The organism is Exiguobacterium sp. SH0S1, assembly GCF_004337165.1.
In the GTDB taxonomy this organism is placed as follows: domain Bacteria; phylum Bacillota; class Bacilli; order Exiguobacteriales; family Exiguobacteriaceae; genus Exiguobacterium; species Exiguobacterium aurantiacum_A.
In genome coordinates this window covers 1-57,671 of record NZ_SJVC01000008.1, presented here as the reverse complement: position 1 = coordinate 57,671, position 57,671 = coordinate 1, and the positions used below count along the sequence as shown (strand labels likewise).

54 protein-coding genes (1 of these 54 running past the window's edge) are annotated in these 57,671 nt (G+C 52.6%); 39 read left to right on the top strand and 15 right to left on the bottom strand.

What is annotated here, in order from left to right; genetic code table 11:
* A protein-coding gene (locus EVJ20_RS13955) for a glycogen/starch/alpha-glucan phosphorylase (RefSeq protein ID WP_131508684.1) crosses the window boundary here: on the top strand, window positions 1-1,304 show its 3' portion. 1,129 nt of this gene lie to the left of the window's left edge; the window shows 1,304 of its 2,433 coding nt (coding positions 1,130-2,433); the start codon falls outside the window, past its left edge; its stop codon occupies window positions 1,302-1,304.
* Window positions 1,305-1,317: 13 nt separating this feature from the next.
* Here EVJ20_RS13955 and EVJ20_RS13950 read toward each other — a convergent pair whose 3' ends face one another.
* Window positions 1,318-2,136, bottom strand: a complete 819-nt coding sequence (locus tag EVJ20_RS13950; protein ID WP_236633552.1) for a sulfurtransferase — start codon at window positions 2,134-2,136, stop codon at window positions 1,318-1,320.
* Between the two features lie 97 nt (window positions 2,137-2,233).
* On the opposite strand from EVJ20_RS13950, the gene EVJ20_RS13945 reads away from it, so the two are divergent.
* The 3 genes from EVJ20_RS13945 to EVJ20_RS13935 all read left to right on the top strand — a co-directional run bounded on the left by EVJ20_RS13945 (window position 2,234) and on the right by EVJ20_RS13935 (window position 5,493).
* On the top strand, window positions 2,234-3,961 hold the full coding sequence (locus EVJ20_RS13945) for a phospho-sugar mutase (RefSeq protein WP_131508682.1): 1,728 nt from the start codon (window positions 2,234-2,236) through the stop codon (window positions 3,959-3,961).
* A gap of 126 nt (window positions 3,962-4,087) precedes the next feature.
* Entirely contained in the window at window positions 4,088-4,846 is a 759-nt protein-coding gene (locus EVJ20_RS13940) for a transporter substrate-binding domain-containing protein (RefSeq protein ID WP_131508680.1), read from the top strand.
* Complete coding sequence (locus EVJ20_RS13935) at window positions 4,843-5,493, top strand: amino acid ABC transporter permease (RefSeq protein ID WP_016510211.1); 651 nt, start codon at window positions 4,843-4,845, stop codon at window positions 5,491-5,493. Before EVJ20_RS13940 ends, EVJ20_RS13935 begins: the two co-directional genes overlap by 4 nt.
* Before the next feature lie 42 nt (window positions 5,494-5,535).
* On the opposite strand, the gene EVJ20_RS13930 is transcribed toward EVJ20_RS13935, so the two are convergent.
* Together EVJ20_RS13930 and EVJ20_RS13925 are read right to left on the bottom strand one after the other, a co-directional pair.
* Window positions 5,536-6,636, bottom strand: a complete 1,101-nt coding sequence (locus EVJ20_RS13930; protein WP_070327880.1) for an ABC transporter ATP-binding protein — start codon at window positions 6,634-6,636, stop codon at window positions 5,536-5,538.
* A 104-nt stretch (window positions 6,637-6,740) separates the two neighbouring features.
* Entirely contained in the window at window positions 6,741-7,592 is an 852-nt protein-coding gene (locus EVJ20_RS13925) for a PucR family transcriptional regulator (protein ID WP_070327879.1), read from the bottom strand.
* A gap of 75 nt (window positions 7,593-7,667) precedes the next feature.
* On the opposite strand from EVJ20_RS13925, the gene EVJ20_RS13920 reads away from it, so the two are divergent.
* The 4 genes from EVJ20_RS13920 (at window position 7,668) to EVJ20_RS13905 (ending at window position 11,587) form a co-directional block, all read left to right on the top strand.
* Window positions 7,668-8,759: a DUF445 domain-containing protein gene (locus tag EVJ20_RS13920; RefSeq protein ID WP_131466215.1), complete on the top strand. Its 1,092-nt coding sequence runs from the start codon at window positions 7,668-7,670 to the stop codon at window positions 8,757-8,759.
* 37 nt (window positions 8,760-8,796) lie between these two features.
* Window positions 8,797-9,168, top strand: coding sequence for a YlbF family regulator (locus EVJ20_RS13915; RefSeq protein ID WP_131508678.1), 372 nt, complete (start codon window positions 8,797-8,799; stop codon window positions 9,166-9,168).
* 129 nt (window positions 9,169-9,297) lie between these two features.
* Window positions 9,298-11,073, top strand: coding sequence for an SLC13 family permease (locus EVJ20_RS13910; RefSeq protein ID WP_236636482.1), 1,776 nt, complete (start codon window positions 9,298-9,300; stop codon window positions 11,071-11,073).
* A gap of 61 nt (window positions 11,074-11,134) precedes the next feature.
* Entirely contained in the window at window positions 11,135-11,587 is a 453-nt protein-coding gene (locus EVJ20_RS13905; RefSeq protein WP_131508676.1) for a hypothetical protein, read from the top strand.
* 72 nt (window positions 11,588-11,659) lie between these two features.
* On the opposite strand, the gene EVJ20_RS13900 is transcribed toward EVJ20_RS13905, so the two are convergent.
* The 3 genes from EVJ20_RS13900 to EVJ20_RS13890 are packed head-to-tail and all read right to left on the bottom strand — an operon-like array spanning window position 11,660 to window position 13,982.
* A complete protein-coding gene (locus tag EVJ20_RS13900; protein WP_233589627.1) occupies window positions 11,660-11,872 on the bottom strand; it encodes a YhzD family protein in 213 nt (70 codons plus the stop codon).
* Window positions 11,873-11,918: 46 nt separating this feature from the next.
* Window positions 11,919-13,010 (bottom strand): DNA polymerase IV, encoded by a 1,092-nt coding sequence (gene dinB, locus EVJ20_RS13895; protein WP_236636473.1) that lies wholly within the window; start codon window positions 13,008-13,010, stop codon window positions 11,919-11,921.
* Window positions 13,011-13,070: 60 nt separating this feature from the next.
* Window positions 13,071-13,982 carry a magnesium transporter CorA family protein gene (locus EVJ20_RS13890; RefSeq protein WP_131466185.1) on the bottom strand — a complete coding sequence of 304 codons (912 nt, stop codon included), beginning with the start codon at window positions 13,980-13,982 and terminating at the stop codon, window positions 13,071-13,073.
* An 83-nt stretch (window positions 13,983-14,065) separates the two neighbouring features.
* Between EVJ20_RS13890 and EVJ20_RS13885 the strand changes: the two genes are divergently transcribed.
* On the top strand, window positions 14,066-15,025 hold the full coding sequence (locus tag EVJ20_RS13885; protein WP_201740028.1) for an HD domain-containing protein: 960 nt from the start codon (window positions 14,066-14,068) through the stop codon (window positions 15,023-15,025).
* Window positions 15,026-15,061: 36 nt separating this feature from the next.
* On the opposite strand, the gene EVJ20_RS13880 is transcribed toward EVJ20_RS13885, so the two are convergent.
* Window positions 15,062-16,063: a peptidylprolyl isomerase gene (locus tag EVJ20_RS13880; protein ID WP_131489969.1), complete on the bottom strand. Its 1,002-nt coding sequence runs from the start codon at window positions 16,061-16,063 to the stop codon at window positions 15,062-15,064.
* A 151-nt stretch (window positions 16,064-16,214) separates the two neighbouring features.
* Between EVJ20_RS13880 and EVJ20_RS13875 the strand changes: the two genes are divergently transcribed.
* Window positions 16,215-16,550 carry a DUF1878 family protein gene (locus EVJ20_RS13875; RefSeq protein ID WP_236633775.1) on the top strand — a complete coding sequence of 112 codons (336 nt, stop codon included), beginning with the start codon at window positions 16,215-16,217 and terminating at the stop codon, window positions 16,548-16,550.
* On the opposite strand, the gene EVJ20_RS13870 is transcribed toward EVJ20_RS13875, so the two are convergent.
* Both EVJ20_RS13870 and EVJ20_RS13865 read right to left on the bottom strand, forming a co-directional pair.
* Window positions 16,537-17,100, bottom strand: coding sequence for an HTH-type transcriptional regulator Hpr (locus EVJ20_RS13870; protein ID WP_070327870.1), 564 nt, complete (start codon window positions 17,098-17,100; stop codon window positions 16,537-16,539). The two genes, EVJ20_RS13875 and EVJ20_RS13870, sit on opposite strands and share 14 nt — an antisense overlap.
* Before the next feature lie 60 nt (window positions 17,101-17,160).
* Window positions 17,161-17,517 carry a hypothetical protein gene (locus EVJ20_RS13865; protein WP_236633774.1) on the bottom strand — a complete coding sequence of 119 codons (357 nt, stop codon included), beginning with the start codon at window positions 17,515-17,517 and terminating at the stop codon, window positions 17,161-17,163.
* Between the two features lie 168 nt (window positions 17,518-17,685).
* Here EVJ20_RS13865 and EVJ20_RS13860 point away from each other — a divergent pair, with 168 nt between their 5' ends.
* Window positions 17,686-18,021, top strand: coding sequence for a hypothetical protein (locus tag EVJ20_RS13860; RefSeq protein WP_071399216.1), 336 nt, complete (start codon window positions 17,686-17,688; stop codon window positions 18,019-18,021).
* A gap of 52 nt (window positions 18,022-18,073) precedes the next feature.
* Here the strand turns inward: EVJ20_RS13860 and EVJ20_RS13855 are convergent, their stop codons facing one another.
* Window positions 18,074-18,502, bottom strand: a complete 429-nt coding sequence (locus tag EVJ20_RS13855) for an HIT family protein (RefSeq protein WP_070327868.1) — start codon at window positions 18,500-18,502, stop codon at window positions 18,074-18,076.
* Between the two features lie 132 nt (window positions 18,503-18,634).
* On the opposite strand from EVJ20_RS13855, the gene EVJ20_RS13850 reads away from it, so the two are divergent.
* Complete coding sequence (locus EVJ20_RS13850; RefSeq protein ID WP_131508672.1) at window positions 18,635-19,687, top strand: hypothetical protein; 1,053 nt, start codon at window positions 18,635-18,637, stop codon at window positions 19,685-19,687.
* Between the two features lie 50 nt (window positions 19,688-19,737).
* Here EVJ20_RS13850 and EVJ20_RS13845 read toward each other — a convergent pair whose 3' ends face one another.
* Window positions 19,738-19,992 carry a GlsB/YeaQ/YmgE family stress response membrane protein gene (locus EVJ20_RS13845; RefSeq protein ID WP_070327866.1) on the bottom strand — a complete coding sequence of 85 codons (255 nt, stop codon included), beginning with the start codon at window positions 19,990-19,992 and terminating at the stop codon, window positions 19,738-19,740.
* Window positions 19,993-20,160: 168 nt separating this feature from the next.
* Here EVJ20_RS13845 and EVJ20_RS13840 point away from each other — a divergent pair, with 168 nt between their 5' ends.
* Entirely contained in the window at window positions 20,161-20,898 is a 738-nt protein-coding gene (locus tag EVJ20_RS13840) for an ABC transporter ATP-binding protein (protein WP_071399219.1), read from the top strand.
* Complete coding sequence (locus EVJ20_RS13835; RefSeq protein WP_131508670.1) at window positions 20,895-22,025, top strand: ABC transporter permease; 1,131 nt, start codon at window positions 20,895-20,897, stop codon at window positions 22,023-22,025. Before EVJ20_RS13840 ends, EVJ20_RS13835 begins: the two co-directional genes overlap by 4 nt.
* 48 nt (window positions 22,026-22,073) lie before the next feature.
* On the opposite strand, the gene EVJ20_RS13830 is transcribed toward EVJ20_RS13835, so the two are convergent.
* Window positions 22,074-23,372 carry an ammonium transporter gene (locus EVJ20_RS13830; protein WP_131489966.1) on the bottom strand — a complete coding sequence of 433 codons (1,299 nt, stop codon included), beginning with the start codon at window positions 23,370-23,372 and terminating at the stop codon, window positions 22,074-22,076.
* Window positions 23,373-23,500: 128 nt separating this feature from the next.
* On the opposite strand from EVJ20_RS13830, the gene EVJ20_RS13825 reads away from it, so the two are divergent.
* The 16 genes from EVJ20_RS13825 (at window position 23,501) to EVJ20_RS13750 (ending at window position 40,991) form a co-directional block, all read left to right on the top strand.
* On the top strand, window positions 23,501-23,806 hold the full coding sequence (locus EVJ20_RS13825; protein ID WP_071399222.1) for a MerR family transcriptional regulator: 306 nt from the start codon (window positions 23,501-23,503) through the stop codon (window positions 23,804-23,806).
* Between the two features lie 116 nt (window positions 23,807-23,922).
* Entirely contained in the window at window positions 23,923-24,972 is a 1,050-nt protein-coding gene (gene hemE / locus EVJ20_RS13820; RefSeq protein ID WP_131508667.1) for a uroporphyrinogen decarboxylase, read from the top strand.
* The gene (gene hemH, locus EVJ20_RS13815; RefSeq protein WP_070327860.1) at window positions 24,969-25,898 is read left to right on the top strand and encodes a ferrochelatase; all 930 of its coding nucleotides are present in this window, start codon (window positions 24,969-24,971) and stop codon (window positions 25,896-25,898) included. Before hemE ends, hemH begins: the two co-directional genes overlap by 4 nt.
* Window positions 25,891-27,276: a protoporphyrinogen oxidase gene (gene hemG, locus EVJ20_RS13810; RefSeq protein ID WP_131508665.1), complete on the top strand. Its 1,386-nt coding sequence runs from the start codon at window positions 25,891-25,893 to the stop codon at window positions 27,274-27,276. The genes hemH and hemG overlap by 8 nt, the downstream gene beginning before the upstream one ends.
* 84 nt (window positions 27,277-27,360) lie before the next feature.
* The gene (locus EVJ20_RS13805; protein ID WP_071399224.1) at window positions 27,361-28,254 is read left to right on the top strand and encodes a Cof-type HAD-IIB family hydrolase; all 894 of its coding nucleotides are present in this window, start codon (window positions 27,361-27,363) and stop codon (window positions 28,252-28,254) included.
* A gap of 71 nt (window positions 28,255-28,325) precedes the next feature.
* Window positions 28,326-29,315, top strand: a complete 990-nt coding sequence (locus tag EVJ20_RS13800) for a lipoate--protein ligase (protein WP_071399225.1) — start codon at window positions 28,326-28,328, stop codon at window positions 29,313-29,315.
* Window positions 29,316-29,470: 155 nt separating this feature from the next.
* Window positions 29,471-29,944 carry a PTS sugar transporter subunit IIA gene (locus EVJ20_RS13795; protein WP_236636469.1) on the top strand — a complete coding sequence of 158 codons (474 nt, stop codon included), beginning with the start codon at window positions 29,471-29,473 and terminating at the stop codon, window positions 29,942-29,944.
* A gap of 103 nt (window positions 29,945-30,047) precedes the next feature.
* Window positions 30,048-31,592 carry a long-chain-fatty-acid--CoA ligase gene (locus tag EVJ20_RS13790; protein ID WP_131466161.1) on the top strand — a complete coding sequence of 515 codons (1,545 nt, stop codon included), beginning with the start codon at window positions 30,048-30,050 and terminating at the stop codon, window positions 31,590-31,592.
* Between the two features lie 96 nt (window positions 31,593-31,688).
* On the top strand, window positions 31,689-31,991 hold the full coding sequence (locus tag EVJ20_RS13785) for a metal-sensitive transcriptional regulator (protein ID WP_070327854.1): 303 nt from the start codon (window positions 31,689-31,691) through the stop codon (window positions 31,989-31,991).
* A gap of 12 nt (window positions 31,992-32,003) precedes the next feature.
* Window positions 32,004-34,115 (top strand): heavy metal translocating P-type ATPase, encoded by a 2,112-nt coding sequence (locus EVJ20_RS13780; RefSeq protein WP_131505293.1) that lies wholly within the window; start codon window positions 32,004-32,006, stop codon window positions 34,113-34,115.
* Entirely contained in the window at window positions 34,112-34,318 is a 207-nt protein-coding gene (locus tag EVJ20_RS13775; RefSeq protein ID WP_131441594.1) for a cation transporter, read from the top strand. The genes EVJ20_RS13780 and EVJ20_RS13775 overlap by 4 nt, the downstream gene beginning before the upstream one ends.
* Window positions 34,319-34,658: 340 nt before the next feature.
* Entirely contained in the window at window positions 34,659-35,321 is a 663-nt protein-coding gene (locus EVJ20_RS13770) for a response regulator transcription factor (protein ID WP_070327853.1), read from the top strand.
* Between the two features lie 29 nt (window positions 35,322-35,350).
* Entirely contained in the window at window positions 35,351-36,697 is a 1,347-nt protein-coding gene (locus tag EVJ20_RS13765) for a sensor histidine kinase (protein ID WP_236636467.1), read from the top strand.
* 121 nt (window positions 36,698-36,818) lie between these two features.
* Complete coding sequence (locus EVJ20_RS13760; RefSeq protein ID WP_070327851.1) at window positions 36,819-37,289, top strand: competence protein ComK; 471 nt, start codon at window positions 36,819-36,821, stop codon at window positions 37,287-37,289.
* Window positions 37,290-37,376: 87 nt separating this feature from the next.
* The gene (locus tag EVJ20_RS13755) at window positions 37,377-40,445 is read left to right on the top strand and encodes an efflux RND transporter permease subunit (RefSeq protein WP_131466155.1); all 3,069 of its coding nucleotides are present in this window, start codon (window positions 37,377-37,379) and stop codon (window positions 40,443-40,445) included.
* A 135-nt stretch (window positions 40,446-40,580) separates the two neighbouring features.
* Window positions 40,581-40,991, top strand: a complete 411-nt coding sequence (locus EVJ20_RS13750) for a hypothetical protein (protein ID WP_070327850.1) — start codon at window positions 40,581-40,583, stop codon at window positions 40,989-40,991.
* Window positions 40,992-41,017: 26 nt separating this feature from the next.
* Here EVJ20_RS13750 and EVJ20_RS13745 read toward each other — a convergent pair whose 3' ends face one another.
* Both EVJ20_RS13745 and EVJ20_RS13740 read right to left on the bottom strand, forming a co-directional pair.
* A complete protein-coding gene (locus tag EVJ20_RS13745; protein ID WP_131489960.1) occupies window positions 41,018-41,371 on the bottom strand; it encodes a hypothetical protein in 354 nt (117 codons plus the stop codon).
* 55 nt (window positions 41,372-41,426) lie between these two features.
* Window positions 41,427-41,807, bottom strand: a complete 381-nt coding sequence (locus EVJ20_RS13740) for a truncated hemoglobin (protein ID WP_070327848.1) — start codon at window positions 41,805-41,807, stop codon at window positions 41,427-41,429.
* A 156-nt stretch (window positions 41,808-41,963) separates the two neighbouring features.
* Between EVJ20_RS13740 and addB the strand changes: the two genes are divergently transcribed.
* The 9 genes from addB (at window position 41,964) to EVJ20_RS13695 (ending at window position 57,524) form a co-directional block, all read left to right on the top strand.
* Entirely contained in the window at window positions 41,964-45,404 is a 3,441-nt protein-coding gene (gene addB, locus EVJ20_RS13735) for a helicase-exonuclease AddAB subunit AddB (protein ID WP_131508661.1), read from the top strand.
* Window positions 45,388-48,990, top strand: coding sequence for a helicase-exonuclease AddAB subunit AddA (gene addA, locus EVJ20_RS13730; RefSeq protein ID WP_131508659.1), 3,603 nt, complete (start codon window positions 45,388-45,390; stop codon window positions 48,988-48,990). Before addB ends, addA begins: the two co-directional genes overlap by 17 nt.
* 114 nt (window positions 48,991-49,104) lie before the next feature.
* The gene (locus EVJ20_RS13725; RefSeq protein WP_070327845.1) at window positions 49,105-49,467 is read left to right on the top strand and encodes a response regulator; all 363 of its coding nucleotides are present in this window, start codon (window positions 49,105-49,107) and stop codon (window positions 49,465-49,467) included.
* A complete protein-coding gene (locus tag EVJ20_RS13720; protein WP_131508657.1) occupies window positions 49,464-52,022 on the top strand; it encodes a sensor histidine kinase in 2,559 nt (852 codons plus the stop codon). The genes EVJ20_RS13725 and EVJ20_RS13720 overlap by 4 nt, the downstream gene beginning before the upstream one ends.
* 137 nt (window positions 52,023-52,159) lie before the next feature.
* Window positions 52,160-52,540, top strand: coding sequence for a YisL family protein (locus EVJ20_RS13715; RefSeq protein WP_070327844.1), 381 nt, complete (start codon window positions 52,160-52,162; stop codon window positions 52,538-52,540).
* 101 nt (window positions 52,541-52,641) lie between these two features.
* Entirely contained in the window at window positions 52,642-53,643 is a 1,002-nt protein-coding gene (locus EVJ20_RS13710; protein ID WP_131466141.1) for a class I SAM-dependent methyltransferase, read from the top strand.
* Between the two features lie 104 nt (window positions 53,644-53,747).
* Window positions 53,748-55,241: a phytoene desaturase family protein gene (locus EVJ20_RS13705; RefSeq protein ID WP_131458099.1), complete on the top strand. Its 1,494-nt coding sequence runs from the start codon at window positions 53,748-53,750 to the stop codon at window positions 55,239-55,241.
* Window positions 55,238-56,716 (top strand): phytoene desaturase family protein, encoded by a 1,479-nt coding sequence (locus EVJ20_RS13700; RefSeq protein WP_131505287.1) that lies wholly within the window; start codon window positions 55,238-55,240, stop codon window positions 56,714-56,716. The genes EVJ20_RS13705 and EVJ20_RS13700 overlap by 4 nt, the downstream gene beginning before the upstream one ends.
* The gene (locus EVJ20_RS13695; RefSeq protein WP_131489956.1) at window positions 56,685-57,524 is read left to right on the top strand and encodes a phytoene/squalene synthase family protein; all 840 of its coding nucleotides are present in this window, start codon (window positions 56,685-56,687) and stop codon (window positions 57,522-57,524) included. Before EVJ20_RS13700 ends, EVJ20_RS13695 begins: the two co-directional genes overlap by 32 nt.
* A 66-nt stretch (window positions 57,525-57,590) precedes the next feature.
* Here the strand turns inward: EVJ20_RS13695 and EVJ20_RS15415 are convergent.
* On the bottom strand, window positions 57,591-57,671 hold an 81-nt coding region (locus EVJ20_RS15415; protein ID WP_131440828.1), incomplete at its 5' end, for an IS3 family transposase.

The window sequence follows — 57,671 nt, the reverse complement described above, 5'->3', positions numbered from 1 at the left end:
TCTATCAAATCATTAATGAGATTAATACCCGGTTCTGTAAAGACGTGCTCGTCAATTATCCACACCTTGAACCGCATATGGGTGAGATTGCAATCGTCTCGAACAATTACATTAATATGGCAAACCTTGCCGTTGTCGGATCACATTCGACGAACGGGGTCGCCCGTATTCATACAGATATTTTAAAACAACGCGAGATGCGCCACTTGTATGAAATGTTCCCGCTTCGTTTCAATAACAAGACGAACGGCATCACGCATCGCCGTTGGCTCTTGAAATCAAATCCGCGTCTGTCGAACTTGATCACGGACGCAATCGGTCCGTCATGGATCGAGCACCCGAACGATCTTGAGAAGTTGATGGACGTCTCGAAAGATACGAGCTTCCAGGAGCAAGTGATGGAAGTGAAGCAACAAAATAAACTCGACTTAGCGGCTTATATTCAAGATGAGACGGGAATCAGTGTCGACCCGAACTCGATTTTCGATGTTCAAGTCAAACGTCTGCATGCGTATAAGCGTCAGCTCATGAACGCGATGCATATTCACGCGCTCTATCAAAAGATTCAAACAGACCCGACGTTCACGATGGTTCCACGGACGTTCATCTTCGGAGCGAAAGCGGCGCCAGGTTATTATTACGCGAAAGAAGTCATTCGCTACATCAATGCCCTCGCGTCGATGATTAACAACGACAAACGGGCGAGTCAGTTCATCAAAATCGTGTTCCTTGAGAACTACCGCGTCTCGATGGCAGAACGAATCTTCCCGGGCTCGGATGTTAGTGAACAGATTTCGACGGCGAGCTACGAGGCGTCAGGAACCGGAAACATGAAGTTCATGATGAACGGAGCGCTCACAATCGGTACGCTTGACGGGGCGAACATCGAGATTCGCGATGCGGTCGGTGATGACCATATCTTCATTTTCGGATTGACACCGCAAGAAGTCATGAACTATAAAAAATTCGGCGGGTATCATGCGGCCGACATTTATCATGCCAACACCGAAGTACGTAACGTCGTCGACGGTCTCGTCAACGGGACGTTCGATAAAGTCGGAGAATATCAGTTCCAAGCGATCTTTGATTCGCTTCTCGTCTATAACGATGATTTCCTCGTCTTGAAAGACTTTATGTCCTACATGCAGGCACAGCGACGCGTCGATGAAGTGTTCGCAGATAAGGCGCGTTGGGCGGAAAGTTCAATCGTCAATACGGCCAAGTCTGGTATTTTCTCGAGCGACCGCACAATCACGGAATATGCGAACGCGGTTTGGAACATCAAGCCGACGAGTGTGAAATAAAAAAATCCACCCGTTATGGGTGGACCTTATTTTCTGGATAACTGATCCAGTCAGAGTATGAACCGGGATAGAGACGGACATCGTCTTTACCGAGCGCGTGCAATGCCAAAATGTTCACGCAAGCGGTGACACCGCTGCCGCAATAAAAGATCGGGTTCGGGACATCGAGCACGTTGGCGTAAAGTTCGCGCAAATCGTGAAAGTCTTGAAGCGTCCCGAGCTCCGTGACGGCGTCTACGTATGGGCAGAGCAGGGCGTTCGGGATATGCCCGGCTTTTTTATCGATCGGTTCGTGGCTTCCGTCGTAACGGTCGGCCGTCCTTGAGTCATACAGGTCGCCTGTTGTCGTTGCGGCGCGCACGTCTTCGATCGTGGCGATCATATCGTCGTGGAAATCAGGGACGTATGTCGAAGCAGGGTACGTCGGAACCTCGGTCGTTGTCTCACCAGAGTAAGTGATGCCGGCCTGGATTCCGCCTTCGAGCACGATGACGCGCTCATGGCCGGCCCACTTGAATAACCACCAAGCACGTGCGGCGTATGGGAAACCGTCGTCGTAAATAATGATCAAGTCGTCCTTTTGGATGCCGATGCGTCGGAGCGTCTCCGTCCACGCTTCTTTTGACGGGAGCGGGTGACGTCCGCCGTGAACGGACACAGGGCCTGACAAGTCTTCCATCAAGTCGAGATGGACGGCATTCGGGAGATGTCCTTGACGGTACACGTATTTTCCGTATGAAGCGTCGTTCAATGAATAGCGGCAATCAATAAATCGGATTGAGTCCGTATGGACGATTTGTTTCAATTCTTGGGCACGCATAGTTGGAAACATAGTATCACCTCGAAGTTTCGTTACTCCCATCGTATACAAGATGGAACAAATTGGCGAGTACTTCGATTGAATTTGAACGTCGAAAGGGGAATTGACCATGGCATGGCAACAAACATATGAGCGTTGGAATCAATATGAGGAACTTGAACCTTATCTTCGGACCGAATTAGACGAGATGGCACAAAATGAGACGACACTCGAAGAAGCGTTTTATAAGACGCTTGAATTCGGAACGGGTGGTATGCGCGGTGAGATCGGACCAGGTGCCAATCGAATGAACGTCTATACGATTCGTAAAGCGGCGCAAGGATTTGCCGACTTTATTTCGGCGTCAGGCGAGGAAGCGAAACGGCACGGAGTCGTCATCGCCCATGATCCACGTCACTACTCACCTGAATTCGCGCTCGAGGCGGCACGGACGTTTGCATCGAACGGGATCAAGACTTACTTGTTCCCGAGCTTACGGGCAACGCCAGAACTGTCATTCGCCGTCAGACACCTAGGCGCGTTTGGAGGAGTCGTCATCACGGCGAGTCATAACCCGCCTGAGTATAACGGCTTCAAAGTATATGGCGCCGACGGCGGGCAACTACCGCCGGCCGAGGCGGACGAGCTCGTGTCTTACGTCAACGCGATCGAGGACGAGTTAAGCATCCCGGTCCAAGACGAAGCAACGCTCCGCGCCGACGGGACACTCGTCAACGTCGATGCGTCTGTCGATGCGGCTTACATGGAAGCTCTTCAATCGATTCGAATCCATAAGGACGTCCCAACAGACGCCCTCAAAATCGTCTTCTCGCCCCTTCACGGGACGGGTCGCCGACCGGTCATGGAAGGACTCAAGGCGTATGGGTTTGACCTTGTCACGATCGTCGAAGAACAAGCCGAACCAGACGGCGCGTTCCCGACGGTCAGTTCTCCAAACCCGGAAGAGCGGGCGGCGTTCAAGCTGGCGATGGAATATGGTGACCGTGTCAGCGCTGATTTGCTCATGGCGACCGATCCGGACGCCGACCGCGTCGGCTTCACCGTGCGTGACCGCGACGGGGAATGGTTCGTCTTGACAGGGAACCAGACCGGAGCGCTCTTGATGGATTACATCCTATCGCAAAAAGTCGAGACCGGCACGCTGCCAGCGAACGGATTCGTCGCGAAAACGATCGTCACGTCCGAGCTTGGGGCGGCCATCGCCAAAGCGTATGGCGTGCATCTCGAGAACACGCTCACCGGCTTTAAATTCATTGGTGAGAAGATCAAACAGTACGAGGAGTCAGGCGAGTACGAGTTCTTGTTCGGCTACGAAGAGAGCTACGGCTATTTGATCGGTGACTTCTGCCGTGATAAAGACGCTGTCCAGGCGTGCGTGCTCGGTGCCGAGATGGCAGCTTTCCATAAGCAGCAGGGACGAACGTTGTATGACGCGCTCCAAGCGATTTATGAGAAGTATGGCTTTTATGAGGAATCGCTTCAATCGATGACGTTGAAAGGGAAAGCCGGGCTTGAACAGATCGGCCGGATGATGGAATCGTTCCGTGCCAACCCGCCGCAAGAAGTTGCCGGCTACGAAGTCGTCCGCTTCGAGGATTACAAGCTGCAAGTCGCGACCGACCTTCGTCAAAATACGACCGAGGACATCGACTTGCCATCTTCGAACGTGCTCAAATTCGTCTTCGAGGACGGGTCGTGGTTCTGCCTTCGCCCGTCTGGCACAGAGCCAAAGATCAAGTTCTATTTCAGTGTTCACGCGGATAGTGCCGAGATGACGACGGCGAAACGTGAAGCGATTGAACGAGACGTTATGAAGCAAGCAAAAGCAATCGACTGACTAGTGTACCACCGCTCAACTGGGAGCGGTGGTTTTTGTTTGACTTCTTTTAACCTCGTCAGTATGATGAGTATATTGCTCAAAACCATGTAATCATATAAGGATTATCAGGAAGGCGGAAATAACATGAAAAAATCATTAACGGCAGTTCTCGCAATCGGCGCATCGTTCGGGGTGCTCGCAGCTTGCGGTACAGAGACGGACAGTGGATCTGAAGAAACAGTCATCACAGTCGGGACGGAAGCGACATACCCGCCATTCACATACAAAGATAAAGGTGAAATCACAGGGTATGACATCGACGTGTTGAACGAAGCGGCAGAGCGTGCCGGCTATACGGTCGAGTATGAGCCGATGGACTTCAAAGGACTCGTCCCGGCACTCGACGCGGAACGCATCGATATGATCGCGAACCAGATGAGTATCACACCGGAGCGTGAAGAGAAGTATGCGTTCTCGGATACGTACGCGGTGTCAGGTGCACAAGTCATCGTTGCTTCAGATAATGAAGACATCCAAGGCATCGACGACCTTGACGGCAAAGTCGTTGGTTCGACACAAGGGTCGGTCTACGCCCAGATGGCTGAAAAAGCTGGCGCAGAAGTGAAGTTTTATAAAGGTGCGAACCAAGTGCTCCAAGACCTTCAAGTCGGACGTCTCGACGCAGCACTCAACGACCGTCTCTTCATCTTGACGGAGCTCGAGAAGACAGGCTACGACGTGAAAGCGGTCGGTGACGTCTTCAACAAGAGCGAGGCGGGTTACATGACACGCCAAGACAGCGACGTGCTCGATCAGTTGAACGAGGCGCTTGCTGAAATGAAAGAAGACGGAACGATGGCTGAAATCGGTGATAAGTACTTCGGTGAGGACATCAGTCAATGAATGAACTGATCACGACCGTCATCGAGAACCGTTCGGCCTATATCGAAGCCGTACAATTGACGTTGATCGCCAGTATCCTGTCGATTATCCTCGCCTTGGTGCTCGGTCTGATCATCGCGTTACTTTACAGCAGTCCAATCAAAGTGTTGCGGTTGTTCACTCGGACGTACACCTCGTTCTTCCGGGGCACGCCGCTGCTCTTGCAACTGCTCATCTTGTACGTCGGGTTGACCGGGTTCGTCCAACTGAGCGGGATGCAGGCGCTCATCTTCGGATTGGGTCTGCACTTTGCGGCTTATATCTCGGAGGCGTTCCGGGCAGCCATCAATTCGGTCGATCGCGGACAAGTCGAGGCGAGTGTCGCCCTCGGGATCCCGAGGGCGAAACGTTTTAAAGACATTATCTTCCCACAAGCGTTATCACGGGCCATCCCACCGGTGTCGAACTCGGTGATTGATATCATCAAGTCGACGTCGCTCGGGTCGGTCATCGCCGTGCAGGAGTTGACGTACGTCTCAGACCAGATTGCAGCGACGACCTATTTGGTCATGCCGCTCCTCTTGTTCTCGGCCTCGATCTATTGGATCTTGTCGACACTCATTCAAGCGGGGCAGCATCGGCTCGAACGTCGCTATGCGACCCGCTAAACGAAAAATCCCCTCGATTCCAAGAATCGAGGGGATTTTGTATTAACGGATGACGAGCTCTGTCTCAGAGTCGAAGAAGTGTGCTTTCGTCATATCGAGCGCGAGTTCTACGTCGTCACCCATACGGATGTTCGAGCGGCCGTCGATGCGGGCCGTGAACTGGTGTCCACCGAGCTCGGCGTAAAGGTAAGACTCGGCACCCATGAGTTCAGATACATCGATGTGTGTTTGGAACGTGTGTGTTGTCGGAGAATCGATGTAGATCGGCTCATCGTGGATCGATTCTGGACGAATCCCGAGGATAAGCTCTTTACCGATGTAACCACGGTCGCGAAGACCTTTCATCTTGCCTTCAGGCACGTTGATTTCTTCGCCGTTCACGACGAACTTGCCGTCTGCGAGTGTTCCGCGGAAGAAGTTCATCGAAGGCGAACCGATGAAGCCGGCAACGAAGATGTTATCTGGGTTGTCGTATACTTCTTTCGGCGAACCGACTTGTTGGATGATCCCGTCTTTCATGATGACGATACGAGTCGCGAGTGTCATCGCTTCCGTTTGGTCATGGGTAACGTAGATCGTCGTCGTATCGAGACGGTTGTGCAACTGGATGATCTCTTTACGCATTTGTACGCGAAGTTTTGCATCCAAGTTTGAGAGCGGCTCATCCATCAAGAACACTTTTGCGTCACGGACGATGGCACGACCGATGGCAACACGTTGGCGCTGACCACCTGAGAGTGCCTTCGGTTTACGTTGGAGGTATTCTTCAAGTCCGAGGATGCGAGCCGCATCTTGGACGCGACGGTCGATCTCTTCTTTCGGGAACTTCCGAAGCTTCAAACCGAATGCCATGTTGTCATAGACGCTCATGTGCGGGTAGAGGGCATAGTTTTGGAAGACCATCGCGATGTCGCGGTCTTTCGGCGCCACGTCGTTCATGCGTTTGCCGTCGATGATGAAGTCGCCGCTCGAGATTTCTTCGAGTCCTGCGATCATGCGAAGTGTTGTCGATTTACCGCAACCAGACGGTCCGACGAAAACGATGAACTCCCGGTCTTTAATGTGCAAGTTGAAGTCGCTGACGGCTTTCCCGTCACCACCGTCGTATATTTTATCAATGTGATTCAATTGAATTTCTGCCATTGTCGTTAGCCTCCTGAGAATGTGTTCTTGTATAATAGCGCTTACAAGATTGATTATACGATGAAACCGCTTGCACGAGATATGTACACGTTGCACAAAAACAGTTACTCAGATTTGTGCAACGTGACAATCAGTTGGAGTAAACTCGCATCATAAAACTGACGAGCGTCATATCCTGTCAGTTCATAGAGCCGATCGAGCCGGTAATTGAGCGTGTTCCGATGCATGAACAGCGCTTTCGCCGTATGGGACACGTTCAGCGAGTGGGCGAACAGCGCCTCTAACAATTCGACGCTCGTCTTATCGAGTATCGAATACGCCGCCTCGGTCAATTGGAGACGTGTGGCAAAAGTCTCATGGTCTTGTAGCAAGTAATGGTATAATAATTGACTAGCAGGGTAAGTTTTAGTAGGGAGTTTCGCGAACGGGCGCAACGTCATGTGTTGATGGTAAAGCGTCCCCAACACACCGAGCGGCCGCTCACTAAAGATGACGTGCGCTTCGACGTAGCAGTCGCTCGCGCCGGCACGCAATACGTCCTCGAAATCAGACAAGTCGACGAGTTGGTTCATCTCAATGATTTCAACGTGATGTCGCGTCATGACGACAATCTCCGCTTCTGGCATGAAATCGTGTAATATCTCTAAAAATTGCTCGAGCGATTCCCTCTCTTGATAGTGGAGCGATAGTGACAACAGACGGAACGGTTGCGCGATCCGATACGAATCGGTGAGCAGGCGGTTTTGCCATTTTTCTTGACGGGGGTCGGCGGTCGTCAAAAACGGTGTCGCCGACCATTCGAGCAGTTGCCGTTCACGCTCGTTCAACTCGGTTTTTGGCAAGCCGAACACGGTCCCATCCTGTGCTTGATACCAAGCATAGTCTCCGGATGCGTCTTCCGACCGATGGACAACGGTCGGGAAAATCGATTTAATACGATCAAACGTAGTCAACACAATCACCTCTTCAACAATGTATCATATTTCAGAACGGGGGCAGGCAGTTTGGATAGTCTACTAAAAATATTCATCATGATCGCCATTGGGGCGACAATCGGGGGAGTGACGAACTTCCTCGCCATCAAAATGTTATTTCGGCCCCACGAGCCAAAGTATATCGGAAAAGTCCGAGTACCGTTCACACCGGGGTTGATTCCGAAACGCCGCGATGAGCTGGCGACGAGTCTCGGCAAGACGGTCGTGAAACACTTGTTGACGCCTGAAGGGATGCGGAAGCGCCTGCTCGACGAACAAGTGAGCGGCCACATCACCTATTTCGTCCAAGAGGAAGTCCGGACGATGCTCCGTTCGGACAAGACGATCCGTACACTAGTCGAACCGCTTTACCCGGACGCCGAGTCGCGTGTGTTGACGGAAGCGGACACGAAACTCCGCCAAGAGCTCCGGCTCGTGCTCGCTGACGTCAAGTCACGCAAGCTGTACGAACTGCTCGGTGAGGACGGGATGGACCGTGTCCGTGACGTGATCCCGGAAATCGTCGACGCGATGCTCGTCAAATCAGAAGAGTATTTCTATTCGGCGGAAGGAGAGGCTCAGCTGCGGTATATGGTCGACTCGTTCGTCCAACGCCGGCTCGGTTTTATCGCCGGGTTCATTCAAAATATGAACTTCGTCGAGATGATTCGCCCGGAGATTGTCAACATTTTACGTGGCGGGTCGACTCGTTCTGGAATGGCGACGATGATCACGCGCGAGTTCGAACGGTTCAGTGAGCGTACGGTCGACACACTCTTAGATGAGCGGTTAGAAGACCGATTGATCGATGGGGTGACGACAGAAGTCATCACCCGTCTCCCGGTCGGCGAATTGCTCGACCGGACCGTCTATTCGTACACACGAGACGTCGAGACACGCATCGTCGACGATCTCGTCCCGAACGGGGTTCGGCTCGTCATCGAGCGGTTCACCAATCAAATGGAGACGGTGATGGACCGTCTGAAAATCGATCAAATCGTGCAAGAGCAAGTCCAATCGCTCGATACGTCGTACCTCGAGGAGATCGTCTTATCGATCTCGAAACGGGAGTTCCGGGCAATAACATGGCTTGGAGCGCTGTTAGGTGGTATGATTGGGTTGATTCAAGGGTTGATTGCCATCGTTTGATCGGCCACGGCCCTAATAGTATTTAGGAGGACGTCACATGTCACAAACAAACTTGTACGATCATGCTAACCAATTGGAAAAAGCACTTCGCGAATCTGAGGAGTTCACAAATCTCTCTTCATTATACGATCGTGTCAATGCGGATGCAGAAGCGAACCAGTTGTTCGCTGACTTCCGTGATATCCAAATGACGCTTCAGCAAAAGCAAATGCAAGGCGAAGAAATCTCAGAACAAGAGATGATGGATGCTCAAACGAAAATGATGAGCGTTCAACAGAACGAATTGATCATGGAGCTCATGCAAGAAGAGCAACGCATGCATCAACTGGTCACAGAAGTGACAAAAATTATCATGAAACCACTTGAAGATCTATACGCTCCGATGGTTAATGAAAACGAAGTTCAATAATACCTGTGCGGATGGCTTTCGAGCCATCCGTTTTTTTGTTGACCGACTTGTCAAATTCGTTATGATAGCGCTTACATATTATAGGGTATAATAAACTTGTATATCAATTCACAAGAGAGGGTGGGCGTCATGGTCACCTTGTTCATATTAGCGGTCATGATCATCTTTTTCATCGGGGGCTGGTTGCGGGCCGATCTCGTCGCACTCGTCGGGCTGGTCGCGCTCGTATTGACGCAGCAACTGTCGCCTGTCGCGGCGATGGCAGGTTTTTCGAATCCGGTCGTCTTGATGATCGCCGGATTATTCATCGTCGGAGCGGGCCTATTTCATACAGGACTCGCCGAACGGCTTGGCGCTGGGCTCATTCCTTATGCGAAAGGGAGTGAGGTGCGTCTATTTCTCGTTCTGATGGTCACCGTGACGTTTTTATCGAGTCTCATGTCGAACACGGGGACGGTCGCGCTCTTGATCCCGGTCGTTCTCGCCATGTCGAGACAAACCGGTACGAATCCGGCAAAACTGTTAATGCCGCTCGCGTTCTTTTCAAGCATCGGTGGGACGATGACGCTCATCGGCACCCCACCAAACCTTGTCGCCGCCGAGGCGCTCCGTGGTGCCTCAGTCGGAACGCTCGGTTTCTTCTCGCTACTACCGATCGGGTTCGCCGCCGCCGTCGTCGGGCTGCTCTACTTTTATGTCATCGGGAACCGGCTGCTCGATGCGGGCGAGGTTCGTTCGGTCGTCGTCGCCCGTCTGCCGATGCCCGACTTGAACATCTACGCGCTCACGCTCACGAAAGGTCATCCGCTCGTCGGGAAAACGCTCCGAGATGTGAAGTGGTCACGTGACGGTTTGATCGTCCTCGGCGAAAAGCGAAAAGGGCTCGCGCATCGACTCGTCACGGCCCGAGCCGATACAGTGCTCTATGAGGGACGTGTCCTCGTTAGCGGGGCAGAAGCGGATGTTCGACGCGTCGCCCGTCAAGAAGGGGTGGTCGTTGAATCGATGGAGCTGAAAGATGTCTACGGGAAAGAGTCAGGCGTCGCCATTTTCACCGTCCCGTCTGATAGCCCGCTCATCGGTCACTGTCTCTCGGAAAGTCGGTTGCGGAATGACTACCGCTTGAACGTGCTTCAAGTCATCCGCCCGAACGAAGAAATTGCGATGACGCGGCTGAAAGACGTCCCGTTAGAGCGAGGTGATATGCTCGTGGCCCAAGGCGAGTGGGGCGATTTAGAAAAAGCGGGTGACGAGACACACTTGTTGCTCGCGAACGAGCGCGTGACCGATGTCGCCAACCGAGCTGTGTCCGAGCGCCATCAACTCGCGGCCGGTCTCATCATGCTAGTCATGGTCGTGCTCCTCGTCTTCGAATGGGTCGATCCGACCGTTGCCGTTTGGCTTGCGGCCATCGCGATGGTGCTGACGGGAGCGGTCCGGCATATGGACGTTGCCTACGAGTCGGTCCAATGGTCGTCGCTCCTGTTGATCGCCGCCATGATTCCAGTCGGGACCGCACTCGAAAACGCGGGTGTCATGGCCTGGCTCGTCACATGGATCAGTGAGTCGTTCGGGCGCGCTGGTCCGGTCTGGGTGCTTGTCGCCATCTTCGTCGCAACGATGGTGCTCAGTCAAATCATCTCCAATACGGCGACGGCCGTCTTGTTCGCACCGCTCGCCTTATCGCTCGCCGCGTCACTCGAAGTCAGTCCGGTGCCGCTCGTAGTCGCCGTCGCCGTTGCGGCATCACTCGCGTTTATGACGCCGTTCGGCTCACCGACGAACGCGATGGTGTTCAGTATCGGCGGCTATCGCTTTTTCGATTTTGTTAAAGTCGGTTTGCCGCTACAAATGATTGTCGCGGTCGTCGCGATTTTTTCGATTTTATTCCTCTTTCCATTCTGAAAGAGGAAATTTTTGTTAGTTGACGAATAAGTTGAAAACAACGAACTGATGAGGTGGAGAGATGATGTGGAAACGAATCGGGATCCTCCTGTGCGTCTTCTTCCTGGCGGCTTGCTCGAACGCCAACGAAAAACCGATGCTCGGAGAGGACGCCAAGCTGGCGAAGCGTTCCCTCGAGGAGAAAGGATATGAGATTGTTTCTTACAAGGGTGGGGACACGTCACGTTTCGAGAAGGAAGACCTTATCGATTCACCTGTGCGAGATACTTGGAGCGTCCAGACGACGCCACCGGACGACTATATCGGGCGTGACATTAAGCGAGAGCATTTCGTCGTCCGTAACCATCTGCTCGATGATCAGTACGAGCTCGGACAGACGAACGTCTTGGTCCTAATTGATGACGGGAACATCATCGGCGGGACCTCATTCCCTGATTCAAAGGAACCGCTGATGGGGGCACCTTATTCACTGGATGGGAAGACGGCGGAAGAGCTACATCCGGACGACTATTGAGCATGGCGGGAAGACTGGGAGAAACAATATAGCGAATGAACAAAGCGCCTCGGGGTTCCCGAGGCGCTTCTGTTATGAGGCCGTGCCTTTCAGTTTTCCAGGAAGTTTGCACCGTTCGAAATAGATGAGTTGTCCTTGGCGGACGATGCGCGCCCCTTTATGGTCGTGACCGGCCTCATGGAGCATCGCTAGCCCTGTCGCTTTTCCTTCTTCGTCGTTCGTTGCCTCGAATGAATCATTAAGTAAAATCGTGCCGTCATTCTCGAACGCAGTGACTGTGTACATGTTCAAACGGATCCCCCCCTTTCTTTCCATTGTACTGAATCACCATTCATTCTTCAAGCGACGGTTTCGTTAGTTCGTCGAACGTGAGCTGACGGGCCGTCTCCGTTCGGGGAATCAAATCGGAGACGGTCATGCCGATCAGACGGACCGGCTCGTTGATTGACATCTCGTCGAACAAGCGTCGGGAAAGCCGTTTGATCTCATCATGGTCATGGGTCGGATGGTTCAGCTTGATCTGGTGACTGCGTGCTTGAAACTCGCTCGTTTTGATTTTGATCGTCACAGTTTGACAACTCAATTCGCGGCGGTCGAGCTGCTGCAACACGTCTTCGATCTCAGGGATGACGCGCTCATACACTTCCTCCGGATCGTCGAGGTCAAAGGCGAACGTCGTCTCCGAGCCGATCGACTTGCGTTCACGGGTCGGGACGACGGGACGGCTGTCACGTCCGTGTGCGAGTTCGTATAACTGGACACCACGGTCATGGCCGAGGATGGCCTTCAACTGTTCAGGTCGCGATTGCTGGATGTCGGCAATCGTTTCAAACCCGTGCTTGAACAAAGTCTGGGCGGTCACTTTCCCGACACCGTGCATCGTCGTGATCGACAGCGGGGCGAGGAACGACTCGACTTCGTTCGCGGCGACGATAGTGAGGCCGTTCGGTTTGTCGAACCCGGAGGCGATTTTGGCGACGAACTTGGACGGGGCGACGCCGGCGGAAGCGGTCAGTCCGGTCCGGCGTTTGATCTCGCCGAGAATGTAGCGCGCCACGTAAGGCGCCGACGTGCTCATGAGTGAATTCTCGGTGACGTCGAGATACGCTTCATCGAGCGATAGCGGCTCGACAAATGGCGTCACAGACTTGAAGATCTCCATCACGTCTTGGCTCACTTGCCGATACGCCTGAAAGCGCGGCTTGACGAACGTCGCTTGCGGACAGAGTGCGAACGCCCGACGTGACGACATGGCGCTATGCACGCCGTATTTTCTCGCCTCATACGAACAGGTGGCGACCACTCCACGACTGTGAGGGGCGCCACCGACGATGACGGGCTTATTTCGCAAATGAGGGCGGTCTCGTTGTTCGACGGATGCATAGAACGCATCCATATCGACGTGTATGATTAAACGTTCCATCGGCATCTCCTTTCCGTTTCAATCGACTCCTTTCATTATAGCGAACTTTTGTTCGTTTTTTTACTGTTTTGTTCTCTTCCGCTGTTTTTCCATTTGTTTTTGGTTACGGATTTGATTCGGGAATTGTAACAGAGACCCAATCCAATTTTTTTGTTTTAACCAAGCGTAAACTAAGCCCGTGAAGAGAACGATCATGACCCAAGCGAATAGATAGCCGAGCGGCCATTCGAGTTCTGGCATCTGTTTAAAGTTCATTCCCCAGACGGCACCGAAGGCGACGACCGGTGTCGTCAGCGCCGTGAAGACGGTCAACGCCTTCATGATCTCGTTGCCACGAAAATTTGACAGCGTCGAGGCGAGGTCGGTCAAGGCGATGACATCGCCTTGGTAGTGTTCGATCAACGTCAACAGCCGATCGACACGGTACTCAGCAAGGCGATAAGACTTCAGCTCATTCAACTCTATGTCGAGGAACGCCTCTCGTCCCGCCATCAGTAGCTCGCGGTACGGGACGACCGTATCTGACCAGCGTTCAATCTCGCTCCGCAGCCCAAATATTTCGTTCATGAACTCAGGCGGAACTTGACCGCTCATTTGACGCTGTGCCATCATCAAACGTTCCTCGTATTCATCGATCCCGTGGAAGTAATAATCCATCTTTTCGGCGAGCAGGTCATAGAACGCTGCAATCGGTGTGGCATATTGTTTCGCTGCGACGCTATCGCAATACAAATCATCAAACCCGATCGTCCATAAAAAGTCGCGCGTCACGAAATAGTGACCGATTTTCTGCGGTTCGCGTTCGAGCTGCTCATAGTCGAGCGTGAGCGAACCGTACATATAGTCCTGCTCGACGATGATTTTCGTCACTTTGGCCGTCGTCAGTTGTTCGAGCCAATACGTGTACGCCTCCGTATAGTAGTCGTCAACGTGTACGATTTCCTCAGGTCGTGTGTACCAAGTCCAATTCATCCTTCATTCCCCCAATGTTCTTCTCTCATCAAGTATTCCCGGTTTACCGAGAAAGTTGGCATCTAGAGCGAACTTTCGTTAAGATGGAAGTACTGACAAGAAGAGAGGTGCTTTCATTGACGACTAAAATCGGTCAGCTCAAAGTGGGCGACACGTTAAACCAATATGTAATGATCAAACAATCATATCGAGGGCTCGCCGGGAACGGGAAGCCTTATCTGACCCTCGTTTTATGCGATGAGAGCGGCGAGATCGAGACGAAGGTGTGGGATAGCGCCGATACCGAGAAGTACGGGACGAAAAAGATCGTCCACGCCTCAGGAGAAGTCATGGACTATCGGGGCCGGACGCAGCTCAAACTGAAGCAGATCTCGATCATCGAAGGGGAGACGGACATCGCACCGTACGTCCGCTCTGCGCCGATCCCGAAGTCGGAGCTCGAGACGACGATCCGGGCGTATATCGACGCGATCAGTCACGAGGGCATGCGGGAACTCGTGACGACGATTGTTGACCGAAACGAAGAGGCATATTTCACGTATCCGGCGGCGGTACGCCATCATCATGCGGTCTATTCAGGGCTCGCGTTCCACGTCATGTCGATGCTCAAACTGGCCGGAACGATGTGTGACTTGTATCCACAGTTGAACCGGGACTTGCTCATCTCAGGTGTCGTCTTGCACGATTTGGCGAAAGTCATCGAGCTGTCGGACGCGATCACCCCGGAATATACGCTCGAAGGCAAACTGCTCGGTCATTTGTCGCTCATGGCGTCCGAGATCGAAGTCACGGCCCGCGAGCTCGGGACCGATCGTGAAGTCACGACGCTGTTACAACATCTCGTCTTGAGTCACCACGGGAAGCCGGAGTGGGGCTCGGCGAACGCGCCGCAACTTCCGGAGGCGGAAATGCTGTTCTTCATCGACAACATCGATGCGCGGATGAACATGTTCGATAAGGCGTTCGAAGGTGTCGAGCCAGGAACGTTCACAGAACGGCTCATGGCGCTTGATAACCGGGCGTTCTACAAACCGAAGCTATAAAAAAGGCAGGCATCCCGCGGGACGCCTGCCTGTTGCTTATTGTTCTGTCGACTCTTCAGCCGGTGCTTCTTCTGATGTTCCTTCTTCTTCCGCTTTGAGTGCGTCTTTTACTGCGTCGAACTGTGTTGAGGCTTTCGCGTCTTTCACGTCAACGTTGTATTTTTCGATCAACTCAGCGTAGATTTTGTTGGCGTCGACTGAAGCTGCTTTTTCAGTCGCCAATTCTTCACGGATGCGGTCTTTCTCGTCCTCGAGCTTGAGGTCTTTTTCTTTACGGTCTACGACTTTGATGACGTGGAATCCGAATTGTGATTGGACCGGCTCTGAGACTTTACCGACGACATCTTCTTGGAACGCGTATGCTTCGAATTCAGGAACCATGGCGCCGGCTGAGAAGTAACCGAGGTCGCCGCCTTTTTCGCCTGAACCAGTGTCTGTTGATTTTTCTTTCGCGACGTCTGCGAAATCAGCGCCATCGTTGATTTCTTTGATGATAGCTTGCGCTTCTTCTTCCGTCTCGACGAGGATATGGCTCGCCTGGACTTCAACGTTCTCTTTGGCGAATTGTGCTTCGATTTCTTCGTCCGTCACGTCGACGAGTTCAGACTTCGCAGCATCGACGAGCATTTGGCCGCGGAGTGCCTCTTTGAACTCATCCGTGTCTGTCATGCCAGCCTGTTGAATCGCTTGTTCGAACTCTTCTTTCGAATTGAACTGCTCTTCCGTCTTGCTGAACTCTTCGTCGACTTTTTCTTGCTCGACTTTGTCGCCATACTCTTTTTCAAGAAGTGCGTTCATTGTTTCTTGGAAAGCGAGTTGTGGGACCATACGGTCGTAGCTCATGTCCGCGATTTCACCGCGCGTGATTTCGCCACCTTCGAATGAGACAACAGCTGAGTTGTCAGAAGATCCGCCGCTCGTTGCAGCGTACGTACCGCCTACACCGATGAGAAGCGCGATTGCCGATGCGCCGACAAGGGCACCAGTTGAAAACTTTTTGTTTTGTTTGTTTGGTTCATTCGTCATTCCATTTGACATATATTCCACCCCTAAAAATCTATAAGTTTCTATGTTCGACTATACCACATTTTGTTAATCATGACAGCTGTTCGATTACCTGTGTAGTATCATAGCACAGAAACGTGTCGTATAATGATGAAAGAGAATGTGAAATGATGGGGTGGGAAACGTGTCGCTAGAAGAGAAAGTTAATCAGTTGTCTTTTCAGATGGAGCTGTTGCTCGGACTAGTCGATTGGTCGAGTCGGCCGTTTGAATATGAAGTCATCAAAGCAAACTTGACGAAGGAAGAAGTTGCGGACTTCTATAGACTGCTCGACGAAATCAACAATCAACAAAACGAGCAAAGGCGTTACGGCTTGTCGTCCGTAGAGCCTTTGCTCGTCAGTTTCGTCGGGATGTTGCATCCGTCGTTAGACCCTGGGGTCATTTTGGCGGCGTGCGTCAAACAAGGGATCGCTCTCGAAATCACAGAGCCCCTTTACGCGCACGTCAAGCTTCTTTAGTCAGCTCGTCATCTTCGGGACGACGTCCGGCCTCTTCAGAAATCATTTTTGATGTTTCAGCGAAGATGTCCATGAAGTTGTCGCCGTACAGGCGGCGGACGATGGCCGTGATGTCCGTCAAGTCCGGGAATTTCCCATATAACTCCTGCAACGGGAGCGAGGCACGGAACACACCGTTCTCTTCAGGGTCGAACGCATGAATTGTTTCGAGCAAGAGCGCTTCGCCTTCAGGCGTCAACTGTACATAAGTATTACGTTTGTCCGTTTCTTTTTTAGAGAACGTGAGGAGACCACGATCTTCTAATTTTTTCGAAAAGTTGAACGCGGTCGATACGTGCATCACGCCATATTTCGCAATCTCAGAGATTGAGGCGCCACCGAGTGCGTGGGCGATCCATAAAATATGATGCTCGTTTATGTTCAAATCGAAAGGCTTGATCCAGTTCTGCCAGTCTTTTTCGACCGTCTTCCACAATGCTTTACTGAGCTGAATGATTTTATGACTATAGAGCATGGCCTCAGGGCCAGAGAATTCTTTTTCATGTTCCATCTCAATTCATCCTTTCCGGATACAAAGTGACTAAAACGACGGACGATGCCTAAAGACCGGTCAGTCGGTCTTCTTCGCTTTCGCTTCGGTCATATCTGACTGTACGTTTGAAAGCTCGTTTAGGTTTCCTTGGATCTGCTCGATTGAAGGCTGAATGTCTTGTTGATAGCGTTCGACCTCGGCTTTCACTTGATCCGTCAATTCTTTGCCTTGCAACTTACCAGCCGCCACCACTTGTGAAGCATCTTTGGCAACTTTTTGGAATTGTTCTTTCAACGTAGTGATTGTAGACGCCCGATGCTGATTCGATGCGGCATCGTTGGCTGTTCCACGAGCAATCTTTTTCACTGCCGCCACGCCTAAAAACGCTACGACAAAGCCAAAAGCAACCCACTCGCGACGATTGTGACTCGACAATACATTCCCCTCCTCAAGCACGATAATGCTAGAATACATTCTTTTCATATTATTTTACCAAAAAAGAGAGATTAAAAACCTATATCTCAAATAAAATTTTTCAGAACATTCAATTTTGACCGAAAAATCATTTTATTTTAAAATGAGGTCAAAGGAAGGTGACCTCCAGTGGACAAGCAAAAGCGTTGGTTCGATGACATGCTAGACTTGTACAACGCGGCGAAACAACTGGGAGATGACCCTTGGGCACATAAAATAATGGAAGCACTCGAGGCGGGATACGAAGCGTCAGAACAGAACGAACAGACGCGTAAACAAACTTTGCTTGAAAAGCGACTTTTTGAAATCGACACCCGTCTAAATGAATTAAGAAAAGAGTTCGAACAAGCGGAGTCTGTCAAATCTCGTCAGCAACTGTATGAGCATGCGATCAAATTGCAAATAGAACGGGCACAAATTGAAGAAGAGCGGAAGCGGCACTTCAATTCGATCAACTCGTCATGACACACAAGAAAGCGGACCAGGCTCTCGGAGGAGTCTGGTCCGCTTGTTTCGTTCAAACACGTTGTTTGATTTGAGCCGCGAGCGTGTTCATTTCTTCTGGCGTGTACGCATCGTTATGGGTTTCCCATTTCGCGTCGAACCCGTCTTCTTGGCCGTAGCGCGGGAGCAAGTGAATATGGAAATGGTACACCGTCTGACCGGCGATTTGTTCGGCGTTCGAGAGGACGTTCATCCCGATCGCGCCCGTTTCGCGTTGAATCGCACTCGCGATTCCCGGTACTGCTTTAAAGACGTCACTTGCGACGTCACTCGGTAGTTCGTAAATGTTTTTGGCATGATGTTTCGGGATGACGAGGGTATGGCCTTTCGTCACTTGGGAAATGTCGAGAAAAGCGACGACGTCATCATCTTCGTACACCTTGTAAGAAGGGATGTCGTTGTTGACGATTTTACAAAAGATACAATTGGCATCGGTATGCATCGTATTTCCTCCATTCATGAAATGACTGATCGATTTCATCATAACACGGAAGTTCAGGCGAAAGAATGATTGTCCTCGTTCTCACGTCATCCTACAATAGAAGGACAAGAGAAAGTGATAGGAGTGGAGAGAATGGCTTATGAACGATCGAAGAAGACGACAAGGCAGCGCAAGATTCGCCTCGTCATCGTCCTAGCCGTTTTGCTCGTCTTAGCGACGGGTGCAATCTATATATGGGGCTATAAGCCGGCAGAGGCGAACGCGCAAATCTACGTTCGATTTAAAGAGGCTCTGTTGACGGAAGACGTCGCTTTCTTTGAGCAGACGGTTGAATATGAGACTGAGCCGCTTACGCGTGCCGAGGCACTCCGGTTCATGCGTTGGCTGAACGAAGAGAAGTCGATTCGAGGTGAGGCGATCTCTGAGGTGGCGGCGGACCGCGCCGATGAACGTCAAGGTATGGAGTCAGTCGGGTTGTTCCGCTTGCTTGATACGGGAGACGGCCGGTTCGGCTTTGCGGATTATCGGATTGAGCTGTTACCGCAAACGTTCGTTGCGACGTCAGACGTGCCATTGACGAACATATGGGTCGATGGGACACAAGTAGGCCGGATTGATGCGGCGGGCGACAGCTTGACGGTCGAACGGATGCCAGGCCGGTACGACGTCAAAGCCGTCGCGGTCGTGAACGGGGAGACCGTCACGCGAACGGAGACGGTGACGCTCGTTCGGGAGGAACAGCTCGCTTTCGCGCTACAGCCCGAAGCGAACGAGACGATTGCCGGTCAGTTCGATATCGAGCGGGTCGAGCTGATCGAGATTGAAGTCGAGGCGAGGACCGGGCATTCGCTTGAAACGATTGAGTCGGTTATGAACAAGCGGGAGAAAGCGGTCGTCGAACAGCTCGGTGAACCGCTTGAACGGGACAGCGACGTGTGGCGGTATGACGGCATGGATGTGACATTTGTTAAAAAGAAAGTGAACCAAATCGACATCGATTTGGACAAACGGACGGACGATATGGTCGCCCTCCTCGGTGAACCGAATGAACGAATCGAGACAGAGCTTGGGATCGAGTGGCGTTACGATCGCTCACTGTTCGAATCGATTTTCACGTTGCTCGGTCTAGAAACGGATAAACGCTTCATCGAACGCGACGGGGCGATGTATTTACTGTTAAGTTGAACGAAAAAATGGGACCCTCGTGTCGAGGGTCCCATTTTTGTAGCACTTGATTAGCGTTTCTTGTTCATTGATTTCATAACGAACGATACGATCAAGATCAAGATAATCGCACCAAGAAGTGCTGGAATAATCGCGATGTCAGCGATGATCGGTCCGAAATCAGGGAAGATCAATCCGCCAAGCCAAGCACCAATGATACCAGCGATGATGTTACCGATTACGCCGCCTGGTACGTCTTTACCTAAAATAAGACCTGCTAACCAACCGATGATACCCCCGACGATTAAATAAAGAATAAAACCCATGCAAACATTCTCCTCTCTGTTTTGTCCATTGTTCTCAATAACAATTTTATGGAACAATGGAAGTGATGAATAAGTTTTTAAAATGCCTTACAGTAGAGAATATTCCCATGTGACAATTTTTAAAACATATATCACAAAAAAAAGTTGAAAATAAGGGGTGGAGTTTTCATGTTACACGTCGAACACTTGAACGGCGGTTATATAGGTAAACAAGTGCTACATGATGTTTCGTTTGAAGTAAAAAAAGGTGAGCTCGTCGGGCTGATAGGGCTAAACGGTGCCGGGAAATCGACGACGATCAAACATATTTTAGGATTGCTTGAACCGATTTCGGGATCAGTCGAAGTCGACGGAGAAACGTTGCAATCGTCCGAAAAAAATTATCGCAAGAAAATAAGTTATATACCTGAGACGCCGATTTTGTATGACACGTTGACGTTACGTGAACATTTGTTGTTGATGGGGAAAGCGTACGAGATCGACAGCCGTGACCTCGAGATGCGGACGGAACGATTGGCCCGCGACATGCGTATGGAGAAACAGTTGGACTGGTTCCCATCCGTCTTCTCGAAAGGGATGCGCCAAAAAGCGATGATTCTGAGCGCGCTCGTGACGAAGACGCCGCTCTTGATCGTCGACGAACCGTTCGTCGGTCTCGATCCGCTCGCGATCCGTCAACTGCTCCGCCTGTTTGATGAGTATAAACAAGATTGTGCGATTCTCATGTCGACGCACATCCTCGAGACGGCGGAACGTCACTGTGACCGGTTCGTGTTTCTCCATCAAGGAGTCGTGATTGCGACCGGTACGGCAGCGCAGTTGCGTGAAAAATATGCGCTCCGTCCTGACGCGACGCTCGATGACATTTATGTCGAGGCGATCGAGGCCGAGGAGCGGGCGCAATGAGGGTGTTTAACGCTCGGTTCAGTAGTTGGATGGAAGAAGTCGTGAAGTATAGCCGCTATGTGGCGAACGGGGGTCTCTTGTTCACGCTCTACTTCACGCTCATTTACGGGGGATTCGTCTACAATCAATTTTTAAACGAACTCGACCCGGCGTTTCCGAGCGAATGGGTCGTCGCGCTCGTGTTCTTGCTCTTGCCACTCGGGCATCGGCCGCGGACGTTGCTTCAAGAAGCGGACCAAGTGTTTTTGTTGCCAGAGCTCGGTGATATCCGTTCGTATATGAACGGGATCCGTCTGTTCAACGTCGTGTTCGCGAGCGTTCGGGCGCTCGTCGCCATGCTCGTCGTCTTGCCGCTCATCGTCCGGACGCAAGCGCTCACGCCGGCAGAAGTAGGCGCCATCGTCGCAGCGAGCGTGTTGCTTTCGGCAGCGGGTCGCCTCGCAAAGCTCGAATTGGTCTCAAACGTGGTGCTCTTCAGTGCGCTCGCGAGTGGAGTCATCATGATTTTCGGTGTCCCGTTATTGACGCCGGTGCCGGCGCTTGTCGCGCTTGTCTTGCTTCATCTAAGACGACACGACCGCATCCCGCTCCTTGATTGGCTCACGCTCGAGCAGAAGAGCAAGGCGCAGTTCGACCGTGTCATCAGTTGGTTCGTCGACTTGCCGGCGATGCGGGAGGAAGTGAAGGAGAGAAGTGTCATCGTGCGAGCGCTCGAGCGTTCGGTGCTCAGACGCGCGGATGCCGCGCGTTATGTCTATGGCTTACGCGTCATCCGTTCGAAAGACTCGCTCGACCTCGTGTTCCGCCTTTCTGTCGTGGCGTTCATCGTCATGTGGTTGTCGGGTGGCTGGTATGTCGGCTTGGTCGTCCCACTGTTCGTCGGTTTGACCGCACTCCAACTCGTGCCGCTCTTCAAACGACTCGATACGATGTCGATCGCTTCATGGTTGCCGATCACGCGTCTTGAACGGTTGGCGGGTTACAAATGGTGGATGAATCGCTTGCTGATTGGTCAGTTGGTCGTTCTGACGCTCGTGTCGGTCGCTTTCGGTGCTAGAGTTGACGCGGTCGCGGGAGTCGTGCTCGGCTATCTTGTCATCCGTTACTATTTAGGGCGGTTGAAATGAATAAGGGACACCCTTCCACGCGCGTGAAGGGTGTCCCTTTGACTGCTGTTATTTTTTTGGTGACATGACCGACACGCTCGAGCCGAGAATCTTCGGCAGACGAGCCGGAGTGTCAGTTTCCGCATCGATTTCACCGTACGCCGATACACCGTGCTCGGCGATATCGAGTCCGACGTCTTCTTGCTCCTCAGTGACACGGAGACCGATCGTCACGTCGAGTAGTTTTAAGAAGACATAGCTTCCGCCTCCGGCGATGACCATTGCGATCAAGACACCAAGCGCCTGGACGCCGAGTTGTGACAAACCGCCACCGTAGAAGAGGCCGGCCGAACCGATGCCGGTGATCTCGACGAGACGCGGTGATGCGAAGAACCCGAGTGCGAGTGTTCCGATGATGCCAGCGACACCGTGGACTGAGAAGGCACAGAGTGGGTCATCGATATACTTCGCCATGAGGATGCTCGTGCCGTATGTTGCGATGGAAGCGAGGGCGCCGATGACGACAGCGGCCCATGGTTCGACAAAGGCACAAGCGGCTGTGATGGCGACGAGCGCCCCGAGGACACCGTTGACGACTGAAGGGATGTCGGCCGTCTTTTTGTGGATCATGACGATGGCGAGCGCGCCGAGCGCACCGGCAGCCGTAGCGAGCATCGTCGTAAGTGCGACATAACCGAAGAATCCGTCAGCGACCGACATCGTCGATCCCGCGTTGAATCCGAACCAACAGAGCCAAAGGACGAGTCCGCCGACGACCGTCAAGACGTGGTTATGACCGGCGAGTGATTCTGTTTTCCGTCGTGGTTTCAAGATGATCGTCGCCATGAGGGCAGCCATCCCACCTTGAAGATGGACGACGGCTGAGCCTGCGAAGTCTTGCATCCCCATTGAGCCGAGGAGTCCACCCGCCCAAACCGAGCGAGCGACGATCGGATAGAGAATGGCGACGAAGAAGATACCGAATAAGACGTAAGCCGACAGTTTAGCCCGTTCCGCAAATCCGCCCCAAGCGATTGCGAGCGCAACGGCGACGAATGACAATTGGAACAAGAATTTAATGTCGAGCGAGACGTTGGCCCAGTCGAGGCTCGTGAACGATCCGTTTAAAAAGAATCCTTCAGTCCCGAACCAGCGGGTACCATCCCCGAATGAGAGGCCGAACCCGACGGCCCAAAAGGCGAGTGCCGCCACAGAGAGGCTGATGATTTGTTTGACAGCGACATGCCCGGCGTTTTTAGCCCGGAGCGTCCCGGTCTCGAGTAAGCCGAAACCAAGTTGCATCGTCAAGACGAGCAGTGCAGCGATGAGTACGAACAGCGTGTCCATATAATACATAATTTCTTCCATGTTGCGATTCCTCCTTTTAGCAAGTGTGATTTCAAAAGTTGGTTTCAGTTTAAGACGAAATGAACGGGTTGGATTGCAATTTGTCAGATTATCTGACATAGTTTTTTTGAGAAGGGAGATGGCGGACGATGGACTACAAGTCGAAGAAAGTGATTGGAATGGGCGTTATTACCGAACTGACCGGGCTTTCTGAACGACAAGTGCGCTATTATGAGGCGAAAGGACTCGTCTTCCCGGAGCGGACAAAGGGAGGCTCGCGTAAATATTCTTTCCATGACGTCGAGCGGTTGATCGACGTGGCGTCAAAGCTTGAGGACGGATGGCGGATTCAAGACATTAAAGAGCGCGAAAAACGTCTATCGACGAGACAGCGTGATGAATTGATCCGGGGTCAGCTCAATTCGGCGTTCCGCACGTATCCGACAAAGAAATGACACAATGAAAACACAATGAAAATGCTTCACATTAGCATTATTCTAATTAATTTCTGTATAATGTTTTTGAGTTCACATACCTATAGAAGAAGAGTGTAGGAGAATTATAGAGGGGAATGACGCGACGTATGAACGATACTATTTTGAAGGCGTTTCGAGGAGAGGCGACAGACTATGTGCCGGTCTGGTATATGCGCCAAGCCGGACGCTACCAACCAGAATATCGTGAGATCAAGAAAACGAGGACGTTGTTCGAAATCACACACGATTCAGAACTATGCGCCTACGTGACGGAACTCCCGGTCAAGCAACTCGGAGTCGATGCGGCCATTCTGTACAAAGATATTATGACGCCACTCCCGTCGATGGGCGTCGATGTAGAAATTAAGAGCGGGATTGGCCCGGTCATCGATAATCCGTATCGGACGATGGAGGACGTCGAGCGCTTAAAACCGCTGAATGTCGACGACATCTCGTACGTGCTCGAGACGATCCGTTTGCTTCGAGAGCGTCTTGAAGTGCCGCTCATCGGATTCTCGGGAGCACCGTTCACGCTTGCGAGCTATATGATTGAAGGCGGTCCATCGAAAAGCTATCATCGGACGAAAGCACTCATGTATGCTGAGCCGGACGTTTGGAACGCGCTCATGGACAAACTTGGAGACATGGTCATCACGTACGCCAAAGCGCAAGCCGAGGCCGGTATCCAAGCGTTCCAATTGTTCGATTCATGGGTCGGGACGCTCAGCCGCAAAGATTATGTCCGTTACATTAAACCGACGACTGAGCGCATCTTCACTGAATTGCGCACACTCGACATCCCGCTCATCATGCACGGTGTCGGAGCGAGCCATCTTGTAGAAGAATGGCAAGATCAGCCAATCGACGTCGTCGGGCTCGACTGGCGCTTGTCGGTTCAAGAAGCGCGCGATCGCGGCATTACGAAAGCGGTGCAAGGAAACTTGGACCCGTCGTTCTTGCTTGCACCATGGCCGGTCATCGAGGAGAAAGTGAAAGAAATCCTCGATGAAGGGATGAAACAACCGGGCTACGTCTTCAACTTGGGACATGGGGTGTTCCCAGAAGTCGACCCGGCCGTACTCGTCAAATTGACGGCATTTATCCATGACTATTCACGTGAAAAAATGGGAGGCAAATCATCATGAAAACAGTCGGATTACTTGTAATGGCTTATGGAACACCATATAAACCGGAAGACATTGAACGATATTATACGCACATCCGTTACGGACGCAAGCCGGCACCGGAAGCGCTCCAAGACTTGACGGAACGCTATGAGGCGATCGGGGGCGTATCTCCGCTCGCGAAGATCACGATTGACCAAGCGGAGACGCTTCGAGACATTTTGAACGAGCGTCACGCTGGTGAAATCGACTTCAAATTATATATCGGTCTCAAGCACATCGAACCGTTCGTCGAGGATGCGGTCGCGCAAATGGCGAACGACGGCATTAAAGAAGCGGTCTCAGTCGTTCTTGCCCCTCATTATTCGTCATATAGCGTCAAGTCTTACAACGGACGCGCCCATGAAGAAGCGGCGAAATACGACATCGAGATCCGTTCGGTCGAGTCGTGGTACGATGAGCCGAAATTTATCAATTGGTGGGCTGAAGCGATCAAAGAGACGTTCGCGAACTTGCCGGTCCCAGCCGAAAAGGCATGCTTGATCGTGTCGGCGCATAGCTTGCCAGAGAAGATTTTGGCTGGTGGCGACCCGTACCCGGATCAGTTGAAAGAGACGGCAGATAAGATCGCGCAAGCTGCTGGTGTCATCAACTATGAGGTCGGTTGGCAGTCTGAAGGCAACACACCGGATCCTTGGATCGGGCCGGACGTCCAAGATTTGACGGCTGAACTTCACGAAAAACATGGCTACGAGGCGTTCGTCTATACGCCGGTCGGTTTCGTCGCTGACCACCTTGAAGTGCTCTTCGACAACGACGTGGAATGTAAAGTCGTTTGTGACCGCCTTGGCGTTCACTATGCACGTCCAAATATGCCAAACGCAGAGCGGAGCTTCATCGAAGCCGTCGCAGATCGGATGGAAAGCGTGATCGTGCATCATGCGTAATTTGACGATTGTCGGTGGTGGGATCACAGGTCTCACCGCCGCTTTTTATGCCGAGCGTTATTTGCCGGAAGACGTGTCAATCACGCTGTTAGAGGCCAATGACCGGTTGGGCGGAAAAATCGATACGTTTGAGACCGGTGAATTTGCAGTCGAGCGCGGCCCCGACTCTTACGTGTTCAGGAAGACGGCGATGACCGAGTTGATCCATGACGTCGGTCTCGGGGACGAGCTCGTCCGGAACGGGGTCGGCCAAGCGTACGTCTTGCATCATGACGGGTTACATCCGATCCCGAAACAGACGGTGATGGGCATCCCGCTCGACGTCGACGCGTTCAAGCAGACGTCGCTCTTGTCAGAAGACGAGCACGCGGCATTGCGGGCCATACTGTTGTCGCCCCCAGACATCATTCCCCCAGAGACGGACGTCTCACTTGGCCTCTATCTTCGAGAACGGGTCGGGGATCCGATTGTCGACCGATTGATCGAGCCGCTATTGTCGGGTATTTATGCCGGCGATATCGACAAGATGAGTGCGCTGTCGACGTTCCCGCAGTTTATCGAAGGTGAGAAGAAGTACGGCAGTCTATATGAAGGGATGCGCCATCTTCGTCCCGAACAGCGTGTCGCTGAAGTCGGCGCGAAGAAAGTCGGACAGTTCGCTTCGCTCCGGCGAGGTTTGAAGTCGCTGACGGACCGTCTCGCGGAACGGCTCGAGCGGACAGAGGTCATCTTGAACTGTTCGGTCGAACAAGTCGAGGAGATCGAGACAGGCTATCGTCTGCTCACGAATCGTGGCGATATGGATTCAGAGCGTCTCGTACTGACGGTTCCGCCGCGTCTCATTCGTCAGTTCTTACCGAAAGTCGACAGTGATTTCTTGGCCGATATGAAGCCGCATGCGACCGCGACGTGCTCACTCGTCTTTAAAGAGACAGACATCGAGCTCCCGTTCGTCGGTACGGGCTTCGTCACTAGCCAAGAAGCGGACGTGATGATCACGGCGTGTACGTTCATCGATCAAAAATGGCCACACGCCGTGCCGGACGGCTATCACGTTCTCCGTGTCTTCCTCGGTCGTCCGGGTGCTGACGAGATCGTCGATGCACCGGATGAGGACATCGTGGCGACAGCGCTCCGTGACTTGGGCGGTTTGATAAACATCAAAGCCGCACCGCTCCAGGCGGTCGTCAGCCGGCTGCGGGACGGATTGCCGCCGTACGCGGTCTTCCACGCCGACCGGGTGCGAGCGCTTCGGGCCGAGATGAGCCGGGTTTATCCTGGCGTGCTGCTCGCGGGGATCGCCTACGACGGGATCGGCATGCCGGACTGTATTAAGAGCGTCCACGAGCAGATCAAACAGTTAGCAGAACTTGGTTAAGGATTTGTGAAGAGAGGTGTCGGATTTTTCCGTCGGCCTCTCTTTTTGTTATAGTTAGAAGCGAAAGAGAAAAAGAGGGAGTGGATGTTGATGACAACGTATAAACTGTTCGTATCCGATATGGATGGCACGATTCTGCACAACCACACAAAAATCGCACCGGAGACGGCTGAAATCGTCCGCGCCGCCGAAGAACAAGGGATTCGCTTTGCGATTGCGACGGGACGCAATTACTTCAACGCGAAAGAGATTCTCGATGAAGCCGGTCTCACGTGCCCGATCGTCTCGTCAAACGGGGGCCGCGTCTTGACCGAAACGGGAGAAGTGCTCCATGAAATCGATTTGACGGTTGAAGAAGCGCTCGAAGTCGTGTCGGTGCTTCATCAAGACCATAAGTATTCAGACATTTTCTACGAGATGTATTCGGAAGCGGGACTTGTCGCAAGTCGCCTCGATTTGATCGATGCGACGATGGAAAACTTGAAGCAAAACGGTGACGACCGGTCGCTCGAGATGTATGAGTTCTTCCGGAAGCGTTATTACGTCAACGAAGACGTCCGTCTCGTCGAGGATATCGAGGACTTCATCAAAAACGAGGCTGGCCGCGTCTATAAATTCATCGCGTTCTCAAGTCATTTTGAGAAGATGTCATCACTATGGACTGAAATCGATGAGCGTGTCGACGGGGTATACGTCACGTCATCAGGGAACGACAACATCGAAGTGATGGCGAACGGGGCCGACAAAGGTCACGGTGTCAAAAAATTAGCCGAGCACTTCGGTGTCGATTTATCAGAAGTCGTCGTCATCGGTGACAACTTGAACGACGTGCCGATGTTTGAAGTCGCCGGCAAAGCGATCGCGATGGGCAACAGTCACGACGACTTGATCGCGATCAGCCACCACGTCACGGAACGTCATGATGAGTACGGCGTCGCGAACGCGCTGAAGCGCATTATGAGCGGTGAGTGGAAGTAAACAAGTTGTAGAGCGGGTGATTCGTCTCGTATAATACAACTAACGAACATCCGATTAGGAGGAAACCGACTGTGAAATTTATCTTTAACCCGGACATCCGGGACCCAAAACTCAACTTGGCGGTCGAGGAGTATATCCTCAAGCATTTGAACGTCGAGCATGAGGACTACTTCTTGTTCTATATTAACGGCCCGTCGATCATCATCGGCAAAAACCAGAACACGTCAGAAGAAGTCAACTTGAAGTATATCGAAGAGAACGGGATCGACGTCGTCCGTCGCTTGTCTGGCGGCGGTGCCGTCTATCACGACGAAGGCAACTTGAACTTCAGCTTTATCACGAAAGATGACGGCAATTCGTTCAACAACTACAAGAAGTTCACACAGCCGATCGTCGATGCGCTCAAACAACTCGGTGTCGAAGCGGAATTGACCGGTCGTAACGATATTCAAGTCGGCGAACGGAAAATCAGCGGGAACGCCCAATTCACGACGCGCGGTCGCATGTTCAGCCACGGGACGCTCATGTTCAACTCGAACATCGAGGAAGTCGTCAACTCGCTCAACGTCTCGGAAGAGAAGATGCGCTCAAAAGGCATCAAGTCGGTCCGGAGCCGGGTCGCCAACATCACTGAATTTTTAGAGGAAGAGATGGAGATGGACCGGTTCGTCGAGGCGCTCCTCCACTCGATCTATGATGGTCAAGACCCGGAACGTTACGTGCTCCGTGACGAGGACTGGGAAATCGTTCAAGACATCTCGAAAGAACGCTACGCGAACTGGGACTGGAACTTCGGGAAGTCACCGAAGTTCGACGTCGAATCGAAGCGTCGTTTCCCGATCGGCACAATTGACGTTCGTTTGAACGTCAATAAAGGGACGATCACAGAAGCGAAAATCTACGGCGACTTCTTTGGCGTCGGTGATATCCACGACGTCGAGCAAGCACTCGTCGGGACGCGATTCGAACGAGCCGCGATTCGGGAACAATTGTCACACCTCGACGTCAAGCATTACTTCGGTAACGTCGACTTAGAAGAACTGGTCGATCTCATTAGCTGAGGCGATTTTGCAGGAGGATGGTCTGTTTCAGAGACCATCCTTTTTGGCGTTTTCGTGAAACCTTGTGTGTAGCGTTGCGAGTCGTTGCGGGAAGGCGTATCATAATCAGTGCAAGCGCTTTCGTTAATGGAGATGAGCCAATAGGAGGAATGAAGATGTGCCGTTTCATCACAGAATGGATGGACACGAACTGGATGTGGGTGACCGATCAACCGACGTTCGAGCGAGCCATGCTCGCGATTGGTCTTGAGCTAGAAGGAAAAGGGATAGTCGATGATACGTTCGCGCAAGTCATCATCGAGCAGGAGCGCACGATCCCGTCCGGAGTGACGGACGTCGCCATCCCAGTCGCTGTCATCGACGTGCCGAACCAGGTCTCAAAGCGCGATGGCATCACGCTGCTCCACTTGAACCGTCCGTTCGACGTGCGGACGATCGCCGGGGAATCGGTCTGTGCAGAAATGATCTTTATCATCACAGCGACGACTGACGAGAAGAAACAGATGTTCCATAAGTTGATCGATGATCTGCTCATGGACGACGAAGCGTTGCAAGCGCTTGTTCACGTCCAAAGCCGGGCCGGGCTATATCATTTACAGATGATGGATTTGAAAGCGTTTTCTTCCTGAGATGTTTCATGTACAATAGAGATAACTGAAAAAGAGCGCGGTTGCCGTGCTCTTTTTTACGGCTCAAGAGTGAATCGTCATTCATTTCTAAAGGGGGATTACCATGGCAAACTTAGTCACAGCGTTACAAGGGGTTGTGGCCGCGCATCCAAATAAGGCGGCCTACGTGTTCGGGGAGGACACGGTCAGCTACGAACAGTTTTTCGGACAAGTCCAAGCGATGGCATCGACGCTTGAACAGAAAGGGATCGACAGAGGGGACCACGTAGCGCTCGTCCTCGGGAATAGCCCGGCGTTCTTGATTTCTTATTTTGCGGTCCTCGCGCGAGGGGGAATCGTCATTCCGATCAACCCTACATATACGCCGGACGAGATGGCTTACATTTTACTCGATGGAGACGTGAAAGCGATCGTCGCCTTGTCGCCGCTCGTCGCGCAAGCCGAAACTGCGCTCACGAACTTGCCGCAGTTGAAGCTTGTCATCTCGGTACCGTATGCGGAGGTGCCCGCAATCGAGCGCACAGGGGATATCGAATTTATGCCGTTTTCAAAAGCGTTCGCCTCGGGCGTGACGGCGCTAGTCGAGGTCGATGAACAAGACGTCGCCGTCATCTTATATACGAGCGGGACGACAGGTAAACCTAAGGGAGCGCTGTTGACCCACCTCAACTTGTTCTCGAACGCGCACTCAATCGGAGAATATCTCGAGATCACACCGGACGATAAGGCGCTCGCGGCGCTGCCGATGTTCCACGTCTTCTGTTTGACGGTCATCGTCAACGCACCGCTCCTGCGCGGGGCGACGATCATCATCTTGCCGAAGTTCTCGCCGCAAGACGTATTCGATCTCATTCCGAAGCATCAGGTCAGCATTTTTGCCGGTGTGCCGACGATGTACAACTTCTTGTTACAAACGGCGCTGAAAGTACCGGCTTACGCGTCGGCGCTCAAGCACGTCCGCGTCTTCGTCTCGGGCGGGGCGAGCTTACCGGTCCAACTGCTCGAATCGTTTGAACAAAAATTCGAGTGTAAGATCCTCGAAGGGTATGGCCTGTCAGAGGCGTCGCCGGTCACTTGTTTCAACCCGCTCCACGGGGAACGGAAAGCGGGATCGATCGGTCCGTCGATCATCCACGTCGAGAACAAAATCGTCGACGAGCTCGGTGAAGAAGTCGGTGTCGGCGAAGTCGGGGAACTGATCGTCCGCGGTCCGAACGTCATGAAAGGCTATTACAAATTGCCTGAGGAGACGTCGATGACGCTTCGGGACGGATGGCTCTATACGGGCGACTTGGCGAAACGTGACGAGGACGGATATTTTTACATCGTCGACCGGAAAAAGGATATGGTCATCGTCGGTGGTTATAACGTCTACCCGCGGGAAGTCGAAGAAGTGTTATACCAACACCCGGGTATCGTCGAGGCTGCCGTCATCGGCGTGCCCGATGCCGAGCAAGGTGAAGCGGTGAAGGCGTTTATCGTCACCCGCGATGAGCTTTCGGTCGACGAGATCCGCGCGTTCGCGGCGACGAAACTTGCCAAGTATAAACAGCCGAGCCACATCGAGATCATCGATGAGTTACCGCGAAACACGACCGGTAAGATTTTGCGGACGGTTTTGAAAAGCGAGGCGTTTCAACGCAACTGAATCAAGCAAGGGCGACACACAATTGTCGCTCTTTTTTTATTTCATACGTTCGACACCATTACGGGGTAGGGGTATATTAGACGTGAGGTGATAACAATGGATGAATTCTTGCACGAACAGCCGCTCGTCCCGCGCGAAGACGCCGAGCGAGTTGCGCTCAGTAAGCGGCTGCGCCGGATCGAAGGCCAAGTCCGTGGGATTCAAAAGATGGTCGAGAGCGACCGATATTGCGTCGATATCTTGACGCAGACGTCGGCTATTCAAGCCGCGTTAAAGCAAGTCGAGATGCAGCTGCTTGAGCGTCATATGCGTAAATGCTTGGTCCATGCGAGTGAAACGGAAGATATGGATCCATACATTGACGAATTGATGACAATTGTCAGCCGCATTAAAAAGTAAGGAGGTGCTCGTATGAAGACTGTCGAACTGTCGATTCAAGGAATGACATGCGCCGCATGCTCAGCCCGAATCGAGAAAGTATTGAATAAGATGGACGGGGTCGATGCGACCGTCAATTTGCCGCTCGAGACGGCGACAATTCGCGTCGAGGACGGCATCACCGAAGAGGAGCTGATCGCCCGGATCGAGAAGATCGGCTACGGGGCGGAACGAAAAGTCGAGCTCACACCGAGACATGACCTCCGCCCACTAGAACGGAAAGTGCTCATTTCGGCGCTTCTTTCGGCGCCGCTCTTACTCGTCATGATTACCCATATCCCTGGGTTGATGTTCCATGCCGATTGGCTCATGAACCCGTGGTGGCAATTCGCGCTCGCGACACCGGTCCAGTTTTGGATCGGGGCCCAGTTTTATCAAGGGGCGTATAAGAGCCTGAAGAGTGGGGCGGCCAACATGGACGTCCTCGTCGCGACGGGGACATCCGCCGCCTACTTCTATTCCGTGTTCGAAATGCTCATCCATCCGACGAACCCGTCCCTTTACTTCGAGACGAGCGCTGTGTTGATCACGCTCGTATTGCTCGGGAAATGGTTGGAGGCACGGGCGAAAGAAAAAACGACAGATGCGCTCAAATCGCTTCTGTCGCTGCAGGCGAAAGAAGCAATCTTACTCGTCGACGGGGAAGAACGGTCGGTGGCGATCGACCTCGTCAACGTCGGCGACGTGATCGTCGTCCGTCCAGGTGAGAAAGTGCCGGTCGACGGTAAAATCATTGAAGGTGAGACGGTCATCGATGAATCGATGTTGACCGGAGAATCGATCCCGTCTGAAAAAGGTGTCGGTTTTGATGTCGTCGGTGGGACGATCAATCGATCGCATCGCTTCTTGATGGCGGCAGAGCGTGTCGGCAGCGAGACGATGCTTGCGCAAATCGTCCGTGTCGTCGAACAGGCACAAACGGATAAAGCGCCGATTCAACGGCAGGCCGACCGAATCTCCGGCGTGTTCGTGCCGATTGTCGTCGCCATCAGTGCCGTCACGTTCGCCGTTTGGTTGTTCGGGTTTAATGATCTCGATATGGCGATTCGGTCTTCAATCGCCGTCCTCGTCATCGCTTGTCCGTGTGCGCTCGGACTTGCGACCCCGACATCGATCATGGTCGGGACCGGCCGTGCGGCTGAACAAGGCGTCCTCTTTAAAGGGGGCGGTCAACTCGAATCATTGAACGGTGTCGATATCGTCGTGTTCGATAAGACGGGGACGCTCACGAACGGGACGCCTGAAGTCGTGGCGACGTTCGGGGACGAGTCGTTTTTACAACGGGCGGTCATGGCCGAACGTCAGTCGACGCATCCACTTGCGGAAGCGATCGGTCGTGGCGTCGGCGTCGGGCACGTGGAACGGGTCGAAGAGTTATCGGGCCGAGGATTGAAAGCGGTCGTTGATGGGAAAGAGCTTCTTATCGGTTCGGTCCGGATGATGCGCGAGGCCGGATTCACGTTGCCTGATTGGGACATGCAAGCGATGACGCCGGTTTACGTGGCGAGTGAATCTGAAGTCGTGGCGGCGTTCGGTCTTCAAGACCGGTTGAAAGAAGGTAGCCGGGCTGTCGTGCAACGACTTGCGACGACGAGACAAGTGTATGTCTTGACGGGAGACCGAAAAGAAGTCGCGCTCGACGTGGCGCGTGAACTAGGCATCGCTGAAACGAACGTCATTGCCGAGGTGTTGCCCGTCGAGAAGGCAGACCACATCGAGGCACTGAAACAACGTGGCCGCGTCGCCATGGTCGGTGACGGGATGAACGATGCGCCTGCGCTCGCCGTCGCGGACGTCGGTATCGCCTTCGGCAGCGGGACGGACGTCGCTTTAGAAGCGGCGGACGTGACAATCATGGGTCGAGATATCGAAGGCGTGGATCGGGCGATCGAGATGAGTGCGCTCACGATGCGAAACATCCGTCAAAACCTATTTTGGGCGCTCGCCTATAATAGCTTCGGTATACCGATTGCCGCGGCCGGTTTGCTCGCTCCATGGATTGCTGGGGCAGCGATGGCGTTCAGTTCGGTTTCGGTCGTATTGAACGCACTGCGATTAAAAAAACAAGGAGGACATTCCAAATGAATGAAACAGTCTTGAAAGTAGAAGGTATGACATGTAACCATTGCAAGGCAGCGGTTGAAGGGGCTTTGACCGAGTTAGAAGGCGTCGAGTCGGCCATCGTCTCGTTACAAGATCACCGAGTCGATGTCATCCATAACGATAAGATTTCCGTCAAAGTGATGATCGAAGCTATCGAAGAACAAGGTTACGACGTCAACGCATAACGACCGAATCCCGCCTGTGAGGCGGGATTTTTTTGTGATGTTCTCATGCTAAAAACTATGATATAGTATAGATGATAATGAGAATCGGTATCAGCGGGAAGGTGGGGTTACGATGGAACTCGTCATGATCAGCGGCGTGTTGGCGTTACTTAGCGGGGGGACGGCCTTCCTCGCTCAACAATTGCGGACACGGTCGACACGGTAAGGAGGGGAAACCCTTCTTTTTTTCGTTAACTTACGCGATTGACGGTACAACCAGCCGGTTCGAAACGAGTGATTTCCCATCATTCGTCGACAATTGTTTGATATGATGTTAAAAAATGCTGCAGAGGTGACTAAAATGTACACGATCTATTTAGTCGATGATGAGGTCAATTTAAACAAAATGCTCGTCACGTATTTAGAGCAAGAAGGCTACCAAGTCCGTTCGTTCACGGATGGTGTATCAGCCCAAGCCGCGATTCAAGACGAACCTGACTTATGGGTGCTCGATATTATGCTGCCGGACCTCGATGGCTTTCAGTTGTTGAAGCAAATCAAGGCGACGAACGCCAATACACCGACGATCTTCATTTCGGCCCGTGATGAGGACATCGATAAAATCATCGGACTGGAGATGGGTTCGGATGACTACATCGCCAAACCGTTCTTACCGCGCGAGCTCGTCATCCGGGTCAAAAAATTGATCGATCGGGTGTACGGGTCGAAATCGAACGAACATATCGAGTATGGGGAATACACGATTTATCCGGACAAACGACTGATCAAGCATGCTGCGGATGATATCGATTTGACGTCCAAAGAGTTCGATTTATTGTTGCTCTTCCTCGAACATCCGGGCTCGGCGCTGTCGCGTGAGCAAATATTAGAAGGTGTTTGGGGTCGCGACTATTTCGGCTCAGACCGTGTCGTCGATGACTTGGTCCGACGCTTACGGAAGAAGTTGCACCGACTCGAACTTGAGACGCTGTATGGGATCGGTTATCGACTCGTTAAGCCATGAGACTTCACGATCTTAAGCCGAAACGGCTCATGTGGAAAATCTGGGTATTGATTTTACTCATCATCGTCACCTTGGCGTTGATGATCTTGTTGACGGTCCGCTCCTCGATCACGCAGTTCATCGATGAACAAGTGTATGAGACGCTTCAAGATGTCGATTATTACCTCGGAAATACGAATGAGCTCGAAAATATTCCGAGCAACCCGATCGAGTACGATCGGCGTCAACAAGAATCACGTTCGGTCAATCAGCTTATCTTTTTGCCGAACGGACGCATCATTTACGGCTCGGCCCCGCTCGAGCTGACGAATCGGATGTATCAAGAGGCGCTCGAACAGACGAGCGAGGTCGCCAAATATCAGACGACGATCGATGGGGAAGACGTCTACTATACGATTCGTCAAAACGAATATGACGGTGCCCTCATCTACCAGGCGTCATACGCCTGGGACGCTTATCGCCGTGAGCTCGTCTCGACATTGTACTGGCGTATCTCGATTTTAATTGGTGTCATCAGCCTCCTGTCACTCATCCCGGCCCTTTGGATGTCGAGAGAGTTGACGAAACCGATCGTCGAGATGGAACGGGCCGTTGAGAAAATATCAAACCGCCAATGGGAGACGGTGTTACCACTCGCCAGGGAAGACGAGCTCGGACAATTGGCACGGTCGATCGACGCGATGCGCCAAGAACTGCAAGAGCAAGATTTGGCGCAACAGGCGCTCTTACAAAACATCTCTCACGATTTGAAGACGCCGATCATGGTCATTCGCGGCTATGCCCAGTCGATCGGGGACGGCATCTATCCGACTGGAGACTTGAAAGGGTCGGCCGAAGTCATTGATGAAGAAGCATCGCGTCTCGAGAAAAAAGTGGTCGACTTGTTATACGTCACCAAGTTGGAGTATTTTAAAGGTCAAGAGATGAAACTCGATCCGATCAACCTCGATAAGTTGGTCGAACTGCTCATCGACCGCTTCAAACTCCGAGGAAATCTCGAGTGGACGTTGACCGGCCACGCAGGCGAGATGCTCGGTGACGGGGAACAGGTTCGGGTCGCGCTCGAAAACGTGCTCGACAATGCGATTCGTTACGCCGAGTCGACGATTCAGGTCGAGCTCGAACGAACGGATGCAGGAATCGACATCGTCATCAAAAATGACGGCCCGTCGGTCGATGAGAACCTTGACCTGTTCCATCAATTTTCCCGTGGGAAACAAGGCAAGTTCGGTCTCGGCTTATTTATCGTCCAGCGCATCGTGACCCTCCATGGCGGGTCCGTTACCTTGGGTAATACGAACGACGGAGTTGCTGTCCAATTCCACTTCCCCCACCTGAAAGACACACAAAAATTAAAAACGGAGGACAGATTTTAAAAACCAGCCTGCGAACGGCTGGTTTTTTTAGTGGGAAATGTCGACGAGCCGTTTGCACACGTTTAAGGAACTTGTTATGAATAACGTGTAAGTCATATTATACGTTTTGGAGGAAGAACAGATGACACAGTTGACGAATGATACAAGAGCGTTGGTTCCGGTATTTAATGAGTACGGTGAGGCCGAGACACTCGTCTATCAGCCTGATGGCGTGCACCGTCTGAAAGGTTCTCCGATTCACTTGCTCGAATCGGCTTGTCTCTATTATGGATCGAGTATCCAAGGGCGAATTGAAGCGGCCCGTCACGTGCTTGGTCCTCATCGAAAAACCCCTGTCGTCATGGATTGGCACGCCGATGCCGTCTTTTTCCCGACAATCGCCAAAGAGAGTCCTGATTGTGCGTGGATCAATTTTCAACATGTCACGGGCATCAAAAAGTTTGGCAACGGGACCCGGATTCAATTTCTGACCGGGGAATCGATTCAAGTCCCTGTCTCCGATCATACGGTCCAACGGCAGAAGCAGCGATCGATTGAATTATCTTATGCGTTCCAAAAACGTTTCCATAGTAGCACATTGCATCACGTTTAAGGATTGAAAACCGATTCAAACCCCTCTATGATAAAGGAGAATAGTTCATATGTGTATTTGCACATTATCCGAAAGCGAGGGGTCAATATGTTTTTTCAGAAAATGATTGAGCGAGGAAAATTGATAATTGTATTTTTACTCGTTGCAATCGTCGTCGGGGTACTCACGTTTTTCCAGCTCCCGAAACGTGAAATCCCAGAGACTAGCGTCAATATCATTCTCATTCAGACCCCATATCCAGGGGCGACCGCTGAGACGGTCGAACGGAACGTCACGAACATCCTTGAAACCGAGTTAAGAGGGCTTGAAGGGGTGGAGAACGTATCGTCGCTGTCGGCGTCGGAGTTCTCGAATATTACCGTCGAGTATGAAGACGGATTTGATCAAGGCGAGCTGCAAGCGAACGTGAGGCAGGCGATCTCAGACGCGGCGCCTCGGTTACCTGACAACGCCTTAGCACCGACGGTCAACGATTCGATCGGTCAGCTTCCGGTCGCATCGTACTTACTGACGTCGAGCGATCGCGAGTCGCTTGAAGCGGTTCGAGAACAGGTCGAACGGCTAGAAGATCGATTGCTACGAACAGATGGTGTGACCGGGTTCACGATCAAAGGGCTCCCGGAAACAGAATTCGTCGTCTCACTGGATTCCGAAGCGCTTGGGGAACGCCAACTCGCATTCCCAGACGTCTTGACGGCAATCAACGAAGAATATAAGACGACACCGCTCGGTCGCCAATCGACGGACGACGGTATTTATCAATTGGCGATCGATAACTTGACGAACGTCAACGACATGGATCAAGTCATCGTCGGTTCTGTCGACGGTGATCCCGTCCGCCTTGCCGATGTCGGTACGGTCGAAGAGACGACAAAAGCAGTCACCGACCTCGTCTCACTCGACGGCGAACCGGCAATCTCGCTCACGGTGACAATCGAGCCAGGTCAAGACATCCCGACGCTGCAACAACGCGTCGATGAAGTCGTCGCTTCTGAAGTGGGAGACTTAGACGGGGTCGAACTCGTCACTTATTACGATCAAGCGAAAGCGGTCGATGCGATCTTCTCGTCACTTACGAAAGAATTCATCATCGCCATGATCGCAGTTATCGTCGTCACGACGATCGGGTTGACGTTCACAGGGTCACTCATCGTCAGCTTGGCGATTCCGTTGTCCTTCTTGATCGCACTCATCCCGCTCCGCTTCACGGGAGTCGATTTGAACCAAATCTCGATCATTGGGGCGATCATCGCGCTCGGTATTCTCGTCGATGACGCGATCGTCGTCAACGACAACATTTTGCGTCGCTACCGGAAAGGCGATACAGCCATGGTCGGTGCCGTTCGCGGAACGAAAGAAGTCTGGGGATCGATCGTCACGTCGACGCTCGCCGTCGTCTTCGCGTTCTTACCGCTGACACTCTTGTCAGGCGCGAACGGGAACTTTATCCGAGCGTTACCGACAGTACTCGCGTTGTCGGTGCTCGCATCGATGGTCATCAGTTTGACACTCGTGCCGATCGCACAGTATTGGTTGAACCGGAAGAAAGTGAAAGTGTCGAAGCGGGAGCCAGGCTGGCTCGGCGGACCGCTCAACCGTCTCAGTAATTTTTATGCGGATCGGTTGCTCCCGGTCGTCGCTAAACGGCCGTGGACGTTCGGATTGGTCGGATTTGTCATCACGACAGCACTATACGGGCTGATTCTGTTGACACCGTTCGAGTTCTTCCCGGCTGCGAACCGACCAGAAGTCGTGACGAGCGTCACGTTCCCGGTTCAAACCGACTTAGAGGAAACAGAACGTCGTCTCCAACAGATCGAAGCCGAATTCCAACAGATTGACGGTGTTACCGAGACCGCCATTTTCGCTGGCGGTGGGCTTCCGAGCTTGTTCACCGGTGGACTCAATCAGTCGGGTGACAATGCAGGACAAGTCGTCGTCCGAGTCGACAACGAACAAATCGATGCGATTCAGTTGATTGATGAGTACACATCGCAAATACGTGAAAACTATCCGGACGCTGAAATCTTCTTAGATACGCAGCAGCAGGGACCACCAACGTCTGCCCCGGTAGAGTTCACAATGCGCGGTGAAACGATCGAAGAACTTGTCGCGGCACGCGATACGGTCAAGGCAGACCTCGAAGAAATCGATGGCGCGCTCGTGCTCGACAACATTAAAGAACCGTTCCAGACACTCACGTACGAATTGAACCGAGAAGCGATGGCTGCTTCTGGAGTGACCGCGAAAGCAATTAGCGATCAGATCCGGTTAGTCACGGACGGCATCCCGATCGGTACGTTCGACGATGGTGTCGAACAACGCGATGTGAAAATCGTCGTCGATGCGGCCGCAAACCGCGAGGCGCTCGCCCTTGACGAGATTCTCGTCCCGGTCGACACGGAAGCCGGTCCGCCGGTCGCCCCGCTCAGTACGTTCGTCACCGAAACGACGACTGAACAGATCCAACAGATTCCGCGTGAGAACGGGGAGCGGATCGTCACGCTTCAAATCTATGCGACTGAAGGGATGGACGAAGATGCGTTCAAACAAGACGTTGAACGGATTCTCGATGACGCAAAATCAGACTTGACGAGCGATGGCATCTCGTTCGAACAGTCGGGAGCGAGCGATACGCAAAATGAGTTCTTCGTTGAACTCGCGACGTTGTTCATCGTCGTCTTGTTCTTGATTTTCTTAATCATCGCATTCCAGTTCAATTCACTTTCTTTACCGCTTCTCGTCTTGTTCACGATTTACTTGGCGATTGCCGGTGCGGTCGTCGGGCTGTTCATCACGCAGACGCCGTTTAGCTTCATGGCATCGATGGGGATGGTCTCACTTGCCGGAATCGTCGTTCGAAACGCGGTCGTCTTGTTCGAATTCATCGAGCAAGGAATTCGCAGTGGAATGTCCGTCACGACAGCGGTATATGAGGCAGGACGTGCACGGATCCGTCCGATTCTCCTGACGGCGTTGACGGCGGTCGTCGCGTTACTACCGGTCGCGTTCGGTGAAGACCCGCTCTTCAAACCGCTCGCCATCTGTATCGTGTCGGGAATTCTGTTCTCGACCGTACTGACACTCGTCCTTGTTCCGGCTTATTACTTGATCTTGGCGAAACGTCGCCATCGGGATAAACCGTTCACGGATTGATCAGCAAGCGAATCGGCGCCCGGTCCAAGTTAGGACCGGGCGCCTGTTTGTTTGTCTCGTCAAGACTGATGTTTTCGTCAGATGTTGTATGGGTATAATATGAAGAGATACTTCAGCATATTGGAGGGAATATAGATGAACGATTCATACACTTGGTTAAATCGTCGTAAGATTCGTCCGGCCTATAGTGCGACCGGTGCCCGCACATGGACGAGCGAACGTGTCGTCCGACCGGATGCCGCTCGTGGAAAGACGGTAACAGACGTCAAGCGGGTTCGCCGGCCTTACACGGATGAATATGGAAACCGCCGCTATACGACAGGACGTGTCGTCGTGACGGACGCGGCCCGCAAAGCACGGGCGAACGGTCACGGTGAGACGGCCGTTCAACTTGAATTGTCGGTTCCGACACCGTACGAACGTGTCAAAAAGATGCTTCCGACGAAGAAAATCCTCGTGCCTGCGATGGCTGGAATCGCCGTCGCCGGAGGAATCGCCGGAGTGATTTACGCGCTTCGCAAGAAAAAACGAAACAAGAAACAATAAAAAAAATCGCCCGCGGGCGATTTTTTTTATTTGAGTCGATCGGCAAGGATCCGCTTGAGCTGTTTCTCGCCGAGTTTTTGCATCTCTGCTTCGTTCTCTTCATCGTAGGCATCATCTGTGAAACGCCCGACAAATTCGACTTTCCCGTTTCCAAGTTCACGGAACACGAGGTTTTTACGGTCGTGATAAAAGACGACGCGATACTCCCGTCCGTTCTTCTGTGTATAGTTGAACACACCTTTGATGTGGTCCATGTTCTTTTCTTCGGGTAAATCTTCTTCCTCATCCTCTTCAAGGACTTCGGCGAGGACTGCCGTAGGTTCTACTTCTTCCGTTTCCTCTTTAGCTGAAACGGTCTCTTTTTTCTCTTCTTCTGTCATGAAAACCGACCTCCTTTGCTTACTTTCCTATCATACCCGCTTTTTTAAATGATGACTACTCAAAATGGTGCGAGCAGACGCGGATGACGTTTGACGACGACATGATCAGACGTTGAAACAATTGTCGCTTGATCGCTTCCGGTGCGTCGACCGTCTTGAGCGCTTGTTCCATGCACCCGAGCCAATGACCGGCGTGTGTTTCTGAGATCGGATGATCGCGGTGGATCATCGCCAGGTTGCCGCCGCCACGGCGTTCCGTATACAGTTTTGGTCCTCCGAGCAGTTGCGTCAGAAATTCGAACTGATGTTGTTTTACCCGGTCTTTGTCGTCTGGAAACAGTGGCAACAGTACGGGATCAGCGTAAACGAGTTCGTAAAAAGCGTCGACGAGCTGTTGGACGCCGCGTTCGCCTCCGAATTGTTCATATGCACTCATAGTATTCCCCCTCATACGTTCAGTCTAATCGATTTTCGAACGAATGGGATACTAGAAGGTTGTGTTTTTTTCTTACAAGGTAGCCGGCAGGTTTCCCTCTACAAACAGCAGGCGATACGTCATAATAAAAGAAAAAGGGAAGGGGTGTTCGCCTAAATGACGGTCACTTTTCATGTCGGACGATCGGGTAGCGGTAAGAGCGAGCGGATGATCAATCAAGTCATTCAAGAGCTAAAGCGCGATCCGAGCGGCCCGACCATCTATATGCTTGTCCCAGACCAAATGTCGTTTGAAATGGAACGGAAGATGGCGATGACGGACGGTTTAAACGGATCGACGCGGATTCAAGTGCTGTCGATGCGTCGTCTCGCATTCTTGATCATGCGCGATCACGGTGTCGCGACCGAGCAGTTTTTAGACCAGACAGGGACCCATCTTTTGTTACGGCGTGTCGTCGAGATGAACGAGGAACGGCTGACGCTGTTCCGACGCACGATGAACCAGTACGGGTTTTACGAAGAGCTGAACGAGTTGATCACGATGTTGAAACGCGGCCTCGTCGAGCCGGAGCAGTTGCTTCGCCTGAGCGAGCAAGACCAACATCGGGCCTTGAAGTTGCAAGACCTCTCCATCCTCTATGAAGGCTTCTTGACGATGACGGCCGGCAAAACGCTTCACGCCGAAGACTACTTCAAAGTGATGTTGCAGTTGTTACCGGAAGTCGATTTAACAGGGACTCACTTTTATGTGGACGGGTTCAACGAGTTTTCGGAACAAGAGCTCGCGGTACTCGTCGCTTTAGCCGAGAAGGCGCCGCTGGACGTCTTGTTGACGGTCGACCCAGACTCGCTCTATCGTCCGCACCCGTTGTTCGGACCGACACAGCGGACGCTGATGCGCTTTAAAGAGCTGCTCTCAGAACGTCAACTTTCGTCGACGGATGAACTGTATCATGGGGTGCATCGCTTTAAACATCCGAGTCTCGCTTATCTCGAGGCGACGTTCGGGCAAGTGACGGCAGCGCCGTATACGCGGCCGGAAAATCAAGTCGCCTTGAATGCAGCCGTCGACCGGACCGTAGAAGTAGCAGCCGCTGTACGCGAGGTCACACGACTTGTCCGCGAAGACGGCTACCGCTTCCGAGACATCGTGTTCATCTCAAGGTCACTTGAAGAATATGGAGATTTGGCGTCACAAGCGCTTCAAAAAATGAACTTGCCGTTCTTCCTGGATGAACGGCAGCCGATGCTAGATCATCCGGTCGTCGAGTTGTTGAAGGCGACGATCGAAGTCGCGCTCCGCGGCTACCGGGAAGAAGCTATATTCCGCGCGTTGAAGACCGAGTTGATCGTGCTCGACCGAGATCATCGGCGTACGTCTGTCGATCGGCTCGAGGCGTTCGTGATTGAGCGGGGCATCAAACATTATCACTGGCATGACGAGTGGCAATTGAAACGCCGGGCCGAAGATGAGGCCAAGTTGACGGGGGAAGAACTCGATACGGAGACAGCACTCAACGCCTATCGTCAAACCGTCGTCGAAACGTTCGATCCGCTCCTCACCGATTTGAAAGCGGCCAAGACGATGCAGGCTTACACGCACGCCATTTACGCTTTTCTAGACCGAATCGACGTCTCGTCATGCCTTGCCCATTGGCGCGAAGAAGCACTTGAGGCATCACGCCTGATTGAAGCAAGAGAACATACACAAGTATGGGACGCCGTCCTCCATCTTCTCGAGCAACTCGAGGCGGCTGCGCCGGAAGAGACGCTCTCGACGGAACTGTTCCTGCAAATGATGGACACCGGCCTCGATAGCCTACGCTATGCACTCGTCCCGCCGTCACTCGATCAATTGACGGTGACCGATTACGTGCGGGGGCGTTTGATTGATAAAAAAATCGTCTTCTTGCTCGGTGCCAACGAAGATCAAATCCCGCTCGTCGCGACGCAATCGAAACTGTTGACGGACCACGATATGGACTTCATGCATGAGAACGGTGTCCGGGCGGGGAAAGCGACCGAGCACTTGTTTGACGATGAGACGTACTACTTGTATAAAGCGTTGACGGCGCCAAGCGACCGGTTGTACGTCAGTTACGCACTCGTCGACCGGAGCGGGAAAGCGATTCAACCGGCGAGTTTCATCGCCGACGTCAAGGCGAGACTCGGTAACGGCAAGGCCATCAAGACCCACTTCGCAGAAGCGGGAGAGCATCGCCCGACAGATCAGCTCGCCTTCATCACGAACGTGAACCAGACAGCGGCCGTGACGGCGCTCGAGTTGCAACGGCTCAGCCGTCACTACCCGATTCAAGAGACGTGGTTCACGGTGTACAACGAACTGTTGAAGCACCCGGAAGGACGCGAACGAATCCGACTGTTGACGAGCGCGCTGTTTTATCAAAACGTTCCCGAATCCTTGCCGGAGTCGGTCGCGAAGTCACTTTACACGAACTCGATTCGGGCGAGTGTGTCCCGCCTCGAGACGTTCCAAGCCTGCCCGTTTCGTCATTTTGCGAACTACGGCTTGCGTCTGAAAGAACGACGGCTCTATCGGCTCGAGGCACCGGACATCGGTAACTTGTACCACCGGACGATCGAGCATATGTCTCAAACCGTCAAGATGGACGGGAAAGAATGGCGTGACGTGTCGCCCGACCAATGTGCGACACTCGCGGAGTCGGCTGTCGAACTCGTCACACCGGAGATTCAAAATGCGATTTTGATGAGTTCGAACCGCTACGGTTACTTGAAGAAAAAGCTGACGGACGTCGTCAGTAAGACGGCCGAAGTATTGATCGAGCAGTCGAAACGTGACGGGTTCGATCCCGTCGCGTTCGAACTAGCGTTCGGGAGTGGCAACTTCCCGCCGGTGTCGTTCACGCTCAGCAACGGGGCGACGTGTGAACTTGTCGGCCGGATCGACCGGGTCGATACGGCACAGATCCATGATCAGCTGTACGTCCGCATCGTCGATTATAAGTCGAGCAAACGGGAGATCGACTTCGCTGAGATTTATTATGGTTTGGCGATGCAGATGCTCATCTATTTGAAAGTGTTGATCGAGCAAGCAGATGCTTGGGCGAAAGGTTCCGTGGAACCTGCAGCCGCGCTGTATTTCCACGTCCACCGACCGCTCGTCACACCGGCCGAGACAGATGCCGAAACCGAGCAGAAAGTGCTCGAATCGTATCAGATGCAAGGGTTGCTCGTCGACGATCCAGCCATCCTAGAGGTGATGGACAAGACGGCGAAAGGGGAACAGAAAAAATCGATCGTCATTCCGGTCAAATATAAGAAAGACGGGACGCTCGATGCGAACACGACGAAAAAAGTCGTCTCACCTCCTCAGCTCGAGCAGTTGATGGACCACGCGCTCGACCTTGCCGAGACGAGTGTGGAGGCGATGTATGATGGGAAAATCGGTGTCGAGCCTTATGAATATAAAGAGCGGCGTCCGTGCCAGACGTGTCCGTATCAAAGTGTCTGTCATTTTGACGAGGCGCTCGCCAACGAGCCCCGTCAGCTGAAAAAGTTAGATAAAGAAGAAGTTTTGTTTAAATTAGGAGGTGACGCCGATGAAGTGGACGAGTGATCAACAAGCAGCCATCGACGCACGGGGGTCTCATGTACTCGTCTCGGCGGCAGCCGGTTCAGGGAAGACGGCCGTGCTCGTCGAACGGCTCGCCAGCCGTTTGCTCGATGAAGCGGACGAGTTGACGGCGGACCGTATGCTCGTCGTGACGTTCACGAACGCCGCCGCGGCCGAGATGAAACGACGGATTGCTAAAGCGCTCGATCAGGCGCTGCGGGAACATCCGGAAAACGACTATATACGAAAACAACGGCAAATGCTGAACCGGGCGCTCATCACGACGATTCATTCATTCTGCTTAGAAGTCATTCGTGAGAATTACTACTTGCTCGACCTCGATCCGGCCTTCAAGATCGCCGAGGAGCGGGACTTGGTGCTCTTGCAAGACGATGTGCTCGAAGACGTGCTCGAAGAACAGTACGGTCAAGAAGATAGCTCGTTTTTCGCACTCGTCGATGCCTATACGTCGGACCGTGGTGACAGTGAAATCGAAGAGCTGATCCTAGGTTTGTATCAATACGCGCGAACCCTTCCGGATCCGGAATCGTATTTAGATGAGCTGGTCTCCCTTTATCAGTTTGAAGGCGACCCTGACGAGGAACGGCTGCTCGTCGAATTCGGGCAGTTGCTCTGGGTCGATATTGAAAAGGCACTTCGGCAACTCCGGCGTGTAGCGATCGAACTCCGGCTTGCCGGTTACGAGGCGCAATCGGAAAATGTATCCAAAGCGATTTTCCCGTTCCAAAACATCGACGAAGACACGCTCAAATGGAGCGAACTCGAGACGGCGTCCCGAGCGGTCAAATTCGGGACGATGAAATCGGTCCAGAAAAAAGACGAGCATCACATCTATCACACGGTGTTGAAGCCGGCCTATGACCAAGCGAAAAAACGGCTTGTCGATGCGGTCGGTCAAGCGAGTGTCAGCGGAGCTGATCATTTAGACGTCTTGCTGTCGCAGCGTCCGCTCGTCGAGACGCTCGTACGTACCGTCCGGACGTTCGGGGCCGCTTACGAGCAAGCCAAGCGGGACCGCGCTTTCGTCGACTTCAGCGATCTCGAGCATTACGCGCTCGCCATACTACGGGACGGGGATGCCCCGTCCTCGGTCGCATCGCTCTACAAACAGCGATTCGCCGAAGTATTGGTCGATGAGTATCAGGATACGAACGAGATCCAAGAGACGATCATCGGACTCGTCAGCAATGAGAGTGAACAGCTCGGCAACTTGTTCATGGTCGGGGACATCAAGCAATCGATCTACCGGTTCCGGCACGCCGAGCCGAGGTTGTTCATCGAGAAAGCGACGCGGTTCAAACAAGCCGGTTCGGGGCAACGGATCGACTTGTCTCAAAACTTTAGAAGTCGCTCCGAAGTGCTGCACGGAATCAATGACCTATTCATTCAGTTGATGGACGAAGAAGTGAGTGAGATCGAGTATGACGAGGCGGCACGTCTCGTACCGGGTCGGGCGTATGAAGAACTCGAGGCAAGTCCTGAACTCTTGATCGTCAACGGAGAAAGCCGGGACTTATCGAAACAGGAGCTTGAAGGCCGTGCCATCGCCACACGTATATTAGAGCTCGTCTCTGGGGATGAGCCGTTCAAAGTGACGGACGAGGCGACCGGATTGCTTCGTTCCTGTGAGTACCGGGACATCGTCATCTTGGTCCGTTCGAAAAAAGAGCGGGTCGAACAGTTGATGGATATTTTGACACAGTATAATATCCCGGCTTATACCGATTCGGACGGCGGCTACTTCCAAGCGACGGAAATTCGAATGATGTTGTCGCTCTTGAAGTTGATCGACAACCCGCTCCAAGACATCCCGCTCGCCGGGGCGCTCCGGTCACCGATGTTTGGTTTCACCGATCAAGAGCTGGCTAAGATTCGCTTAGAGTCGGAAGCGTCGTTTTTCGATGCACTCAAGGCGAAAGCAGACGATGACGACGAGCTTGGATTGAAATGTGGGGACGTGCTCGATCAGTTGTCGGAATGGCGTACGTTCGCCCGCAACCACAGCTTGTCGGAGTTGATTCAGCAAGTGTTCAACGACACCGGGTTTTACGATTTTGCCGGCGGACTGCCGGGCGGGAAAGGGCGTCAAGAGAACTTGAAGGCGCTCTATGACCGGGCCCTCTCCTATGAACGGAGCGGCTACCGTGGGTTGTATCGCTTCTTGCGGGTCATGGACCGGCTTCAAGATAACGGTGAAGATTTATCGGAAGCACGTTCACTCGGAGAAGAAGAGAACGTCGTCCGCATCATGACGGTCCATAAATCGAAGGGGCTCGAGTTTCCGGTAACGATCGTCGCCCAACTCGGCAAACAGTTTAATAAACGTGATCAAATGCAGCGTATCATCTTCCATAAACGATACGGCATCTCCCTCGACGCGATCGATGTCGTCACCCGGACGAGAACCGAGACGTTCGTGAAAGAGATGATTCGTCGCGATCTCGATGCGACGATGAAAGCCGAAGAGATGCGCGTCTTGTACGTCGCGCTGACCCGGGCAAAAGAAAAATTGATCTTAGTCGGTACGGTCGCAGAACCGGCTAAACAGATCAACCAATGGCTGCAGGTCGAAGCGACGGGTGAGACGTTGTCCGCTGACGCACGACGCGAGGCGAAGACGTATCTGGACTGGGTCGCGCCGGCGCTCCTCAAACTAGAAGGCGCGGTACCGTTCATCGAGGAGATGGGCTTACCGGTCTTTTCGCCGATACGGGAAGCGACGAACTGGACGTATCGCATCATCGGACAAGACGATTTGGCGGAAGTGGCCACACTCCAAGCGATGATGGCCCAGCTTCATCATGTGCAACAGTTCGAGGCGATTGATTTTCCAGTCAAAGACGAAGAAGCGACGATTCAAGTCGTCAATCGAGCCTTTTCGTACAGCTATCCGGCCCAAGCCGCGACCGAGACGGCAGCGAAACAGACGGTGACGGAATTGAAACGAGCGATGCAACTCGAGCAAGCGGCGTTCGAAGACACGTTCCGCCCAAGCGATACCCCGTATCGGGAGCCGAAATGGAAGCAGACGAAGCAGACAGGTGCCGAGCGCGGGACGACGCTACATCTCATCTTCCAATTATTTGAGCCGACTGAACCGCTCGACATACAAATCGACCGGTGGGAAAATAATGGGATGCTCGGTCCGGTCGAGGCGGAGACGGCACGGCTAGCGCTGCCTGAAATCGAGGCGTTCTTCAACTCGGAGATCGGTCGGGCGCTGTCTGAAGCGCTACAAGCCGGGCGAGGATGGCGCGAGCTGCCGTTCACGTATACGGTGCCTGCGGAGCGAGTGAATCCGACGGCGACGTTCACGGACGAGCACGTGTTGATTCAAGGGATCATCGATTGCCTGTTCTTCGATGGTGAGACGTATGTCCTGCTCGACTATAAATCGGACTCGGTTTTGTTCGCGAGCGCGTCGCGAGAAGAGGCAAGACAGTTGCTTCGTGACCGCTACGCTGTTCAGCTGTCGCTCTACCGCGAAGCGATCGAGGCGATTTGGAATATCCAAGTCGGGACGACGGTCATTTATTCTTTGGAATTGCAGGAAACTGTTGTACTATAATGTAGACGATATGATTGTAAAGGTGTACGGTTATAAACCGTGCATCTTTTATTTTTGTGATTACGAAATAGATTAGGTAAAATAATGGAATGAGATAATAATGGAGGAAACGTCATGGTGAAAATTCTACTAGCAGAAGATGAAGAAGTATTGCGCATGCTCGTATTAGATACGTTAGAAGATGAAGGATACGATATTGATGAAGCGCCAGACGGTCTTGAAGCCTATCGGCTGATCGAACAGAACGAGTACGACCTCGTGATTGTCGACCATATGATGCCAGGAATGACAGGTCTTGAAGTCATTGAGAAAGTGAGGAAGTTGCCGGGACGTCAACATACGAAAGTGATGATGTTGACGGCGAAGAGCCAACAATCTGACCGTGATTGCGCGAATGAGATTGGGGTCGATTATTTCATTTCGAAGCCGTTTAGTCCGCTTGAACTTGTGAAGATCATAGGAGGCATCGTGAAGTGAATAAATGGTTTAAACAAAAACTAGGACGTGACATCATGACCGTCCTATATTCGTTCCTCGCGCTCGCGCTCGTCGGATCGATAATCATGTACGTGCAGATGGAAACCCGGGTCAGAGAGAATGAAGCCCGTCTCCAACAAGTCGATGAACGAATCAACCGATTGAATACGCTTTGGGACGAATGGCAGAGCGCGCAGTATGACTCACGGGGCTACTTGCTGTTCGGTGATGCGGAAGCGCTCGAGCGGGCCCAAAGTAAAGAAAATGAGTTTCAACAAGAAATCAACTGGTTCAAGGGCGCTGTCGAATCAAAACAAGGTGAGATCTTCGCAGCCGACTTACAAGCCTTTCATGATTTTTACTTCGATGTGATCATGCCGGTCACGGCGGAATATGGTCAACTGCGAGCGTCTGGTGAAATCACCGAGAATACGATTGACCCTGAAACCATATTAGCGTTGCCGACAGCCGAACGGTTGATTGAGCAAGGTATCGTGCCTTACAATCCGGAAAGCGGCATCGATACGCTCGGTCCGATCCAACAGATCGAATCGTCACTCATCGACTACAAGGCGTTGATGAACAGCGAGAAAAACAGAGTGTACGCCGACTGGAAAGTGAACAATGATGTCTTACAGTTTTTATGGATTGCGAGCATCTTCTCGTTCGCGGCGTTGATTTTACTATTCGTCCAACCGTTCTTGCGTCGTCAGTCCCGTCTGATTTCGCGCCTGTCGGTCGCATCTGACCGCTTACTGAAAGGTGAAATCGTCGACTTGAGCGATCAAATGGAGCGCGAAGACGAGATCGGGACGATGTCCCGTTCGTTCAATAAGATGGCGGAGACGCTCCGTGAAAATGAACGTCACTTGATTGAGAAGAACCATGAGTTGCAGGCACAACAAGAAGAATTGATCGCCCAGCAAGAAGAGCTGCAAGCGCAGCAACAAGAGCTTGAAGAGATCTTGGAGCAGACGCAACAAAACGAACAGCACTTGGCGTACCGAAACGAATTGACCGAGACGCTCGCGGCTCGCGATTCGTTGACGGCTTACCCGGAGATCATCGAGAAACTTGTCGCCATCACCGATTCAGAAGTCGGGGCGCTCGTCTTCCTCGATGCGACAGGCTCGTTCTCTATCACGAGCCACGGGCTGAACGAGACGTTGTCGCGTAAATTGCTCGATAGCGAGAACTCCGTGTTGACGCGGGCGATGACGCTGCGGACGACGGTCCATTCGTCGAAACAAGTCGCAAGCGACCATCCGCTACCGTATCCGTACTACATGTATGAGACGGCCGTACCGGTCCACGACCCGACCGATGATTCAATCATCGCCTTCATCTATCTTGTCCGTTACAAAGACCGCTTCACGCAGACGCAAATGGGCGATATCATGTCGTTCGCACGTCAGCTGTCGTTGTCGTTACTTCGGATGCGTCTGTTTGAAGAGATGACCCGTGAAAAAGGCAAGACCGAACGGATCCTCGATTCAATCCGAGAAGCTGTCATTTACGTCGAACATTCGACCGATGATGTGTTCGTCAACCGACCGCTTTACGAGATGTTCCCAGAGCTCGATGCGATCACATCGAGTCAGCTCGCGGAATTGTCTTGGAACGAGTGGCGGGAGACGATCGCGACGACGGTCGACCAAGACGATGACTTCATGACATATACAGACCGTCTGTTCACAGACGACTTCCCGCACGACAGTGTCAGTTTCTCGATCCGTAAAGGGGAGATGAACTTACAGATGTATGCCGAGCGGATTGTCGTCGGCGGTTTGTCGAAAGGGACGCTGCTCGTCTTCCGTGATATTACGAGTGAGACCGAGGCCGAGCGCTTGAAGAGCGAGTTCATCTCGACGATCTCGCATGAGTTGCGGACACCGTTGTCTTCGATTTATGGGTTCACCGAGCTCATGGTCAAGAAACAGTTGCCGAACGAGAAACAGGCGAAATATTTGCAGACAATCCACGCTGAGACGGAGCGGTTGACGCATCTCGTCAACGACTTCCTCGACGTACAGCGCATGGAATCAGGTAGCCAAATGTATGACCGGGAACAGCTCGATATCGAGCCGATCATCCATGACATGATGACGTTCTACGAAGCGTCGTCATTGAAACACCAGTTCGAGCTTGTCACGGTCGACGACCGACCGTACGAACTGTTCGCAGACTGTCAGAAGTTCAAACAGCTGATGAGCAACTTGCTCTCGAACGCCGTGAAGTACTCACCGCGTGGCGGGAAGATCACGGTCGAGCTAGCCCATCACGACCAATCGATTTCGATTAAAGTGAAGGATCAAGGGATCGGCATTCCGAGCGACGCCCTCGATCGTCTGTTCGATAAGTTCTATCGGGTCGACAACTCGGATAGCCGTGAAATCGGCGGCACGGGACTGGGTCTCCCGATCTGCCAAGAGATCGTGCGCGGTCACGCCGGTCAAATCCATGTCGAGTCCGTCCAACATAAAGGCTCGACGTTCACCGTTGTGATTCCGAGCTTCGAACACGCTATTCGGGAAGAAGAACAAACGACGGCTTGATCAAAACAAGAGGAGGAGACGTGCCGTTCAATCGTGACCGGCACGTCTCTTTTTTGTGGTGTAAATGCGGGCTTGACCGAAAAGTGGCTTGTTCGTGTACAATAGTAGTTGTACATAATAAAAAGGGGGATTTTTAAATGCCATTGACAGCATTTCTACACACGCACGTCACGAGTTGGATTTTATTACTCGTCTTGTTCGCTGTCGCCTACATCGGCTACAAGAACGGAAACAAGAGCGGCAAGATCGCGCATATGGCGTTTCGGCTCATGTTGCTCATCGCGTTCGGCACAGGACTTTATTTGTACTTGCAACTGAACGGAGGCGGCATGTTCTACCACGTGAAAATCACGGTTGGATTGCTCGCACTTATCTTCGGTGAGATGACGCTCATTCGTTTGAAAAAAAGAAAACCATCGGGCGCTATGTTTGGCGGCTTCGTAGCACTGTCACTCGTGACGATCTTTATCGGTTACGCGTTACCGTACGGTCAGTCGTTCTTCAGCAACTTTATTTGAGTCACATCCCACTTCACACATCGAAGTGGGAATTTTTTGTTTGTCCGCAAATTATTAGGGGAAAATAAAAAAATCAGTGATAACGATGATGAGGTGAAACAATGGATCAACAAATGAATGAATGGTCGCGTGTATTACATGCGCGTAGATGGATGAAGCAAACCGAATCGTTCTTGCCGTTATGGCACGGCTATATCGGCTACAAATACGGATTGTTCGACGCGCTTCAAGGCGGGGCGAGCTTCGCTGAAATGACGCTTCGCTTGAAGCAGCCACTCACGAAACTCGCACTCGAGCGTTGGCTAGAAGTCGGGGTCGCCGTGCGCCATTTGAAGAAGAAAGGGTGGCGCTATTTTCCGACGCGTAGCTTGAAGTATCAGCTCTCGCTCAAAGACGAGCGCAGCATCGGATTCATGCTTCAAGAGATGATGGAACTTCATATCCCGGCACTAATCGCCTACCCAGACTTTTTAGAGTCCGGCAAACAGAAGACGTTCGACGGTGCGACACACGGGAAAGTCGTCGCTCAAACGTCGACACTCGTCGAAACAGTCGCTTTCCCGGTCGTCCAACAGCTGCTCCGCCAAGCGGACGTCAAGACGATGCTTGATATCGGATGCGGCCACGGGGGCTATTTGCGAAAACTCCATGGTCTTGAGCCGGATTGGAAGTTGACCGGCATCGACCTCGAACAAGAAGTCGTCGAAGAGGCACGTGAGCAAGATGAGACGGGGGAGATTCGTTACGAAGTGGCCGATTTCATGGAATGGGATCACGACGAGCGGTTCGATGCCGTCATGATGAACAATATGCTTTACTACTTCTCGCCCGAGCAGCGGATCGGACTGTTAGAACGGATGCTCAGTAATCTCGATACGGCAGGTGTCGCCGTTCTCGTCACACCGCTCGCGGAGTCACCGCTCGGCGCCCGCTTCGCTTCGGCGTTCAACGCGTTCATGACGCTCCACGATAACCTCCATCCGCTCCCGACGACTCGTCAGTTGCGCCGGCAATTGGAACAGGTCGGCTTTGAGAAAGTACGTTTCATTCCGTTTATACCGGAAGGATCTTGGTATATCGTCATCGCCGAACGAGGAGATTGAAACGTCCAGCGCACAGCGAACCGATTCAGATTTGAACTTGTGTCCAGTCATTTCTATAATAGAATAGAAGCATAAGAGACTTTTCACATAGGGAGTTGTTCAACGTGTCGGAAAAAAGAGTCGCAGTGATCGGTGCTGGGCCAGGTGGGCTTGCTGCCGCAATGATCTTGTCGAGCCGTGGTGTGGATGTAACCGTATTTGAGAAACAACCGTTTGTCGGTGGACGGACGTCACGTCTGCAAGTCGGGGAGTTCGCGTTCGATCGTGGCCCGACTTTTTTGAATATGCCGTATATTCTTGAAGAGATGTTTGAGGAGACGGGACGGGATTTGGCTGATTATGTCGATATGAAGCGATTAGAACCGATGTACGATCTTTACTTTGATCGCGGACAAAGCGTGCTATCGATGACGACCGACCGTGACCAGATGCGTCAATCGATTGAAGAGATGTTCCCCGGAAACGGTGAAGGGTATGACCGGTTCATGGCCGACCAGGCGGTCAAACTATCGAAGCTCATGCCGGTGCTCCAGACCGCCCATGATAAGCTGACGGATTACGTGTCGACACGCGTCTTGAAGGCGCTGCCGTTCCTCTCGATCGGAAAATCGCTATACGACGTTCTGTCTGAATACTTTACGAGTGAAGAACTCAAATACTCGTTCACGTTCCAAGCGAAGTACCTCGGGATGTCGGCTTGGGACTGTCCGGGCGGGTTCTCGATCTTGTCGTATATGGAACACGCTTACGGCGTCCATCACCCGATCGGCGGGGTGAACCAACTCTGTTCGGCGATGGCCCGTGTCATCGAGGAGGAAGGCGGGACGATCCGGTTAGGTGAAGCGGTCGACCGTCTATTGCTCGACGGGAAACGTGTCAACGGACTCGTGGCGAACAACGTCCATTACGCGTTTGACGAAGTCATCGTCGGAGCGGATTTTGCCCATGCGATGACGACGCTCGTACCGAGCGATACGCTCACGCGCTGGAGTCCGAAACAGCTGAAGAAGAAGCGCTATTCTTGCTCGACGTTCATGCTCTACCTCGGACTCGATCGCGTCTACGATGAGGTCGGCCACCATTCGATTCACTTTGCGGATGATTATGAGCGCAACGTCAAAGAGATGACGCAAGACTTGAAGCTGAGCGAGGATTTCTCGTTCTACGTCCAAAACGCGTCACGGATCGACCCGACGCTCGCGCCAGCCGGCAAGTCGTCGCTCTACGTGCTCGTACCGGTGCCAAACAATCTGTCAAACCTTCCTTGGGACACGCTCGAGGAAAAGATGACCGAACTCGTCTTAGACGCACTCGAGACACGTTCGCCTTACCGGAACGTCCGCGACCATATCGAAGTGATGCAGGCGCTCACCCCGAACGATTGGGAAGCGTTTGGAGTCTATGAAGGGGCAACGTTCAACCTGGGACATAACTTGTCGCAAATGATGTACTTCCGTCCGCACAATCAGTTCGAAGAGCTCGACCACGTCTGGCTCGTCGGCGGTGGGACGCATCCAGGTAGCGGACTGCCGACGATTTTTGAATCGGCACGAATCACGGCCAACTTGCTTCGGGACCGGGCGGGTGTCGGACGATGAACATCAGTTTCGTTGGTGCCGGTATCGGGTCGCTTTACGCCGCCTTGTTGTGGACTCATAAGCATCCGTCGACCCAAGTGACGATTTATGAGAAAGAGGACCGGGTCGGTGGGCGGCTCAACTATGTCGAGTTCGAGAACGGTGCTCGCATCGATGAAGGACCGACAATCGTCTTGTTGCCGAGCAAGCTGAAGAGCCAACTGCAAGAAGCTGGGTTTCCCGAACAGGAACTCGAACTGCTCGAAGTCGATCCGCTCTATCGCCTCCGTTACGAAGATGGGACGACGTTTCACAAATATCACGACATCGATCGTCAAGCCGAAGAGATTGAACGATTTTTCGGCGAAGGCGACTCGTTCCGTCGCTACATGGGGCAAAAGCGCGAGGAATACAAAATCGGTTTTGACACGTTTTTAAACCGAGGCTATAAAGGCAAGACCGACTTGTTCGAGCCGAGACTGCTCATGTTGCTCATGCGCCTGAAAGCGTATGAATCGGCTCATGAGAACATGAAGCGGTTCTTTAAAGATGAGCGGCTCCGGGTCGCCTATAGTCTGCAGACGCTCTACATCGGCGGCAATCCTTATGAGACGCCGTCCCTGTACGGCTTGATTCCATATCGCGAGCAAGAGGAAGGAATCTGGTACGTAAGAGGAGGATATTTCTCGCTTGCGACGAAGTTAGAACAAGAGCTGAAGAAGCGGGGCGTCACGTTCAAGCTGAACTCGCCCGTAGACCGCGTCCGCGTCCAAGACGGCCGTGCTAACGCCGTCGTCGTCGATGGCGTCCCTCATCCGTATGATGCGGTCATCGTCAATGGAGATTTCCCGCTCATGGAACGTCTGATCGATGGAATCAAGCCGAAAGCGTACGAACCGTCGAGCGGCACACTGCTCCTCTATTTCACGGTGGACGGCGAGATTGAACTCCCGGTCCATCAGTTCGATTTGCCAAACGACTTTGCCGGGTCGATGCGTACGATCTTTGAAGATGGTAAACTGAGCAAGTATCCGGCGATGTATACGTTCAATCCATCGCTCATCGATTCGACGCTCGCACCAGTCGGGACGAGTGTGCTTTATGTCCTTGTGCCGGTACCGCGCAAGTTAGAGCGACAAGATTTTGAACAGAGCGGGGCGATTGAACGTCTCGTGTCCCGGATCGAAGGGATGGTCCCTAAATTTAGAGACCGTGTCATCGAGATGAAAGTCCGGACACCGATGGACGCTGAACGGTTCGGGTTGTTCGAAGGCGGAAGTTTTGGGATTGCCCCGAAACTTTCACAGTCGGCCGCATTCAAGCCGCAAGCCCGACCATACGCTCAAATCGAGCGGCTCTATGCCGTCGGTGCCTCCGTACATCCATGCGGTGGTGTCCCAATCGTGATGATCGGCTCACAGTTGTTAGTGAAAAGAATGGAAGAAGAAATGGGGGCATTGTACCATGACGAGGCAAGAAGCGTATCGTCAATGTGAAGAAGTGATGAAGAAAGGCTCGCTCACGTTTTATCGAGCCTTCTCCCTGCTGTCAAAACCGGACCGCCAGGCTGTCGCCGCGGTCTATACGTTTTGCCGGACGTTAGACGATGCTGTCGATGAGTCAGAGTATCCTGAGGAAAGTTTGACCGCATTTCTGGCGGAGTTCGACCGCTTTTTAGCCGGCAACGACCCAGACGGCGCTCTTTGGATTGCTTTACGCGACGTTTGGCAGCGCTATGACATGGACGTCGAACCGTTCTTTGAGTTAGCGGAAGGCATGAAGTGGGATTTACATAAGACACGCTACACGACACTTGAAGAGACGGAACAGTACGGTTATTATGCGGCCAGCACCGTCGGTTTGATGTTGTTACCAATCCTTGTCCCGGACGCGAATATGGAAGCGCGGCAACAACTGAAGCAAGGCGCGATCGACCTCGGTATCGCCATGCAGTTGACGAACATCCTTCGCGACGTCGGTGAGGACTTGGACCGGGACCGGATTTATGTACCGCGCACGCTCTTAGCGCAACACGCGATGTCAGAGACCGATCTGTTCGAACGGAAAGTGACGCCTCAGTTCGTTGAAGTGTGGGAGACGATGGCCACCCGAGCGGAGACGCTATACCGCAGTGCCCGTGAGACGCATCACTTGTATCCGGCGACGAGCCGAAAGCCGGTCCAAGCAGCGGCACTCCTCTATGAAGGCATATTAGACGCGGCCCGAAGTAACGACCATGATGTCTTTACGAAGCGCGCTTACGTATCGACACTTCAAAAAGGAAAGCTGTTAGCGAGACTTTGAAAGAGACCCGATTGCGAGAGTGAACTGCTCCCCGTCAAGTAGACAGGGTAAATAATGAAAACCAGCCTATGCGGCTTGAGCCCTGTATTCGACAGGGCTCAAGCCGTTTAGTCGTTTCTGGAGACGATCATGGTTGTAGAACGATAT

What these genes read in the sequence shown, in the direction of transcription:
- EVJ20_RS13850 (WP_131508672.1), top strand. Translation starts at nt 18,635, where the DNA reads ATGGCTTATGAACGATCGAAGAAGACGACAAGGCAGCGCAAGATTCGC.
- dinB (WP_236636473.1), bottom strand. Translation starts at nt 13,010, where the DNA reads ATGGAACGTTTAATCATACACGTCGATATGGATGCGTTCTATGCATCC.
- EVJ20_RS13780 (WP_131505293.1), top strand. Translation starts at nt 32,004, where the DNA reads ATGAAGACTGTCGAACTGTCGATTCAAGGAATGACATGCGCCGCATGC.
- EVJ20_RS13785 (WP_070327854.1), top strand. Translation starts at nt 31,689, where the DNA reads ATGGATGAATTCTTGCACGAACAGCCGCTCGTCCCGCGCGAAGACGCC.
- EVJ20_RS13700 (WP_131505287.1), top strand. Translation starts at nt 55,238, where the DNA reads ATGAACATCAGTTTCGTTGGTGCCGGTATCGGGTCGCTTTACGCCGCC.
- EVJ20_RS13905 (WP_131508676.1), top strand. Translation starts at nt 11,135, where the DNA reads ATGATGTGGAAACGAATCGGGATCCTCCTGTGCGTCTTCTTCCTGGCG.
- EVJ20_RS13890 (WP_131466185.1), bottom strand. Translation starts at nt 13,982, where the DNA reads ATGAATTGGACTTGGTACACACGACCTGAGGAAATCGTACACGTTGAC.
- addB (WP_131508661.1), top strand. Translation starts at nt 41,964, where the DNA reads ATGACGGTCACTTTTCATGTCGGACGATCGGGTAGCGGTAAGAGCGAG.
- EVJ20_RS13945 (WP_131508682.1), top strand. Translation starts at nt 2,234, where the DNA reads ATGGCATGGCAACAAACATATGAGCGTTGGAATCAATATGAGGAACTT.
- EVJ20_RS13765 (WP_236636467.1), top strand. Translation starts at nt 35,351, where the DNA reads ATGTGGAAAATCTGGGTATTGATTTTACTCATCATCGTCACCTTGGCG.
- hemH (WP_070327860.1), top strand. Translation starts at nt 24,969, where the DNA reads ATGAAAACAGTCGGATTACTTGTAATGGCTTATGGAACACCATATAAA.
- EVJ20_RS13760 (WP_070327851.1), top strand. Translation starts at nt 36,819, where the DNA reads ATGACACAGTTGACGAATGATACAAGAGCGTTGGTTCCGGTATTTAAT.
- EVJ20_RS13880 (WP_131489969.1), bottom strand. Translation starts at nt 16,063, where the DNA reads ATGTCAAATGGAATGACGAATGAACCAAACAAACAAAACAAAAAGTTT.
- EVJ20_RS13855 (WP_070327868.1), bottom strand. Translation starts at nt 18,502, where the DNA reads ATGCATACCGATGCCAATTGTATCTTTTGTAAAATCGTCAACAACGAC.
- EVJ20_RS13775 (WP_131441594.1), top strand. Translation starts at nt 34,112, where the DNA reads ATGAATGAAACAGTCTTGAAAGTAGAAGGTATGACATGTAACCATTGC.
- EVJ20_RS13790 (WP_131466161.1), top strand. Translation starts at nt 30,048, where the DNA reads ATGGCAAACTTAGTCACAGCGTTACAAGGGGTTGTGGCCGCGCATCCA.
- EVJ20_RS13715 (WP_070327844.1), top strand. Translation starts at nt 52,160, where the DNA reads ATGCCATTGACAGCATTTCTACACACGCACGTCACGAGTTGGATTTTA.
- EVJ20_RS13870 (WP_070327870.1), bottom strand. Translation starts at nt 17,100, where the DNA reads ATGGAACATGAAAAAGAATTCTCTGGCCCTGAGGCCATGCTCTATAGT.
- EVJ20_RS13695 (WP_131489956.1), top strand. Translation starts at nt 56,685, where the DNA reads ATGACGAGGCAAGAAGCGTATCGTCAATGTGAAGAAGTGATGAAGAAA.
- hemG (WP_131508665.1), top strand. Translation starts at nt 25,891, where the DNA reads ATGCGTAATTTGACGATTGTCGGTGGTGGGATCACAGGTCTCACCGCC.
- EVJ20_RS13710 (WP_131466141.1), top strand. Translation starts at nt 52,642, where the DNA reads ATGGATCAACAAATGAATGAATGGTCGCGTGTATTACATGCGCGTAGA.
- EVJ20_RS13805 (WP_071399224.1), top strand. Translation starts at nt 27,361, where the DNA reads ATGTTGATGACAACGTATAAACTGTTCGTATCCGATATGGATGGCACG.
- EVJ20_RS13835 (WP_131508670.1), top strand. Translation starts at nt 20,895, where the DNA reads ATGAGGGTGTTTAACGCTCGGTTCAGTAGTTGGATGGAAGAAGTCGTG.
- EVJ20_RS13950 (WP_236633552.1), bottom strand. Translation starts at nt 2,136, where the DNA reads ATGTTTCCAACTATGCGTGCCCAAGAATTGAAACAAATCGTCCATACG.
- EVJ20_RS13920 (WP_131466215.1), top strand. Translation starts at nt 7,668, where the DNA reads ATGATCGCCATTGGGGCGACAATCGGGGGAGTGACGAACTTCCTCGCC.
- addA (WP_131508659.1), top strand. Translation starts at nt 45,388, where the DNA reads ATGAAGTGGACGAGTGATCAACAAGCAGCCATCGACGCACGGGGGTCT.
- EVJ20_RS13745 (WP_131489960.1), bottom strand. Translation starts at nt 41,371, where the DNA reads ATGACAGAAGAAGAGAAAAAAGAGACCGTTTCAGCTAAAGAGGAAACG.
- EVJ20_RS13830 (WP_131489966.1), bottom strand. Translation starts at nt 23,372, where the DNA reads ATGGAAGAAATTATGTATTATATGGACACGCTGTTCGTACTCATCGCT.
- EVJ20_RS13900 (WP_233589627.1), bottom strand. Translation starts at nt 11,872, where the DNA reads ATGTACACAGTCACTGCGTTCGAGAATGACGGCACGATTTTACTTAAT.
- EVJ20_RS13845 (WP_070327866.1), bottom strand. Translation starts at nt 19,992, where the DNA reads ATGGGTTTTATTCTTTATTTAATCGTCGGGGGTATCATCGGTTGGTTA.
- EVJ20_RS13915 (WP_131508678.1), top strand. Translation starts at nt 8,797, where the DNA reads ATGTCACAAACAAACTTGTACGATCATGCTAACCAATTGGAAAAAGCA.
- EVJ20_RS13940 (WP_131508680.1), top strand. Translation starts at nt 4,088, where the DNA reads ATGAAAAAATCATTAACGGCAGTTCTCGCAATCGGCGCATCGTTCGGG.
- EVJ20_RS13755 (WP_131466155.1), top strand. Translation starts at nt 37,377, where the DNA reads ATGTTTTTTCAGAAAATGATTGAGCGAGGAAAATTGATAATTGTATTT.
- EVJ20_RS13725 (WP_070327845.1), top strand. Translation starts at nt 49,105, where the DNA reads ATGGTGAAAATTCTACTAGCAGAAGATGAAGAAGTATTGCGCATGCTC.
- EVJ20_RS13750 (WP_070327850.1), top strand. Translation starts at nt 40,581, where the DNA reads ATGAACGATTCATACACTTGGTTAAATCGTCGTAAGATTCGTCCGGCC.
- EVJ20_RS13935 (WP_016510211.1), top strand. Translation starts at nt 4,843, where the DNA reads ATGAATGAACTGATCACGACCGTCATCGAGAACCGTTCGGCCTATATC.
- EVJ20_RS13795 (WP_236636469.1), top strand. Translation starts at nt 29,471, where the DNA reads ATGTGCCGTTTCATCACAGAATGGATGGACACGAACTGGATGTGGGTG.
- EVJ20_RS13840 (WP_071399219.1), top strand. Translation starts at nt 20,161, where the DNA reads ATGTTACACGTCGAACACTTGAACGGCGGTTATATAGGTAAACAAGTG.
- EVJ20_RS13930 (WP_070327880.1), bottom strand. Translation starts at nt 6,636, where the DNA reads ATGGCAGAAATTCAATTGAATCACATTGATAAAATATACGACGGTGGT.
- hemE (WP_131508667.1), top strand. Translation starts at nt 23,923, where the DNA reads ATGACGCGACGTATGAACGATACTATTTTGAAGGCGTTTCGAGGAGAG.
- EVJ20_RS13770 (WP_070327853.1), top strand. Translation starts at nt 34,659, where the DNA reads ATGTACACGATCTATTTAGTCGATGATGAGGTCAATTTAAACAAAATG.
- EVJ20_RS13885 (WP_201740028.1), top strand. Translation starts at nt 14,066, where the DNA reads ATGGAAGTACTGACAAGAAGAGAGGTGCTTTCATTGACGACTAAAATC.
- EVJ20_RS13740 (WP_070327848.1), bottom strand. Translation starts at nt 41,807, where the DNA reads ATGAGTGCATATGAACAATTCGGAGGCGAACGCGGCGTCCAACAGCTC.
- EVJ20_RS13910 (WP_236636482.1), top strand. Translation starts at nt 9,298, where the DNA reads ATGGTCACCTTGTTCATATTAGCGGTCATGATCATCTTTTTCATCGGG.
- EVJ20_RS13825 (WP_071399222.1), top strand. Translation starts at nt 23,501, where the DNA reads ATGGACTACAAGTCGAAGAAAGTGATTGGAATGGGCGTTATTACCGAA.